This is a genomic window from Qingrenia yutianensis (assembly GCF_014385105.1).
GTDB classification, from domain to species: domain Bacteria; phylum Bacillota; class Clostridia; order UMGS1810; family UMGS1810; genus Qingrenia; species Qingrenia yutianensis.
Genome location: NZ_JACRTE010000011.1, coordinates 1 through 57,671, shown reverse-complemented (window position 1 = coordinate 57,671; position 57,671 = coordinate 1). Strand labels below are relative to the sequence as shown.

General features: G+C 42.2%; 54 protein-coding genes (1 of these 54 running past the window's edge). 12 read left to right on the top strand and 42 right to left on the bottom strand.

The window, feature by feature from the left end; all coding sequences use genetic code 11:
- The 24 genes from H8706_RS08930 to H8706_RS08815 all read right to left on the bottom strand — a co-directional run.
- Positions 1-439: the 5' portion of a conjugal transfer protein TrbL family protein gene (locus tag H8706_RS08930; protein ID WP_262432352.1), read on the bottom strand. 395 nt of this gene lie to the left of the window's left edge; 439 of the gene's 834 nt are visible here — the first part of the coding sequence; its start codon is at positions 437-439; its stop codon lies off the left edge, out of view.
- 19 nt (positions 440-458) lie between these two features.
- Entirely contained in the window at positions 459-1,211 is a 753-nt protein-coding gene (locus H8706_RS08925) for a hypothetical protein (RefSeq protein WP_262432351.1), read from the bottom strand.
- Between the two features lie 14 nt (positions 1,212-1,225).
- Complete coding sequence (locus H8706_RS08920) at positions 1,226-1,657, bottom strand: hypothetical protein (protein WP_262432350.1); 432 nt, start codon at positions 1,655-1,657, stop codon at positions 1,226-1,228.
- Positions 1,658-1,724: 67 nt separating this feature from the next.
- A complete protein-coding gene (locus tag H8706_RS08915; RefSeq protein WP_262432349.1) occupies positions 1,725-2,054 on the bottom strand; it encodes a DUF3852 domain-containing protein in 330 nt (109 codons plus the stop codon).
- 14 nt (positions 2,055-2,068) lie between these two features.
- Entirely contained in the window at positions 2,069-3,841 is a 1,773-nt protein-coding gene (locus H8706_RS08910; RefSeq protein ID WP_262432348.1) for a hypothetical protein, read from the bottom strand.
- A gap of 23 nt (positions 3,842-3,864) precedes the next feature.
- Positions 3,865-4,386: a DUF6550 family protein gene (locus tag H8706_RS08905; RefSeq protein WP_262432347.1), complete on the bottom strand. Its 522-nt coding sequence runs from the start codon at positions 4,384-4,386 to the stop codon at positions 3,865-3,867.
- 128 nt (positions 4,387-4,514) lie between these two features.
- Positions 4,515-5,042 (bottom strand): hypothetical protein, encoded by a 528-nt coding sequence (locus tag H8706_RS08900; protein WP_262432346.1) that lies wholly within the window; start codon positions 5,040-5,042, stop codon positions 4,515-4,517.
- Positions 5,039-5,431, bottom strand: coding sequence for a DUF4320 family protein (locus H8706_RS08895; RefSeq protein WP_262432360.1), 393 nt, complete (start codon positions 5,429-5,431; stop codon positions 5,039-5,041). Before H8706_RS08895 ends, H8706_RS08900 begins: the two co-directional genes overlap by 4 nt.
- A gap of 31 nt (positions 5,432-5,462) precedes the next feature.
- Positions 5,463-6,491: a hypothetical protein gene (locus tag H8706_RS08890; protein WP_262432345.1), complete on the bottom strand. Its 1,029-nt coding sequence runs from the start codon at positions 6,489-6,491 to the stop codon at positions 5,463-5,465.
- A gap of 12 nt (positions 6,492-6,503) precedes the next feature.
- Entirely contained in the window at positions 6,504-7,370 is an 867-nt protein-coding gene (locus H8706_RS08885; RefSeq protein ID WP_262432344.1) for a secretion protein F, read from the bottom strand.
- On the bottom strand, positions 7,367-7,516 hold the full coding sequence (locus H8706_RS08880; RefSeq protein ID WP_262432343.1) for a hypothetical protein: 150 nt from the start codon (positions 7,514-7,516) through the stop codon (positions 7,367-7,369). The genes H8706_RS08885 and H8706_RS08880 overlap by 4 nt, the downstream gene beginning before the upstream one ends.
- A gap of 5 nt (positions 7,517-7,521) precedes the next feature.
- Entirely contained in the window at positions 7,522-8,439 is a 918-nt protein-coding gene (locus H8706_RS08875; protein ID WP_262432342.1) for a type II secretion system F family protein, read from the bottom strand.
- Positions 8,433-9,797, bottom strand: a complete 1,365-nt coding sequence (locus H8706_RS08870) for a CpaF/VirB11 family protein (RefSeq protein ID WP_262432341.1) — start codon at positions 9,795-9,797, stop codon at positions 8,433-8,435. Before H8706_RS08870 ends, H8706_RS08875 begins: the two co-directional genes overlap by 7 nt.
- A complete protein-coding gene (locus H8706_RS08865; RefSeq protein ID WP_262432340.1) occupies positions 9,790-10,548 on the bottom strand; it encodes a ParA family protein in 759 nt (252 codons plus the stop codon). Before H8706_RS08865 ends, H8706_RS08870 begins: the two co-directional genes overlap by 8 nt.
- The gene (gene cpaB, locus H8706_RS08860; protein WP_262432339.1) at positions 10,535-11,323 is read right to left on the bottom strand and encodes a Flp pilus assembly protein CpaB; all 789 of its coding nucleotides are present in this window, start codon (positions 11,321-11,323) and stop codon (positions 10,535-10,537) included. Before cpaB ends, H8706_RS08865 begins: the two co-directional genes overlap by 14 nt.
- Positions 11,320-11,721, bottom strand: a complete 402-nt coding sequence (locus tag H8706_RS08855) for a prepilin peptidase (protein ID WP_262432359.1) — start codon at positions 11,719-11,721, stop codon at positions 11,320-11,322. Before H8706_RS08855 ends, cpaB begins: the two co-directional genes overlap by 4 nt.
- Before the next feature lie 69 nt (positions 11,722-11,790).
- The gene (locus tag H8706_RS08850) at positions 11,791-13,662 is read right to left on the bottom strand and encodes an AAA family ATPase (RefSeq protein ID WP_262432338.1); all 1,872 of its coding nucleotides are present in this window, start codon (positions 13,660-13,662) and stop codon (positions 11,791-11,793) included.
- Positions 13,663-13,817: 155 nt separating this feature from the next.
- Positions 13,818-15,359, bottom strand: coding sequence for a recombinase family protein (locus H8706_RS08845; protein ID WP_262432337.1), 1,542 nt, complete (start codon positions 15,357-15,359; stop codon positions 13,818-13,820).
- Positions 15,352-16,995 carry a recombinase family protein gene (locus tag H8706_RS08840; RefSeq protein ID WP_262432336.1) on the bottom strand — a complete coding sequence of 548 codons (1,644 nt, stop codon included), beginning with the start codon at positions 16,993-16,995 and terminating at the stop codon, positions 15,352-15,354. The genes H8706_RS08845 and H8706_RS08840 overlap by 8 nt, the downstream gene beginning before the upstream one ends.
- Position 16,996: 1 nt before the next feature.
- A complete protein-coding gene (locus H8706_RS08835; protein WP_262432335.1) occupies positions 16,997-18,604 on the bottom strand; it encodes a recombinase family protein in 1,608 nt (535 codons plus the stop codon).
- 121 nt (positions 18,605-18,725) lie between these two features.
- Positions 18,726-18,941 carry a DUF6870 family protein gene (locus H8706_RS08830; protein WP_262432334.1) on the bottom strand — a complete coding sequence of 72 codons (216 nt, stop codon included), beginning with the start codon at positions 18,939-18,941 and terminating at the stop codon, positions 18,726-18,728.
- Positions 18,942-19,414: 473 nt separating this feature from the next.
- The gene (locus tag H8706_RS08825) at positions 19,415-19,759 is read right to left on the bottom strand and encodes a DeoR family transcriptional regulator (RefSeq protein ID WP_262432333.1); all 345 of its coding nucleotides are present in this window, start codon (positions 19,757-19,759) and stop codon (positions 19,415-19,417) included.
- Positions 19,760-20,338: 579 nt separating this feature from the next.
- On the bottom strand, positions 20,339-20,686 hold the full coding sequence (locus H8706_RS08820; protein WP_262432332.1) for a helix-turn-helix domain-containing protein: 348 nt from the start codon (positions 20,684-20,686) through the stop codon (positions 20,339-20,341).
- A 283-nt stretch (positions 20,687-20,969) separates the two neighbouring features.
- Positions 20,970-24,950, bottom strand: a complete 3,981-nt coding sequence (locus H8706_RS08815) for a S8 family serine peptidase (protein WP_262432331.1) — start codon at positions 24,948-24,950, stop codon at positions 20,970-20,972.
- A gap of 375 nt (positions 24,951-25,325) precedes the next feature.
- On the opposite strand from H8706_RS08815, the gene H8706_RS08810 reads away from it, so the two are divergent.
- The 12 genes from H8706_RS08810 to H8706_RS08755 all read left to right on the top strand — a co-directional run bounded on the left by H8706_RS08810 (position 25,326) and on the right by H8706_RS08755 (position 39,231).
- Positions 25,326-26,060: a hypothetical protein gene (locus tag H8706_RS08810; RefSeq protein ID WP_262432330.1), complete on the top strand. Its 735-nt coding sequence runs from the start codon at positions 25,326-25,328 to the stop codon at positions 26,058-26,060.
- 15 nt (positions 26,061-26,075) lie between these two features.
- Positions 26,076-27,713: a leucine-rich repeat protein gene (locus tag H8706_RS08805; protein ID WP_262432329.1), complete on the top strand. Its 1,638-nt coding sequence runs from the start codon at positions 26,076-26,078 to the stop codon at positions 27,711-27,713.
- A gap of 12 nt (positions 27,714-27,725) precedes the next feature.
- Positions 27,726-30,155 (top strand): leucine-rich repeat protein, encoded by a 2,430-nt coding sequence (locus H8706_RS08800; protein WP_262432328.1) that lies wholly within the window; start codon positions 27,726-27,728, stop codon positions 30,153-30,155.
- Positions 30,156-30,214: 59 nt separating this feature from the next.
- The gene (locus tag H8706_RS08795) at positions 30,215-31,345 is read left to right on the top strand and encodes an S-layer homology domain-containing protein (protein WP_262432327.1); all 1,131 of its coding nucleotides are present in this window, start codon (positions 30,215-30,217) and stop codon (positions 31,343-31,345) included.
- 91 nt (positions 31,346-31,436) lie between these two features.
- On the top strand, positions 31,437-32,054 hold the full coding sequence (locus H8706_RS08790; RefSeq protein ID WP_262432326.1) for a TetR/AcrR family transcriptional regulator: 618 nt from the start codon (positions 31,437-31,439) through the stop codon (positions 32,052-32,054).
- Between the two features lie 80 nt (positions 32,055-32,134).
- Entirely contained in the window at positions 32,135-33,922 is a 1,788-nt protein-coding gene (locus tag H8706_RS08785) for an ABC transporter ATP-binding protein (RefSeq protein ID WP_262432325.1), read from the top strand.
- Entirely contained in the window at positions 33,915-35,645 is a 1,731-nt protein-coding gene (locus H8706_RS08780; RefSeq protein WP_262432324.1) for an ABC transporter ATP-binding protein, read from the top strand. Before H8706_RS08785 ends, H8706_RS08780 begins: the two co-directional genes overlap by 8 nt.
- Positions 35,645-36,250, top strand: a complete 606-nt coding sequence (locus H8706_RS08775) for a class I SAM-dependent methyltransferase (RefSeq protein WP_262432323.1) — start codon at positions 35,645-35,647, stop codon at positions 36,248-36,250. Before H8706_RS08780 ends, H8706_RS08775 begins: the two co-directional genes overlap by 1 nt.
- Before the next feature lie 8 nt (positions 36,251-36,258).
- Positions 36,259-37,122, top strand: a complete 864-nt coding sequence (locus H8706_RS08770) for an MBL fold metallo-hydrolase (RefSeq protein ID WP_262432322.1) — start codon at positions 36,259-36,261, stop codon at positions 37,120-37,122.
- A 26-nt stretch (positions 37,123-37,148) separates the two neighbouring features.
- Entirely contained in the window at positions 37,149-37,763 is a 615-nt protein-coding gene (locus H8706_RS08765; RefSeq protein WP_262432321.1) for a class I SAM-dependent methyltransferase, read from the top strand.
- The gene (locus tag H8706_RS08760) at positions 37,760-38,602 is read left to right on the top strand and encodes a class I SAM-dependent methyltransferase (RefSeq protein WP_262432320.1); all 843 of its coding nucleotides are present in this window, start codon (positions 37,760-37,762) and stop codon (positions 38,600-38,602) included. Before H8706_RS08765 ends, H8706_RS08760 begins: the two co-directional genes overlap by 4 nt.
- Positions 38,599-39,231, top strand: a complete 633-nt coding sequence (locus tag H8706_RS08755) for an L-2-amino-thiazoline-4-carboxylic acid hydrolase (protein ID WP_262432319.1) — start codon at positions 38,599-38,601, stop codon at positions 39,229-39,231. Before H8706_RS08760 ends, H8706_RS08755 begins: the two co-directional genes overlap by 4 nt.
- A 48-nt stretch (positions 39,232-39,279) precedes the next feature.
- Here H8706_RS08755 and H8706_RS08750 read toward each other — a convergent pair whose 3' ends face one another.
- The 18 genes from H8706_RS08750 to H8706_RS08665 form a co-directional block, all read right to left on the bottom strand.
- On the bottom strand, positions 39,280-39,777 hold the full coding sequence (locus H8706_RS08750) for a DUF1273 domain-containing protein (RefSeq protein WP_262432318.1): 498 nt from the start codon (positions 39,775-39,777) through the stop codon (positions 39,280-39,282).
- Between the two features lie 42 nt (positions 39,778-39,819).
- Positions 39,820-40,014 carry a hypothetical protein gene (locus H8706_RS08745; protein WP_262432317.1) on the bottom strand — a complete coding sequence of 65 codons (195 nt, stop codon included), beginning with the start codon at positions 40,012-40,014 and terminating at the stop codon, positions 39,820-39,822.
- A 136-nt stretch (positions 40,015-40,150) separates the two neighbouring features.
- Complete coding sequence (locus tag H8706_RS08740) at positions 40,151-41,248, bottom strand: tyrosine-type recombinase/integrase (RefSeq protein WP_262432316.1); 1,098 nt, start codon at positions 41,246-41,248, stop codon at positions 40,151-40,153.
- A gap of 257 nt (positions 41,249-41,505) precedes the next feature.
- Entirely contained in the window at positions 41,506-43,875 is a 2,370-nt protein-coding gene (locus H8706_RS08735; RefSeq protein WP_262432315.1) for a C40 family peptidase, read from the bottom strand.
- An 18-nt stretch (positions 43,876-43,893) separates the two neighbouring features.
- Complete coding sequence (locus H8706_RS08730) at positions 43,894-44,379, bottom strand: GGDEF domain-containing protein (protein ID WP_262432314.1); 486 nt, start codon at positions 44,377-44,379, stop codon at positions 43,894-43,896.
- Between the two features lie 75 nt (positions 44,380-44,454).
- On the bottom strand, positions 44,455-46,794 hold the full coding sequence (locus H8706_RS08725; RefSeq protein WP_262432358.1) for a VirB4-like conjugal transfer ATPase, CD1110 family: 2,340 nt from the start codon (positions 46,792-46,794) through the stop codon (positions 44,455-44,457).
- On the bottom strand, positions 46,709-47,131 hold the full coding sequence (locus tag H8706_RS08720) for a PrgI family protein (protein ID WP_262432313.1): 423 nt from the start codon (positions 47,129-47,131) through the stop codon (positions 46,709-46,711). Before H8706_RS08720 ends, H8706_RS08725 begins: the two co-directional genes overlap by 86 nt.
- Entirely contained in the window at positions 47,112-48,014 is a 903-nt protein-coding gene (locus H8706_RS08715; RefSeq protein ID WP_449421272.1) for a DNA-methyltransferase, read from the bottom strand. The genes H8706_RS08720 and H8706_RS08715 overlap by 20 nt, the downstream gene beginning before the upstream one ends.
- A gap of 77 nt (positions 48,015-48,091) precedes the next feature.
- Entirely contained in the window at positions 48,092-48,679 is a 588-nt protein-coding gene (locus H8706_RS08710) for a DUF3560 domain-containing protein (RefSeq protein ID WP_262432311.1), read from the bottom strand.
- Positions 48,680-48,692: 13 nt separating this feature from the next.
- Positions 48,693-49,532, bottom strand: a complete 840-nt coding sequence (locus H8706_RS08705) for a hypothetical protein (protein WP_262432310.1) — start codon at positions 49,530-49,532, stop codon at positions 48,693-48,695.
- A gap of 81 nt (positions 49,533-49,613) precedes the next feature.
- Complete coding sequence (locus H8706_RS08700) at positions 49,614-50,099, bottom strand: type III toxin-antitoxin system ToxN/AbiQ family toxin (RefSeq protein WP_262432309.1); 486 nt, start codon at positions 50,097-50,099, stop codon at positions 49,614-49,616.
- Positions 50,100-50,438: 339 nt separating this feature from the next.
- On the bottom strand, positions 50,439-50,768 hold the full coding sequence (locus H8706_RS08695; protein WP_262432308.1) for a glutamyl-tRNA amidotransferase: 330 nt from the start codon (positions 50,766-50,768) through the stop codon (positions 50,439-50,441).
- Positions 50,707-52,596, bottom strand: a complete 1,890-nt coding sequence (locus H8706_RS08690) for a VirD4-like conjugal transfer protein, CD1115 family (protein ID WP_394354550.1) — start codon at positions 52,594-52,596, stop codon at positions 50,707-50,709. Before H8706_RS08690 ends, H8706_RS08695 begins: the two co-directional genes overlap by 62 nt.
- Positions 52,597-52,722: 126 nt before the next feature.
- Complete coding sequence (locus tag H8706_RS08685) at positions 52,723-53,499, bottom strand: InlB B-repeat-containing protein (RefSeq protein WP_262432307.1); 777 nt, start codon at positions 53,497-53,499, stop codon at positions 52,723-52,725.
- A gap of 217 nt (positions 53,500-53,716) precedes the next feature.
- On the bottom strand, positions 53,717-54,625 hold the full coding sequence (locus tag H8706_RS08680; RefSeq protein WP_262432306.1) for a radical SAM mobile pair protein B: 909 nt from the start codon (positions 54,623-54,625) through the stop codon (positions 53,717-53,719).
- Positions 54,613-55,302: a radical SAM mobile pair protein A gene (locus H8706_RS08675; RefSeq protein ID WP_262432305.1), complete on the bottom strand. Its 690-nt coding sequence runs from the start codon at positions 55,300-55,302 to the stop codon at positions 54,613-54,615. Before H8706_RS08675 ends, H8706_RS08680 begins: the two co-directional genes overlap by 13 nt.
- Positions 55,299-55,736, bottom strand: a complete 438-nt coding sequence (locus H8706_RS08670) for a radical SAM mobile pair system MarR family transcriptional regulator (protein WP_262432304.1) — start codon at positions 55,734-55,736, stop codon at positions 55,299-55,301. The genes H8706_RS08675 and H8706_RS08670 overlap by 4 nt, the downstream gene beginning before the upstream one ends.
- 170 nt (positions 55,737-55,906) lie before the next feature.
- Positions 55,907-57,671 (bottom strand): S-layer homology domain-containing protein (locus H8706_RS08665; protein WP_262432303.1); only part of this gene is annotated, 1,765 nt, incomplete at its 5' end.

Sequence of the window (57,671 nt, the reverse complement as noted above, 5' to 3'; positions counted from 1 at the left end):
ATAAATTAAACGGATTAATTTCGGATTGGAATGGCAAAAGCTGCGCTGACGATAACTCCGACAAATCGGAAAGCGAACCGCTGTATAGCCCCGACATTGCTTGTCCGAGACTATTTTGAACCTCTATTGACAGCTTATATAACTCTATCGGCACGACAGTAAATAAGTTTACTGCCATAAAACCTTTGATTGCTCCCAATGCAGCGTCCTTTATATTTCCTTGACCGTTCTGCCAGGCGATTGCCGTATCAAACACCGCAACCACCAATGCCACAACATACATCGACCAGCCGAACAGCCTGAAAAATTCTATTACCGCCTGTATCCACGGCAATTCGAATATTTCTGCGCCCATACCGCTTATATATGTGAAAAATGTCTGAATAAACCCCATTACTTTGCCGTAAATCCAGTCTAAAAACCAATCGAAAACAAACAAGTTTCATCACCTCCTCGGTCTACATCCAACCTATTGTTTGACTTCCGCCGCAACAGTTGCATTCCATATCGCTTGTGCCGTTTTCAATATCCGGATTTACTTCGTGCCGGCTATGCCCGTTTTCCTCACAGAACATTTCCCGCCGATACCTCTGATAACGCTCTTCATTTAACATTTCTCGAATTTGTCTGTCCGGCGGAACTTCTTCTCCTCGTGCTATATAATTGTTAATTTCAGTATTGAAATCCGTTTCAAATTCAGCGGAGTTAAGATACTCCTTGACCATTGCTTTTATCTTTTGATGCCGTTTGGTATTGTCCTCTTTGATACACTGTGTCTTAAATCTTCCGATTACCATCTGTTTGATTTCCTCATCGGATTTATTCTCCTGTGTCCGGTTATATATCCCTCTTATCTCTGCAAAATCGTTTTTATATGCTTCTGTTTTGAGATATTTCTCTGCCGTTCGGTCAAGATTTTGCGCATATTCCTTTTCTCCGCCGTTTATCAGACAGTTTTCCGCACCGACCAATTCTTCCTGTTTTGGTTTCAGTGCTTTCAGCAGTTCGTCTCTGTATTCCGTGTCTACGGCTTTATCAATATACATTCCGTATGTGGTTAATACCGTTATACCGTTAACATCAGTAATGGTTGTATCTCCGTATTCGGCACTCATACATATAAAGTCAGCAGCCTCATCTGTATTATGCAAACGCCTGTTACCTATCATCGAACGTCCTATAAGCAACGGATATTTTTCTTTATCATTCAATATTACTCACCCCTTTACATACTCATACCGTTCATTTCTATGTGCATATCTTCGTCCTGAAAGACCTCCGCATAGTCTGTAATCTGATCTGCAAGTTTAGCATAATCAGCGGTGTTGGGAGTATATGCATACCATTCGAGCCTGCCGTTATAAATCCACATATGCGGCGAAACACCGTTTGTAAAATTTCCGTTCCTGACCGGTTTCATTCCCCATATTTCCTTTAACCTTATTGTATTGGTTTCAAGCTCTCCTTCACCCTTATGCAGAACTCTGATTTTCATAGCATCAAATCTTTCGTGCGTTTTTGTAGATATGAATTCAGCTTTTAGCTTTATATCTTTGTCTATACTTGCATAAAATGCTCTGCCGACATACTTTTTGTTTTCAAGATTCGGTACCTTATCAAAGACTTTCCGAAGCTCATTTTCAAATGTTGTGTTCATTTATCCTACCTCTCATTCCGTATATAAGTTACCGACTGTGCATCGCTGCACAGCCGGCTCTTTTTTCTTACATTCCGAGTATGCTCCAAAGATATGTCGGAGCGGTTAAAACAAACACCAGACACGCAAACAGGATTGCAGGCGCAGTCCATTCAAACTGACCGCTTTTTCGGTAATCAAAATATGCACTGCCGAGTTTCACAAAGAAAAACACCGCCAGAATCAAATCCAGCACGGGAAACACAACATTGTTTACCACTGTCTTTATCTGTCCCCTTGCCGTTGTCCATGTACTTTCAACCGCCGACGCAACATCGCCTGCCGCATATACCGAAACCGCTGTTACTGCAAGAATTGTTAAAGCCATAATTACAACCGCTAATCTTTTAATTTTCATAATATAAATCCTCCTCATTTTTTAGGCGCTATATGCCAATCTTCAAACAGATTTCCGACAATTTCAAGCGACGCCGTCTTATTTACCCTTAACATTCCGGCAGGAGTCCACGCATCATACACAAAAGTGTATGTTTTATATGTCCCGTCCGGAAACCACACCGGTGTAAAATGCGACCTGCTTTTGTATGTGGAATATCTGTTTTCTTTGAATTTGAATGTTGATTTGTAAGCAAGCACATTTCTGTCAGGCACTCTGAAATATGTGCCATAATCAAATTCCGGGAAAAACATTTGTGTCGTCTGTGCCTCTGTATATGCTCTTTTCGGAGCATTTGTTTCAATGCTGCATTCAAGCGAGGTATTGAAACCATACCCCGATTTCATCTTGTTTCCGACCGATGTCGGAACCTTTGAATCGGGAGTTATACTTTGCACAGCGTTCAGTTTTGCCGAATATCTGTTAAATGTGAAATCGTACCAACCGTTGTCTACCCATTGACCGTTATCCACCCAACGGGTACCTGTCCATTCCCAATTTGAAATCCATTCCCAATGAGTATGCCACGATGCCGACCAAACACCCCAAGAAAGAATTTGTGTTTCGGTTTGTGCCGGCACTTCCGGCATTTGAAATAAATCGTTTCTGTCATTGGCTTTCGGATCGGGCGGCTCATTATCCTCGATCTTTTCAATTAACGCCCTTGTGCTTCTCGTTCTGCCTCCAACCGTTACACGAATCGGCACCTCTCCGGGTTCTGCCGGCGTGTGCCATTTCACCCATATGAGCTGCGACTCACCTTCGGGTATTACAATGTTTTCGACCAGATAATTATTTCCGTTTATCACGAACCGCGCAGTCAGCGGATTGTCCGGGTTATATTCCTTATCTGCCGTTACCTTGATTGAAGTGATAACATCCGTATCCGTTCTGTACGCATACTGCGGACCGGCAGGATTTCCGTCTCCGCCATACAGCCACCCAAAACCAAACCACCAGCCGTCATCTGTCGGCGTTTCTATGGATTCATCGGGGATAGGCTCATCTGTAAATCTGACAACACCAAGACCGAGAAAGTTTATAATTGTATCATTTGACACCGCTTTCGTTGTTGAGCCTGTCCACGCCGGATACCCCAAATCTGCTCGCTCCAAAAACATTGCCAACGGTAAATTTTTATGAGTCAGGCTGACCATTTTCGCACGAAGTCCGCCGCTTAACATCTGGTCATACAAAGCCGCCTGATGTGCGCTCATAGCGAAATAGTTTCCCTTAAACAAAAAATATGCCACAGGCTCAATCAATATCTTGTATTGACCGTTTATGAGTGTGGCATATTCTATTCCGCATACATTTGCAACGAGCTTTACCGCATATTCGCTGCAAAAATACCGTTTAATTGCCTCTATGCTTGTCGCACCGCTTCCCGATGAGATAATCTTCGGCATTGATATTGTCGGCCTTACAACCGTGTAATCGGCCGCTTCAAGCACGAGGGAAACATCTCCGTTTCTGTACTTCAGCTTACTGTATATTCCAAAGGTGTATACATTGCTTCTTAAATTGATATTTGTCATATCAAATGACTGCGACACCTGCGCACCGTCAGACTTTCTGACAACAGTTACCCTGACGCCCTCCTCGCCGGGTATCCACTTATCCGTTGATGTTCCCGAACCCATTCCGCCTCCGCCGTTATCCACATTGCCATCGCCTACCGCATAAACACTGACTGTTATGCTAAACAGCATTATTGCCGTCAATATAAACACAATAATCCGTTTCATATGTTTCCTCCTTCTTTTTTGCCTCAATCCATAGATCCGACCATTTTATTGATGTCGCCGTCAGATACTCCGGTCTGTGTTTTTGTTTCTCCCGCTTTATCAACATATCCGAATCCGTCTACATATACCTTCCCTTTTTCGGAGGTCTGTTTTTTATTTGTTTCGGAATTTGTTTCAACCTTTTTCTCAACGACCGTCTGCTCCTTTTTATATTCCGGCGGCTTTTCAGGATTGGTATAGCTATCCTCGGATTTCGGCTTTTCGGGAGGTGTTGTCGGTTTTATTTCGGGAGGTTCGTTCTTCTGTACCTCGGCAATCACCGTTTCCCCTGTTTCTTCGTCCGTGATTTCCCTATATTCCGGAATATCCTCCCGTTCCGTGTTGATGTCTACAGTCACATTTGAGTTTAATTTTTCAGTCTCGTTTTCCGTTATAATTTCCGGTGGCTTATTGGGAATCGTGTTTTTATAAACAACCACACCGGATATAACCGACAGCAGTATTACCGCTGTTCCTATCAAGACAATTCTTGTTTTCTTTTTCATTCAAATCACCCTTTCTGATTTCACCACAAACATACCACACAAGTTTTCAAAAGTCTACGAAGATATTATCTGTGTGCAATTTTTCGGCACAAGCAACATATATCACTCTCGGCATTTGACGCACAGTTCTAAAACTTTGGGGCATACGATGCCTTCACGCGCATTGTCGGTGCAAGTGTCGCAATTATTCTTCCGCCGTATCTGACAGGAATTTTCACGTCAAGGTACACGGTTGCATTCAAGTTCTTTGCAGCAATCCCCGGTGCATAATCGGTATTCTCAAATTCCAGCCGCATATTTGATATACTGTACTCAACCGTACCGTCACCGCGCCGTTTAATATGCTCATCTCCGTTTTCTGTCAAAGCGAGAAGCGAATCAAGGCGCGTATAGATATTTCCCGTATCTATACTTTCGGTAAACGCTGTATCCTGATATACATATCCGCCGCTATAGCCTTCCCGAAGCTGACTGTATGTTTCATCATAGTTTGCCACCACCGTTGACACTGCCGCCGACTCGACCGCATTTCTTATACCTGTGGTTATGATCAGCATCTGCATATACTCAAAAATCACACACATTACAAAGATTATGGCAAGACACACAGAAACGGCAAGAACAGTTGCGTTGCCTTTGTTATTAAACCTTTTCATTTGTGATACACCTCACTCTTTCCGATTGCCTTTGAGGCAAGTGTTATCGGAAATGACGCAAATGCTCCGAATCCGATATCATACTCCAATGTTGCCGTCACGGTAAATTCCTCATTCAGCTGAATTGCACCTGATTTTGACCATTCCACATTCGGAGAAATTCCGAGCCGCTCTTTTAGCGTAAGTTCACGGCTTGAGGTTTCACTTCCGACTTTTCCGCATATCTCGGCTTCACGGCATAATTCCTGCGTAAAACTGTCAAGCTGCGATTTTGCTATATATACCGGAAACACGCTTGTTGCCAGTGCGATTACCAAAATCGCAGATAGCACGATAACCGCAACGTCTATGTATCCGCTGCCTCTTTTATCTTTCAGCCTTTTCCGCATAAATTCATACCGCGTCACAGCCTTTCACCTCCTACATCATACTCATTCCGCTTGGATTATTCTGTTCTAAAAATTCATCTGCCGATATGGGATTCTCTTCATAAGGTGTATCAAAATACCCATACTTGGCAAGCTTTGCAACCTTTTCGATGTTTCCACCGTTATCAAGATATTTTGCAGCCTCAACAAGTTCATTTTCAAGCAATTGATGCTCCCATGACATATAATATAATTCCTGTAAGGTTTGCTCACTGTTATTATCAGCTATTTCCTTCATTGCATCTATAAACTTTTCGTAAGGGTTATTTATTTCTGCAGCGGCATCGCTTTCACTGTCCAAATTCCTGTAAAAATCAATCCACTGCATCGTTGTATTAAAGTCATGCTTCGGAACAATGCTAATTAAATCGGTAATCGCATCGTGCCTGTAAACCGATTCCCTGATTACATTTTCAGAATCAAGTTCATACGGCATTGTCAATACATCCGACCATTGCACAAATCTTGCCGCTGCCGCAATTTTATCGCCGCAGTTATTGTCCCAGACCGGCATTTCCTTAATCAGTTTCAGCGGATTTTCAAACTGCATAAGAATTTTAATATCCGCTTCGCTTGCTTTGCCAATATGGTTTTTCATATAATCGCAGAGCATATATAAATCGTTATATACATTTTTGCCCCACATCGGATTTGCCATTTCGTTATAATTTTCCTCGATTCTCTGCATAAATCTCGCCTTTATTTCGCTGTAATCAGCATCAAATATTTCTTTTTCACCAATGTTCCATATTGTCGGATTGACCAAATCATAAATGGGTGGTTTGTTCTCCTGAAAAATCTCACATATTGTTTTTATCGGTGTGTTCATTTTTAGAAAATGTTCAAGGTTTGTGTTTTCATTTATCGGCTTGTCCCTCATAAGATATTCGTATATATTTCTGTAATCGGCAATGTATTCAGAATTTTCAACCACCTTCTCCGAAGTCCAATCACGGATTTCTTCCATAAATGTATCGTATTCCTCTGTCAGTTTTTTATAAAACAATTCTTCTCTGTTCATCATCGTTACCTCCTAAAACATAACGCCTATCGACTGAATGATCTGATAGGCTATGACTATCAGATATGTTGCCAGAAAGCACATCAGCATAATTATCGAGAACACACGGATTTTTCCGGGTATTTTCTGCGCCTTTGCTTTCAGCTTTCGAAGTTCCATCTGTTTGAAGTCGTGCGAAAGCATCTGAAAATACATCTTTCCGTTATCGCCACGGATTACGGATATGAGTCCTCGCACAACTTCGGAAAGCTGCGGAGAATTAACTCTCGCCTCCATTCTCATCAGCGCCACCTCGTATCCGCCCGAACGCATATCCGCGCAGGTAATTCCAAGCTCATCAGCAAATGCCGGAGCAGTATTCTTTTTGAACCCTTCCAGAATTGAAAGCACATCACGGCTTGACGCAAGCTCCTGCTCCACCGTTGAAACAAATCTTAAAAGCTCTGTTTCAATTTCTTCTCTGCGTGATTCCATATGCTTTTCCGCCTTTTGTATTTCCTTAAAGTACACAAGCACCGCAAGCACAACCACAGCCGCCGAAATAAGCGGAAATATTAAAAGGCACGGCAGTATCAAAAGCCCGACTGCCAATGCCTTTATGATTGCGTGCGCCTGATAGCATTCCGGAGTCATACTTATTCCGGCGGCTTTCAGCGTTGCCGCAAGTCTGTTTTTTCTGTACATATCCATAGGTATAAATCTCGACAGCTTAATGCTCAAATCCATTATCACTGCCTCGATTACCGTTGTAAGTCTGCGGTCTTTCCTGCCCATATTCATTATCGCTTTTGACGCTTTAAGATACGGTATTTTCAGTATATCCGCTATGATAAAATAAAGACCGAAGGCAATTCCGGCCATAAGAATTATCACTCTCATTTGTCATCGCCTCCGGTCATTTCTTTGAACATTGAGCATTTTTCTCCGTTATGACAGTGCAGATACAGACACATCGGCTCTTTGGGATCGAGCTTATACGCATCAGCTCCGACCTGACATTTCGGACATAACTTTGTATTTTGCATACCAATCACCTCCTGAACTCTATCGGTCTTGTCAGCTTTACCACAAATGCCGATGATATAAAGATTGCGGATATATCCAATGCCAGCACCATTTTCCCGACTGCCGTATGCATTAAGACATTGTACCAGTCCTTATTCAGGAAATACATAATAGGGATATTGGCTGCCACCAGAATTGCCATTATGATAAATTCTTTGCGAGGCTCTGCGAGCAGCAGTTCAAGCTCCGAATTTACCACACGGATATCCGAGAGCTTTGCGACAATAGGACTCAATGTTGTTTTCAGTCCTCTATCCTGCTGACACAGTAAAAGTGCGTCGCACCATTCGTGGAACACATCATTGTCAATCTTTTCTTTGAGGCTCAATATTGCTTTATCGGTGTCCGAGTCGATCAGTTTTAACTGAACAAGAAAATCCGTAAAAACATCTTTTATCGGTGCATTGAGATATGATATGTTTTCCTCAACAGCGGTTACAATATCCTCGTTTCGGATATATGCCGTGGTTATAATCGACAGAGCCGTTTCAAGCTCCTCCGAAACGTCTTTTTTGTAGTGGCTTGCCGTGAGCTTTATATACCACACGGGTATGAACATCATTCCGATTGCAAGCGGAGGTATCATATACGCATTATCAAACAGCGCCGCCAAGACCGCCCCCGCTATTGCGAATACTCCGCAGATAATAAAAACAACGGGGATTTTATCTTCTCGCCCCGTCATTTTAAGAATATCGGTTATTTCCTCGATTTCACGCCGTATAAAGTTTTTCTTTTTCTTATTGGTTGCCTCGTCTATCTGCTCCTTTATCGACTTCGGCCTGTAAACCACCGCTTTGAACAAGTCCGGCAATCGTATTCCGGCTAACCGCAAAGCTCCGACAACCATTGCGATAAACGCAAAAAGTCTTAATGTCAGCATACTGCCGCCTCCCTTCTGCATATTTTTTCAAGTTCGCTTTTAGGCAGACCGTTTTCAACCAGGCGTTTTTTCAGCCCCTCTGATATTTCACCGATGAACTCATGCTCGCCTTTTATGATAAGTCTGCCGGTTTCGTCATAATAATTTTCCCTGATATTGTATCTGTATATGGTTCTGTAAACTCTTTCTCCGTCCGTTTTGATTTCGCATTCCATTATCTCCATAATTTTTCTTTCGCCGTTTTCAAGCTGTTTCGCATACACGATTATGGGAAATGCCTCTGTTACGAGATCATAAAGCGTCTTATCGGCTGCGTCGAACATTCTTTTACACAGCGTTACCATTCTTAGGTAGGTTGCCTCACACGAGTTTGAGTGAATTGTTGTCAGCACCGGGACGCCCGTTCTGCTTGCCTCCTGTGCAACATATGCCTCCGCATCTCTTATCTCGCCGACAAATATAAGGTTCGGATTAAAACGCAGAGCAATATCAAGCAGTTTTACCTGCGATATGTTCTGTGCCTCATTCTCCGAAGGTCTTGTCTGCGTATGAACAATACTGTTGACCACCTTGCCGTTTTCCGTCTTTACGAGCGACACCTCACGGCTGCCGCTTTCTATGGTAAACACTCTTTTGTCATCGGGATATGTGGAGAGCATCCACCCTGCTACGGTTGTTTTTCCGCTGCCTGTCGCCCCGGCAACGCACACGCTGACGCCGTAGCGTATGAGCTGTGAAAGAAAATCAAGCATAGATTCCGTTGCCGTTTTGTAATCTATTAAATCCTGTTTGGAAAAGTTCATAGGATTTACAATTCTGATAGAGGCGCTCACACCTGCGTCATCGTCCACAAGCGGAGATTTCAGCACGGCTATTCGTATATTTTTCGTAAGACTTCCCAGAACTGCCGGAGCCGCATTGTCAAGCACCATACCGGACGCATGGAGCATTCGCCTCACCACATTCACTGCGTGCTGCGGCGATTCAAAATGCTCGTCAAGTTTTTCTTTTCTTCCGCCCGAATAATACACCTCGATATCGTTCCAAGCATTTATATTTATCTCCTCAATTCCCTTGCCGAATATGTATTTTGTAAGGAATGAATACTCAGCCATTTCCGTATACAGTTTATCTGCAAGCCCGTTTTCATCCATACCGTCAACTTTCAGCCTGTTATCGGACAGATACTTTTGTATCTGAAACATTATCTGCGTCTTTACCTCGTCCTTGTCCTTTTCCAAGAGCAGCGACGCATAATTCTGCGATATATATTTCTGAACCGATTCAAGCACGCTCGGAAAATCGCTGACCTTTGTCGGTTCAAAAAACAAATCGTGTGAAGTATTCTGGTTAATCAAGCTCAAACACCTCCTCGGCTATCTGTTCAATCATTACCCGAAATTCCTTTGACTCTCTCTTTACCGGTGTATCTTTCAAAAGCTCGCCTTCAAGATACTGTCTTTCCACCAAATCGCTGTGCGGAACTGTGAAGGTTACTCCGCCAATAATCTGCTCGATATTTTCCCGTGAGTGAATGCTTTTCACATTGTTTGCGGCTTTAAGCTGTTTATCGCTTTTGAACCTGCTGTCTGCAAGCAACGGCAACTGTGATGAAAGATATGATATTGATTTCAAATCACAGTTTATGAGCCGCAGCACACAGTCCGCCTCGATAAGCGACACGGTCGAGAGTATATCGTCAGACAAATGACAGGAGCAGTCTATCACAACGAAATCCGCAATATCACGAAGTGTGTCTATCAGTTCCTTTGCCTGCACCTGTGTATATTTCGGGTAGGAAAAAGAGTTCTCGCCCTTCATAAGACCGAATGCCACAATATGCTTGTTTTTCTTAAAGGTTATTGCGTTCTGCATAACGAGATTTTCCGTTATCCTTGCCGCCGCCAATATACTGCCGAGAGATTTCTCTGTTTCGATATCTGACGGCGATGCAAGCAACGGCAGCGGCGGTGCATCGGTATCGCAGAGCAAAAGTGCGACATCAAAGCCTTTATCCGCAATATATCCCGCAATTTTTGCGGCTATTGTTGTCTTGCCGCAGGACGGCGATCCCCACACGGCAAGCACTCTGTTATCACTGTGTTTCATCTCCTGCCGCCTCGCTTTCTTCCGGCTGTGATGCGTTTTCTGCGCTGTCGGATTTTAGGCTGTCATTTAGTTCTTTCTGCGTTTTTAAGAATTTCTCCGCTGTTTTTCTGTCTCCCCGATATACAAGCGACATATGTATTGTCCCTGTCTTTTCAAGGTCGGCAAGCATTTTCGACTGTTCCTCCGACACCAAAAGTGTTACCGTACTCGGAAGCTCGGATTCATCGCCTGCATCCTCGCTCACATCACTGCCCGATTTTGCGGTTGCGGCAATTACCTCAACATACTGCAATTCAAGCGGCACCTCGGTAATTCCAGTCTTTTTGTAATCGGGTGCGATTATTGAAACAATATCGCCCGATTTCAGTTTTCCCGAAAGTCCGTTTGCAAAGGTTTTCAGCGTTACCGATATTGCACGGTTACTGCCGTCAAGCCCTGCAAGGTATGTGTTTTCAACATACGGCGTATCGGCAATTTTACTTTCAAGAACATAATCGCCCTTTGTCATATCCATTGTCGCATACTTCCCGACTGCCGACTTTATGCTGCCGATAATGTTTTCCGGCTGATTTGTGCCTGACATCTTAATTTCGGATACCATATCCTTTGTAATTTCATCTCCGCTTTTTATTTCCTGTGTGGCCCTCACCACATTTACCGTCTTATTGCCCGTATTGCTTAAAAGCGGAGAAACAACAAAGCAAATGACAAACGAAACGGCAATACAGGTTATGCCGAGTACGGTTCTGTTTTTGAATACTTCAAGAATTTTCAAGCTAATACCTCCATTAAAATTGTAATAATATATCCTGCCGTAAGCGTCGGAACAAACGGAAAGAGCTTTCCTTTCTTTCCGTTTGCAATTTCACATACGGCTCCTGCCGTGATAAACACAATGCACCCGAATATAACGGTCATTAAAGATTTTGCAAGTCCCAATGAAAAGCCGAGAGCGAAAGCGAGTTTCAAGTCGCCTCCGCCCATACTTTTCCCGTCTTTTTGGGCAAAATAAAAAGGCACCGATATAACACTTCCGAGCATATTCGATGCCCGAAAATCTATCAGCGCCGTAAGTATTATCAGTATGATGTATATGTTCGGAACTTCCCTTTTCCTAAAGTCCGTTACCGATGCAAGAATTAAAATACACAGTATGAGAAGCAGTTTTAACACATTCAATCGCAACTCCTCTTTTCCCACAGAAAAAGCCGGGCAGTGTAAAACGCCCGGCAATTCCGTTTTTTATATCAGATCCATTCCGTTTTGTATGTCGTTGTCCATAGCCTGTTCAAGACTGAAATCCACAATATCGTTTTTCAAATATTCTTCAACATTTCGGTATGCAATTCCGTTTTCCGTTTCAAAGCTCTCGCCTCTGTAAAGCACAGCTTTGCTCACAATTTGCCCGAACCTGCGCTCCGTCTGCTCACACTTGTCAGCGTCTGCAAGATGCCTGTACTGGTTTGCGTCGGATTTATCACTGTGTTTGATCTCATAAATTCCGCATACATTTTTCTCACGGTCATAGATCACCATATCGAACTCTCCTGCCGCAAATTTCAGCTTAAACACCTTATACCTTTTCGGATTCAATTTTTTTGCGGTTTCCATAAGGACGATATCTTCAAGCATTCTGCCCTTTACTTCATCAAGAATACGGTTTGTGACAAGCTCTTTCATCTGCTCACTCTGAGCGCTGAATAAACTGTCTTTCATCAGCGAATGAACAAGCGCCTGTGCCTGACAGTATCTCATTCCCGGCTGTGTAAACACTATGTTATCATAAGGTGCCGCCCCCGGAATTGTTGTTTCGACCGAGGTATAATAGATTAAGTCAAGCGCTTTCAGATATTCTTTGATTTCCTCTATATGCGTTTTGGTTATACCGATTTTCCTATCCTCACTGTTGCGGATTTCAAGTATATCCATAAGCCTTTGAGTTACCGCTTCAACATCAACATCATCAAGTATATCCGTCCTCTTTTCGGGATTTGCCTCGCCGCGCAGATTTTTTGCCGCAAGCTTCAAATCATTTGACTTAAAATCTCTTGTCAGAACTTCGAGTATAAATCTGTGGTTCATATCCTCGATTATTCTGTTGATAGCGCTTGTCAGCTCACCTGCTTCATATAATGTGTACAGATGCCGAAACTGTCCGCCGTCTTCACAGTGTACAAGCGAGTGCTGTATGTTCTTGCTGATCGCCGTATCGATGTATCTCCTTGTCGATTCATCACTGCGGAATGCCGATTCCTCCGAGAGCAAATCCTCATCGTCAAAATCAATTTCGCCTGCACGGAGCGTTCCCCCGTATCGGATATATTCATCTATATCGTCCTTTTTAAGAAGTCTTGAATATTCACGAAACGGTATAAAGGTTGTATGGATACTGTATGCTCTGTCATAAAGCTCCTGATTTTTTGCAAGCCAGAATCCCAGCGAGTCGGTACCCGACAGTATGATTTTCATACCCATGACCGCATACACATCCGATAAAAGTGAGGACGAGTCTATGAAGTCGCTCATCAGCGTTATTTCATCTATGAACACATTTCTTATCCCACTGTCATAGAGCAATTGCAAATCTTTATTCAGCCCCGCCATTGTATCATCGGCTTCGATTTTTATATATACGGTTTTTGAGAAATCCTCTGCCGTCATATCCTGTATCGTCTGAAACAGCATTGTTGTTTTACCAGTTCTTCTCAAACCGTATATGACGCATATTCTCGGTTCATTCGGCAATTCCAGAAATTTTTTAATACTTTTGAAGCAGTCACGCCGTTCATATCGCCTGACCGATTCCGTCATCCGCATAAGACTTTCGCCTGCCGACACCTTTGTGTGAAATTCCGTTAAAGGCACATTTTTCATCTTCGGCACCTCCTTTTCAAGAGCCTTCAGCTCTTTCTGCAATTTTCTCCGCAGTTCTATCTGCTCTTGCAGTGTTTCAAGCTCTCCGTCTTTAATATATTTGCTTTTTATCTTACCAAACTCTGTCCACTGATGATAATACCGTGTTTTTCCGTTTATATTTTTCTTTGATATATACCCGACAGGCAGTTCACCGATTTTGGTTTTAAGTTCATTGATTCTGTATGCAATGTTATCCATTCTGCCGCCTCCCTTATCTGTATCCTATTATATCACAGTATAACCTATATGTCAATAGGTTATACTGTGTTTAAGGTTATTGGGAGACTTTTTTTATCGACAGATTGTTACATACCATGCGTCACCCGTATGTCAAGCTAAAACTAAAAATTTTATCAGCCTATTTCAGCCGCATTTTCGGTGCAAAAGTCCTTAATTTTCCACTCGATTTCAAGTCTGTTATCGGGATATACGCAAACCTTTTCGATAAGCATATCGGCAAGTGCCTGTGTTAAGGCGGTTTCTTTTTTTACCGCTTTTGCCGTGCGGATAATTTTTGCCCTGTTTTCAGTTTCAAGCTGTGAGCGTTCCTCCGATTTGCGGAATTTATCGTATTGAATACGGTAATTCTCGGTTTTTGTGTCATATTCCTGTTTTAAGCATTTATACTCATCAAGTGTAATTTCCTCTGTTAAAAGCTGCTCATACAAGAGTTGTTTTTTCTTTTGGCAAGCCGTTATCTGCTTTTCAATATCCGCAAGCTGCTCTGTTTTTATCTGTGCGGTATCAACCTTTGAAACATCATCAATATTCAATATGCTTTCGGCTTGTTTGGAGATTATATCAAAAATTGCTTGGTTTAATGCACCTTCCGTAATCTCCGATTTATAGCAAGGCTCCGTTTCGTCGTTCCTTGTGTAGCTGCACCGATATATCGGTATTTTTTTCGGCACATAATCCATTGCGTGCTTGCAGCAGCCGCACTCAACCTTTCCACGAAGCGGATAGCTTCGCTGTTTTTTATTCGGCTGCTTAAATGTTCGTCGTACCGCATTTGCTTTTTCAAACAGTTCATCCGAAACAATCGCATCGTGGTGGTGCGGTATCTTTATCCACTCGCTTTCATCACGCTTGACCATTTTTGTGCTGCCCACATCCTGTACCTTTTGTTTGAGCATCACAAACATACCCATATACTGTTCATTGACAATAATTCGGTTGATGGTGGAAATGCTCCAATATTTGCAGTTCGGGAAACGAGAGCCGTAGTTTCCTTTAATGCCCTTGTACTGTGCAGGAGTAGGAATATTTTTATCAAACAACAGCTTTGATATATATGCGGCAGACTTGCCATCGGCGGTAAGCTCGAATATCATTTTAACCGTTTCGGCGGCTTTCTCATCTATAATCTGCTCGCCGTTATCTCCGGCTTTATAGCCGTATGTATAATTTCCCGATTTATATTCGCCACGCCGCATTTTTGTATATTTGGCACTCTTTGTTTTAACAGATAAATCACGGCTGTAATACTCGTTTACGAGATATTTCACCGCAACGGCAATGCCGCCCGTATCGCCCCTGTGTTCGTTGCTGTCATAATTGTCGCTGACCGATATAAACCGCACACCGAACAGAGGAAATATTTGTTGTGTAAAATACCCAACCTCTATACTGTTCCTACCGAAACGAGAGAAGTCCTTTACCAAAATGCAGTTCACCTTATAAGCTTTAACATCATTCAAAAGCTGCTGAACGGCGGGGCGTTCAAGATTAGTGCCGGAATAGCCGTTGTCAACATATTCGATAATTTCAACATTATCACCGAGAGCTTCCGCATATTTACGGAGCAAAAGCCTTTGGGATTCAATGCTCATACTCTCAACACGCTTATCTTCAACAGACAAACGCAGATATATGGCTATAATGTATCTATCCATTTGCTATCGCCTCGCTTTCAAATTCGTTATCAAAGCTATATGTTATTTCAACTTTTTTGCCTTTGTAAATATCTATTCTTGAAATCAGCTTGTCTATAAGCTCTTTTGTAAGCGTGTTGTTTTCAACAATATCCGAAACGGCGTTCGACAGGTCACAATATCGGCTATAGCTTTTTTCAAGCTCTGTGCGGCGGTTCTCAACCTCGGTTATCTTTTTCATCATATCTGAGATTTTATCACCGTAGCTTTTACGCATTTCTTGATATTCCTCTTGCGTTATAATGCCGTTTACAAGGTTTTCATATAAGCTGTTCAGAAAATTCCGGTTTTTTGATATGTAAGCTCTTAAATTCTTTAATTCCGCCTGTTGAGCTTCTATTTCTTTCTTATCATTCAGCGAATAGAATATCAGATTTTTTCTGTCGGCAAGTACAGACGCTTGCGATTTTATTGCGGTTATAACCACATTGAGCAAATCCTTTTCAAGAATACTGCCGTTATCGCATCCGTCACGCTTATATCTTGTATTTGTAAGACAGCTTATATTATATGCAAAACCTGTTTTTACTCTTGAAAATCTTGAACGATGTAACGCTCTGCCGCACTCGCCGCAGAAAATTTTTCCTTTCCATATATTTTCGGTGTATGGTATTACGGTTAGCTTGCTGTGCTTATTTTTTAACTGCTCCATACGCTCCTGTGCTTTATCAAACATATCCTGTGAAATAATAGCCTCGTGCGTGTTCGGAACAACTATCCATTCATCTTTGTCAACGGCGGTCTGCTTTTTAGCCAAGCTGTCGCTTCTGCCTTGAACGAGCTTGCCTGTATATATTTCGTGTGTTAAGATTTGCCGAACGGTCATAGTTTGCCATAATCCGCTGCCGATACTCTTTCTTGAGGTTATATATCCCTTTTGATAGCCGTATGCACCCGGTGTTGGGATTTGCCTTTCGTTAAGCTGCAAGCATATCTCGTTTATTGACATACCGCCGTTAAAAAGCTCAAATATCAGCTTGACAACGGGTGCGGTTTCGGGATTTACGATTAGCTTATGACAGTCATTCGGATCTTTCAGATAACCGTATTTCGGTCTTGCACTCACATACTGACCGTCACGCATCGCCTGCTGTGCCTGTGTTTTGATTTTCTTTCCAATATCTAAAGCATAGGCTTCATTTATGATATTTTTAATATACAACAGCATTTTATCACCGTTTGAGGGTGCGTCCGTATCAAAGTTGTCGTTCACGGCGATAAACCGTACTTTCTTTTCGGGAAAGTAACTGTCTATGTAAAAGCCTGTGTCAATACTGTTTCTTCCAAGCCTTGATAAGTCCTTCGCTATAACGCACTCTATTTTACCGTTTTCAATATCTTCAATCATTCGTTGAAATTCCGGTCGCTGAAAGTTCGTGCCTGTCGCCCCGTTGTCAATATACACTCCGGCTAACCGCATATTGCCGTTTCGGGTGATAAAATCATCAAGTATCATCTTTTGATTTTCGATGGAATTACCTTTGTTATGACTATCCTCAACAGATAATCTTATATATTGTGCTGTTCTTATGTATATAGGCATATTTTCCGGCTTTGTCTGTGCAGCAGTGATATTTTTTCTGCTTTTTCTTGCCATATCAAACCACCTCCCGATACTCGCTTAATGCAGCTAATGTCTGTGCGTATTCGTCTTTGAAATTAAATGCTATCTGTATGTGCGTTTTATCATAAATATGGATGCACTCTATAAGGCGGATAACGATGTTGCGGTCAATTTTATCAATATTTTCAAAGGCTTTGAAGCGTTCTATCCATTGCAGCTTTTTCGAGGTGTTGTTTCTGCACTCGTCAAGCTCGGTTTCAAGCTGTTTTAATGCGTCCTCCAACCGTTTCTTGTCTTTGGAGTAGGAGTTGTTAAGCGTTTTGTAATCCTCTTTATTCAGAATACCGGAAATGTAGTTTTCATAAAGGGTTGATTTGTATTCACTTGTTTTGTCAAGCTGTTTTTGTACCTCGCCGATTTGCACCGATATTTTATTGCACATATCCTTGTTTATTGCATTGTTGTTGATGCCGCCTATTAAAGCGTTCAGCGAAGCAACATTTCTTATGTGTCCCTTAATGCTGTCCGTAACACAGTTTACAAGGTCGGTTTCTTTTATCATATTACCGCCTGTGCAGCCGTTTTTCTTTCCGGTGGGGCAATAATAGTAGAAGTATTTTTCGCCGTTATGTGTAACGGTTTTGCGTGTCATACGATTTCCGCAGCAGCCGCAGATTAAAATTCCCGAAAACAAATGCAGTTCATTCTTTTTCGGTGATGTTCTTGTGTCGATACGCATAATTTTCTGCACAAGCTCAAAATCTTGTCTGCCGATTATCGCTTCGTGTGCGTTTTCGGTTACAAACATCTCATCGGCGTTGCGTTTTACATACTCCTTAACCTTGTAATTCGGCTTGCCGCATTTGCCTTGTATCAGCTTGCCCGTATAGATTTCGTCTTTGAGAATACGAATTACGGTTGTTGCCGACCATTTTGAATTTTCCTTATCGCAGTAGCCGCCTGTGGGGAGTGAGATGTTGTTGTCCTTTTTATATTCCCTCGGCGATAGAACCGCAAGTCGGTTCAGCTCATTTGCGATTCTCTCCGCACTGTAACCGTCTGTCCGCATTTTGAATATATCCTTTACCACCTGTGCGGCATATTCATCAATTACAAGCTGATTTTTATTATCATCAGCTTTTTTGTAACCGTAAACGGGAACGGCTCCGACATAATCGCCGTTTTTCCTTTTGATATTGAGTGCCGTGCGTACCTTTACGGAAATATCACGGCAGTATTCATCATTCATTACACCCTTAAACGATACGGAAATATCTCCCGTAACGGCTTCCTTTGCGGTGTCTATATTATCGTTTATGGCGATAAATCGAACACCGAGAGCAGGGAAAACTCTGCGGAGATATGTAAAGGTTTCGTTGTACTCTCTGCCGAGCCTTGATAAGTCCTTTACGATTATACAGTTGATTTTTCCGCTTTTGATGTCCTCAAGCATTGCCTTAAATGCGGGCCGATCAAAAACGATTCCCGAATAACCATCGTCTACCTGTTCATTAACGATTTTGATGTCGGGGTTTCTTTTGACAAATTCGTCAATGTATTTTCTTTGGTTTGCTATGCTGTCGCTTTCGTTTGCTCTGTCGCTTGTGTAGGATAAGCGAAGATATTTTGTAGCGTTATACATAAATTTTTACCTCCTTGAAATTTACGGCTTGTCCGCAAAATCAAAGAGCATTGAATTTACCTTGTATTCAATTCTTTTTCCGTAATATATTTTATCACGGAACGGCGAACACCGCAAAAAATTATACGATAATGCTTTGCAGACAATCCTCGATGGATAAGCCTTTGTCACTGTATTTTGCCGTAACGACAAAATTTCCGCACTTAAAACAATACGGGTTTTTAATCTGCCGTATGTATTCCTTGATACGCTCCGGCTTCGGTAAATCCTTGTTAACGGATATATCGTTTATATCCACAAGAGTGTCAGGGTTGGTTAAATCTTTAATATCTGTCATAATGCGACCTCCTTAAAAAATCTTTAATATCACAAATTAAAGCACTCATAAAATGCGTTAATTTCTGATATTAAAGTTAAGCCGTACCCGTCCCGAAAGACGGGTACAACTTATTTTCTTTGTTTTGAAGCAATTTCAGACGGTGTTTTGCAAGAACACTCCATAGGAATTTCACCTCTCCGTCGTCCGACCGAGCTGCCCCCATTGCCTGCGACGCTTTTAACGCTCGGACTGTGGCTGGGCAGAAGTATCATTGTCCCGATAAAGAGTCATCGCCCGCAAAGCTGCCGCTTGCATTATGACGCTAATATTTCTCGCTCTTATAGCTTTTCATCAATAAAGAAGGATGAAGTAGAAGCAAAGCTATCGTCTTGGCGTATCCGCCACTTGGCTCGTCCGTACCGGAATGTATCCGTTTGCCTGTTATGCTGCACCGCCGTTATCTTGCGTGCTTTCTTTGTAAAATGAAAGGGTTATGTACTCTGTTTAGACATCGCGTACTTGTTAATTATTGTCGCAATCAGATGCTGCTCGTTTTCACAAACGGTAGGCATAAGCCTTAACAAAAGACTTTCCTCGTCTATGGACAAAGGTAAATAAAGCTCTTTTCGATACCCGCTCATTAAAAACGCTCCGCCATCTATTCCTGTTTTGGTACATATAGGTGCATATCGGCTCAAAAACAGTATATCCCTGCGAATTGTCCTGTCTGAAACAGAATAATGAAATGCCAAGTCTTTCATAGAGCATTTATTCTTTCGCATAAGGATAAAAAGAATTTCAAGTCTTCTTTCAAAAGAAGTTAATTGCCTATCCAAGCCGACTGCACCTCCTTTCGCTAACTATTCTAAATGATATTGCGGACAGTTCTTTTCCTAAATCAAAAAATAATTTCATAATTTCACCCTTTTGTGTAAATTTTGTTGAATTTGCACAAAAGAGAGAGGCGGAGCACGGCTATGTTTACTAATAAATTTCAAACAAAAACAGCCAAACTTGCCCGTTCTAAAAATACGGGTAAATTTGGCTGTACGGTATGAGTGTGTTTTTGCTCCACCATCTGAGTCCGAATTATTATTCTTTCTGCTGCTTGCCTTGTGTTGATGAGAGCGATTTCTTCTAATATATACAAATATAATTGGTGTTGGACAACGACACATTATATATCACTCCTAACCGCACGGCAACTCACTTTATAAAAGCGGATACCATATATGCGTGCAAGATTGCCACGCCAAATGTATTTAGTTATATTGAATTTATTTCATTGTTGCAAAAAGTCAAAAAAGACCATAGAATTACTGTAAATTCTACGGTCTTAATATTGGTTTTTGCTTGTTATTTACTTTTTTATATCTTTTTTTCATAATCAACACCTGCGTATATGTCAGCACAGATTATAGTTTTAGCAAGGCTTTCTTTTTGATCTCGAATACATTATTTTGTTCCAAATGCCATAATAGCCGTTCCTGATCCTCTCTCGATAGTTTTGATAAATGATATGTAATTTGAGAAATGTAATCCGGCTCGACATATGATGAAGCATCCAATAACAGTTTATCAACCGAAGTTCCTAATGCATCAGCTATATTAACCAATGTATCAATTTTTATATTGATTTTTCCTCTTTCAATTTTTGAAAGATGTTTCTCCGATATGTTAGATAATTCGGCTAATTTTTCTTGGGTAAAACCTCGCTGTTCTCTATAATTACGAATGTTATCACCCAATTTTTCGTAATCCATATTTGTAGTATCACTCCTAACATAATTATACTAGTGCTTTGCTGTTTTTTTAACTGCTCCAATGCTTAATTTAGTAATCACGCAGGATAATACTACCCACATAAATAAAAATAGAGCTACACACATTTATATGGTGTAGCCCTAATAAATTTTTGATTATTATGGAATGTATGGATTTGGATTAAATAAAAGTATAATCAAATCTATCAATATTTTAGCTCAAAAAGTTCATAGTAATAAAAACAAGCTTTTCAATATCTATTGTATAAAAGTTATATATTGTTTACATTACTTTCAATATAATAATTAAATCTTCTATGTCAATCAAGCCGTTACCATCTAAATCGCAATGTTTAAAATCGTTCCAATCAATAGATTTTTCACCCATTCGATAAAATTTTTGGCAATATGTAATATCAAGAAGATCAACTACTCCGTCGGCGTTTACATCACAGCTTGACTTTTTAGTGACATTTGTATTTGCGCTTTCGGCGGTAATCTTAGTTGTAAAGTAAACTGCTTTTCCGTTTTTATCATATCCTGCTGCCGAAACATCAACAAGCCTTATTCCGACCGTCATATCGTTAAGAATTTCTTTGAATTGAACCTCAGCTGCATCGAAAAGCTCATTTTTGGTTAAGCTTCCGCCCGCACCGTTTTGCAGATAGGACAGTGCTATTGTTGCGGTGTTATCATTATTCCACTTAATTCCAAGGGGAGTAAAACCGTTCTTACCGATTAGGCTTTCAAATTGCAAAGCATCATCTTTTTGAAATGTAAATGATACGGTAGCCACCTTTTTAATATTTCCAAGCTGAAATCTAAAAGGAATTATATTCCCTGTAAGAGTATTTTTCTTTACGCTAACCGCCGCTGCGATCGGAAGTGTTTCAGCTTGCTTTTCATTGACGGTAATATCACAGCTTGCTTTTATTCCGTTTACTGTTTGAGCTGTAATCACCGCATTTCCTGTCTTTTTTGCCGTGACTTTTCCGCTTGCTGATATTTGTGCAACATCGGTGTCGGATATGCTCCAAGTGACAGTTTTGTTTGATGCATTTTGGGGCATAATCTCAGCGTTCAGCATTGCACTTTCGCCCTCGGTTAAAACAAGTGCGGACTTGTCAAGTGTTACCGATTGCGGATATATCACCTCGGCTGCGGAAAGCGAATAATAATCAGAAATATAAGTATTTCCGGCATAATCAATCAGTGCAATTTTCGCCTGTGTCAGTCCTTTAAATCCGGAGGTAGATAAATCAAAAGTGATTTCCGATGTTGCATCTGACGATACGGCATCGGGTTCTATCCATTTGGTAATCGGCTCATTTCCCGTTGCGGTTGCACACACTCCTTGAATAAAGTGATTGTCATGGACGGTTACAATCCACTTTGTCCCCTCAATACGGCTTGAAATTACCTCCGGCGGCACACTGTCAATCACAATCGGAAAAGCTTTTGTTTCTTCGTGTTGTCCAAGTGTTGCCGTTATTTTATAAACATAATTTCCATCATCGAGAGGAGTGTTCCATACATCAAACGGCGCCCAGCCCTTTGCTGCCATTGGTGTGTAATAGCCTTCGGAGGAATGATAGCTTTTTGAAACCTTTGTCGAGCTTTCGCTGTAAACGGTATTCCCCTCGGAATCGTCTACCGAAAATGTCAGTTTATCGGCATTTCTGAGGAGTGAAACGGCGGCGGTCACATTTTTGCCGGTTTCGCTGCCCTTTATCGCAATTTTATTTGCGTTATATTCTGTCGCTCCGTCGACATAGTAATTATGACCGAGAATATATCCGCCGCCATCACTGTTTCTGAACTGTCCGATTTGTGTTTCGCAGATTGAAGCAGGTTCATCATCATAAATATCCGAGTCAAATATGTTAAGTGCTTGCCAATCTCCGAAAAAGCCCATAAACGGATAAGAAAGTGATACTTCGTCATTTTGTATCGGAGTCAGCGTCACAAATCCCTCAAGATAAATTCCGTTTGGAAATTGGGACTTGAGATTTGTCTTTCCCTTTTCCGTTAATTCGATTTTGACATTCACCGGAGTTTCGCCGCTTGGAGTAACTGTGATTTTTTTCGGGATTGTTACTGAAACCTCATTGTTTGAAAGCTTCCTTGCCTTTTGCGCCATATAAACGACACCGTTTTCCGAAACCGTATCTTCCGTCAAAACGGTTATTGTTGGCTCATATTGAACCGTATCATCGCCAATAGATACTGCTTTGAAATCAAAGCTGAAATTTCCGCTTTCATTATATCCTATTTCGGCTTTCGGTCTTGAATTATCCGAATTTAAAAGAAAAACATCTGATTTCACCGCATTTTGCAGCTGAACCAGACCCGCACCTTGTTTTCTCGGTGAATACGGAATACCGTTTTCGTCCTGAACGGGAACTGCCGTACTCATCATCAGCGCATTAAAAAGACTCGTTCTTTGCTCGGCTGTCATATTTATTCCGTCACGATTTTCCGAAATGTATTGCTGCATAACCGCTGCCGCACCCGACATATGCGGCGATGCCATTGATGTACCGCTCATATTCCCGTAAAGTCCGTTCGGAAGCGTTGAGTAAATATCTCCGCCGGGGGCAGTGATTTCGGGTTTCAATTTTAAGTCGGAAGTAACACCCCAAGAAGAAAAATCACTCATTTTTCCGCTGTAATTATCTTTGAATGTGTCAACATAATCTTCGCTTACTGAAAGTTTTTTATCGGGCTGTCCGCAAAGATATTCACCGTCGGCTTTGGTGATAAATACGCAAGGTATTTTGTTATCGGTGGACATATTTATAAGCGCACCGTCAACATTATCATAAATGATGGCGGCAATCGCACCGACATTTTTTGCATTGCTTTCCTTTTGAGCAAATGTCAGAACTTCCCCGTTTTCCTCACCGGCACGCTGAATCAGAGCAATTTTTCCTTTGAGGTTTTTGCCCGAAAAATCTGTTGCAGCACCGATGCCGCAATCGACATATTCAAATGTGCCGGAAAGAGATATAAGCCGGTCGCTTTCTTTTTCTGCCGGATCATTATAACGAATTTTTCTGCCGTTTGCAAGCAGATAGATTGATGTCGTTTCGATATTGTTCATACTCGCAATCGAAAGAGCGGCTTCATAGGTTGATGGTGAGGCGACCACACCGTTATCGGGTTCTGTCGCTTTCGGCAAATCGTTTCCGGCTGCATTCTCATATGTTGAGCTGTATTCGTTTCCGGCTGCACAGTATAAAGCTATTCCTGAATTTTTTACACGATTATAAACTTCACGCATAGATTTATATGCACTTTCGGAAAAGCCTGCCGTTGAGCCAAGGCTCATATTAATGGCATCCACGCCGAATTTGACCGAATCGTCAAGCGCTGCCAATATATCGTCATCATATGCGCCGCCGGACGAATCGCCGAACACCTTCATAATAAACAGCTGTGCGTCCGGTGCGACACCCTCGACCACACCGCCGCTGTTTGCACCGACAATTCCAGCAACGTGTGTTCCGTGCGATTCACCACCGGAAACATTGGTGTCAACATCGGCATAATCATATGCGTATGGGATTTTATCGTTGATATAGACCTTTGAAACATTCAACTTTCCAATCGTCATTTTATTGTTATTTATAACGCTTTCAATATCCTCTTTGGAATATTTCGGACTGTTCACCGATGAAAATGCCGGGTGCGATAAGTCAAGTCCGGTATCGAGAATTGCTACGGCACTGTTTTTGCCCGTAAAACCCAAATCACCGGCAATATCGCCGCCTATCGCGGATACTCCGCCGCTTGAATAGGTATTTATCGGTTCAGGCAAAGAGTAAAATTCTGCAGCAAAAGCTTCTTTTACACCGTCGGTTTGTTTGATAGCTTCCAAGTCCGCAATATTCGCTTCAACAGCCAAACCGTTCATAATTGTAGAATACTCACGCTTAACGGTAAAATCCATACCGCTTTGAACAAGGCTTTTTTTGACAGACTTGCGATTCTGCTCAAGCCTTTGCTCTATCTCTTTTGCTTCTTTTGATGAAAGAAAATCCGAAACATTAGAATATGTATTGATTTTTTCACTGTAAGAAAGCAAAGGCGAGTCCTCAAGTTCAATAATAATACGAGTGTCTTTATTCTCATCACTTTTGCTGATACAATCTGACGGCGAAACAAAAATGTCATTAGTTTCGGCAAATACAGCTGAATTTGAAATTATAAGAAACGCCGAAATAAATGCTGAAATCGTGCGTTTGAAAAATTTATTATTCATTTTATTTTCTTAAAACCCTTTCGTAAATAATTTGGCGTTATTTGTGGTTAGTGACGACTAACTATAAATAATATACCACAAATGTTTTGATTTGTAAAGTATCTACAAAAATTTTTTTCAGTATTGACAAATTAAATTTGTTGTGATACACTTTATTTTGTTAATTATGGTGTGACGACCGAACAAAAGAGCCAAGAACCGGGCTCTTTTAAAAAACACTGCGGTTAGTTTGTGCTAACTGCAAATAAGGAGTGATGTTAGGGTATATTTATTTTTTTTTGCAGTTAAGTTAGTTAAGACTAACCTAATTATCAACTAAAGCAGTGAGGTGATCAAGTGAACTTACGCAAAAAAATAATCGGAGCAATTGTAACTGTGTTGATTGTAATAACAAACATTGCTGTCTTTGCACAAACAGAGAAAAAACCGCAAACCGCATTAGCGGTTGAGCCAAAACGCACCGAAGCAGGGCTGGAGTATAATTTGTACTTAGAAAACACGAACTGTTTAAGTACGCTTTTCTTTGAGATGAATTTTGACGGTAAAAATGCCGGAAAAGCAATTCTTGAAAAAAATGAATGCTTTGACATATTGCATACAACTTGGAATACCGACAACAAGATTTCTGTAAAAGGATACCTCGGAAGAACCGGGAATAAAATGGGATTTTCGTCAAACGAAAGAATTAGGGTTGCGAAAATCGTCATTCCGATTGATGTTTCCTCAACCGGGGAGTTTATTGCGGATATATCAAATATGATATGTGCCGGAATTACCGAAACAGACGGTACTGCAGCAAAAGGAGAAGTAAAAGTTTCCGAAACAAGTATAAAATATGCGGTAAATGAGTGCAGCGTTTTAGATTTCAGTCAAGGTGCGGTTGATATTCTTTCTTCCAAAGCTCAAAATGTCGATGTGATTTTTGCGGCATATGACGAAAACGGCAAATTGGTAAGCACTCACAAAGAAAATGTTACATTACAGCAAGGCAAAAATAAACTTGATGTCAGCGGAATTGATTTCACTAATTCCGAGTCTATATCAGTTATGGTATGGGATAGTATGACATCAATGCGTCCGCTTACAGATAAAACAACAATAAATAAATAGAATGGAGATTATGCGATGAAAAATTTATTCAAAAAAACAATGATAACGATGTGTTCGGCAGTGATGCTGATGGGAATCGGCGCGGTCAGCGCCAATGCTGCCACCACAACGGTCGGAGATTTTACGGTTGACCGCTCAAAATCCGGCTACTCCTCGCCGTATGTGGTAAGCATTTCGGCATATAACGGCAAAGGCGGCGAAATCACTTTGCCGACAACCGCAGAAATCAACGGAACGGAATATCAGATAACCTCAGTCGGCAATGCATTTGAGGGAAACGAAAGTATTACCGGCGTCACGATTCCGGACGGATATACGGAAATAGGACTCAGTGCGTTCAAGGATTGTACGGGACTGCAAAGCGTTGAAATCCCCGGATCGGTGGATATGATTTCATCAAGCGCATTTTCCGGCTGCACAATGCTTAATACCGTAAATTTTGACAATGATACGGCAGCGTCGCTTACAATCAATTTAGGTGCATTTGCAAATTGTACCGCACTCACCTCCATTGAGCTTCCGGCAAGACTCAGCTCGACAAGATACAATTTTCTGTACGGCTGCGACGCATTGACCTCAATCACAATGAAAGACGGTGCGCAAAAGTTTGCTGCTGTTGATAATGTACTTTATAATGTCAGCAGTGATGAGGCGGTAATGGTTGTATATCCCGGCGGAAAAACGGAAACGGAATACACCATTCCGACAGAAGTGAACGGAAAAGCCGTAACTTCCACTGCAATGCACCTTTTCAGAAACAACCCTGTTTTGAAAAAAGTTACCGTTCCGGCAAGCATTACAAGCTTGGGCGGCTACACATTTAACGGAATGAAAGCCATTGAGGAAATCGTCCTTGAGCATGAAACGGCTCCGTCAATCGGCTCGGAAATTTGCACCGAGATGAACCCCGGCAGCAAGGTCATTGTGAAAAATGAAGAAGTGGCAAAAGCTTTTGAATCCACATCCGCATATACAAAATATTATACACCCGAAAACACAACCATCACCGTTGCGGGGCAAACTCCCGAAGTCAAGACGGTTTCGGCAAGCCTTTCTGTTTCGGCAGAGCCGGAGATAAAGGACGGAAAAGCGGTTTACGGCATTTATCTTGATAACGCCGAAAATGTCAATACGGTTCTTTTAAAGGTGTCATTCGATGCGGCACAGGTTAGTGAGGGTACGGTTACGGTTGCAAACGACAAATTCACAAGCAGAACATCAAACTGGACAGAAGAAAACGGAAAACTTATCTTAAAGGCATATGTCGGAATTACCGGAAATGTTTCGGGATTTTCTTCATCAGAAAAAACAAAGCTTGCAGAAATTGCCGTTCCCTTAAAAGCCGATGCAGAGGGAAATATCACTGCACAAATAACCGATGCGAAAGCGGCAGGCGTTGTCGGTGAAGATGAGTCGGCAATGAACGGTACAGTCACAATCGGCACATCATCGGCAAGTGTATTTGTTCCGAGTTATGATGTAAATAGTGACGGTACGGTCGACATTATTGATATTACCGAGGCGCAAAGATACTATCAGGCAGCGTCGTCGGACGAAACTTGGGCAAAAGCAAAAGCAATGGATGTAAACGGCGATAACAAGGTTGACATTCAAGACTACATAGACATATTCAATCATTTAAGCGATTTCTAAAAAGGAGCATATATGAAGAACAAAATTTTTAACAGATTATCTTCTCTTGTAGTGATTGTGGCTATGCTGATGGGATTTACCGTCAGCGTATCCGCCGGCAATGACGGACTGATCGGCGCAAATATTAAAGACGGTCAGCTCCTCGGTTATTTCGGAGACGGCGGAGATATAAAAATTCCCGATACCGTCACCATCATTGCGGGAGAGGCGTTTTTGAATAACGATAATATCACAAGCGTAACGATTCCCGGCAGCGTACAGGTAATCGGCTACCACGCATTTGACGGCTGCACCGAGCTGGAACGGGTCATATTTGAAGATCCCACAGACGGAGCGGATCTTATTATCCGACTGGATGCATTTGCAAATTGTCCGAAACTTACCGAATGTGAAATTCCCGCTGTGGCAAGTTATGTAACGGCAAATGTATTCAAAGGCTGCGATAGTATGGAAAAAATAACGGTACATCCGCAAAATCCATATTATTTCACGGACGACAACGGCGTTATGTTCGGACCGTGGGTCAATGAGGGTGAGCCGCAGTATGACGATCCGAATCTGACATTGACGGCTTATCCGAGCGGCAGAGAGGGATCATACAGTATCCCGGAAAGTGTTCGAGGAAGAACAGTCAACCGCATTTGGGCAGGGTCATTCAAAAATGCCGAAAAGCTGACGGATATAGAGATTTCCGAAACCGTAAAAATCATCGGCGGCAACGCTTTTGAGCATTCGGGATTAACCGATGTAACAGTACCCGATACGGTGGAGTCGCTTGGTTCCGGGGCTTTTGAAGATTGCGCAAAGCTTACGCATATTCAGTTGCCGAAAAATCTGACAAGCATACCGCACAGCATTTTCAAAGGCTGCACAAGTCTTTCGTCAATCGAGTTTCCGCAAGCGGCAACCAACATTGAAATGTACGCATTTGCCGATTGCAAATCGCTTACAAATTTAATTCTTCCGGACGGTCTTGTAAACATTACACTGGCAGCGTTTGAGGGCTGCACCAATCTGCAAAGAGTGGTAATTCCGGCAAGTGTTACGGGATTTCCGAATGATGATACGCTCGGAGCCTATGATATGTTCCCCGACAGCCCGAAAAGTCTTGTTGTATATGTGGAAAAAGGCTCGAACGGAGAGCGTTGGGCGGTAAATAATGTTGCCGACTGGGGCTATCAATACGAAATTCTTGATAGTGTATCCAATCTTGACGGTGTTGATTTCGGAAGCTTTTACCTAATCAATCTCGACAAAAAAGTCAGGGTTGAGGGAAAGTTTTCGATCAATTCGCAGCTTGTTGTGAACGAGATAAATTCGGGCGACGAATATGACGCATTTCAGGCAAAATCGGAAAACGGAATTTTGAAAGTATATGAAGTATCCGTAAGCACGGATACCGAAAACGATACCTATACTGTAAGCATCGGGCTCCCGGACGGTTACTCCAAAAATGCAAAGCTGTATTGTTATGAAAACGGTGAGGCGGTGGAAATTTCATCATCGCAAGTAAGCAAGACCTTTACCGTACAGACGGGCAGTTTGGGATATTTTGCAGTAATTGATTCTTCAATATCCGGCGGTGAAGATCACGAAGTAACGAAAGTAACGCTGAACAAAACGTCTGCAGCTATGAAAAAAGGCGACAAACTACAATTATCGGCAACAGTACTGCCGCAAACGGCAACGAATAAATCAATTCGTTGGGAAAGCTCAGACAACACGGTTGCGACCGTTGACAGCAAGGGCGTTGTAACCGCCGTTTCGGCAGGCAGTGCAATAATTACGGCAACGGCAGTGAACGGCGTAAATGCTGCTTGCACAATTTCCGTTACGGATTCCGAAATACCTAAACCGGCAGAGGAAAAAATCGAAACCAAAGTATCGCTTAAAGCGGATAAAGCGGTTTCCGAAAAAGGAAAATCGTATTTTACGCTTGCACTTTCCGAATCGTCAAGGATTGCAAATATTCAAATTACTTTTGAAACATCAACCAATGATGTAACAGTCAGCGGAAGTAACGGATTTACCGTCATCGGCGGCACAGAGGGCGGCAAAGTGATTTTGGGTTATCTCAATGCAAACGGCGAACTGTTTTCGTCGGCTCAGTCCGCAGATATTGCAAAAATCACGGTCAACGCCGAAAATGCAACGCTGAAAATCACCGATGTCAAGGTATCGGGTTGGGACGCCGATAAAACCGTAAAATACGGCAAAGTGAACGGAATCGACCCATCCGAGGCAACCTTTACGGATGCACTTTCCTATGACGTCAATCAAGACGGAACGGTTGATCTTTTGGATATTACCAAAGCACAGCTTTACTATCGTGCAGATAAGAACAGTTCAAACTGGAATGATGCATCAAAATGCGATTTCAACGATGACGGCAGAATCGACATCGAGGATTATATGGCAATTTGGCTGAACTTTACAAAATAATGACGCATGATACAGGGCTGTATTCTACTACAGCCCTGTCATTTAAGTAGGAGGATATTATGAACAGAATAACAAAAAAGCTGTTTTCGGCTGCTGTGATCGTTTGTTTGAGTATTTCGTCTGTTGCTGCCTATGCGGCACAAATCACGCCCTCAAGTGCAAGCATTACACTTGGTAAAAACGACAGAGAAATTTCGTTTGATATTTATTTGGAAACTGACAGTGCCTATGCAGGGGCGGAATTTGGGATCAAACCGTCACAAAGCGATGTGGAATTTACATCACTTATTTTATCGGATGAATTGCAGAATGAGTCAAAGGTACAGACTATAAAAGACGGATGCCTGTATTTCGGATTTTTTTCAAACACCAACAAATACAGCGCCGAAAAAAAGAAAATAGCAACATTAAACTATACCTACAGCGGCAGCGGAACGAGAACGATTGCTTTGGTTGATTCAAAAATTGTCACCGTTGACGAAACCAACAAGACAAGCGGCGACACCTCATCAAACCCGTTTACCGTTTCGATAACCCGACAAGGAACATCCGGCGGCAGTAGCGGTGGTTCTTCAAGCGGCGGCAGCGTAAGAAAACCGGACGTCACGTTACCGGACACTTCACAAACTTATTCGGATCGGAAATTTACCGATATTAACGGTCATTGGGCGGAAAACGATATTTACAGCGGCGTAAAGAATGGCTTGTTCACAGGCATATCGGATACGATTTTCGATCCCGACGGAACTGTTACAAGAGCAATGGCGGTTACCGTACTCGGAAGATTTTCAAAAGATGAAATTGTGGCTTCCAATACGGAATTTACCGATGTGACGACAGAAAAATACTATGCAAACTATGTTTCATGGGGTGCGGAAAACGGTGTTGTAAAAGGTATTTCCGAAACAGAATTTGCCCCCGAAAGTGCAGTTACCCGTGAACAGATTTCGGCAATGATTGTACGGTATCTGAATTACAAAGAGATCCCCTTACCGACCGGCAGCGAGAAAATAAAAGAACATAGCGATTATGAGCAAATTTCGGATTACGCAAAAGAAGATATGGCAATCTGCTATGAAATGGGACTGATAAAAGGACACGACAGCGGACTTATCGAGCCAAACGGAAATTTAACCCGTGCGCAGCTTGCTTCGATTATGGCAAGACTTTCAAATTATTCGGAAAAATAAAATTAAAATTTAATAAAACTATTGACAAAACGATATAACACTGTTATAATAAATGTAACAGTGTTATATTTTATTTTGCGGAGGGTTGAAAATGAATAAAAACGAAAATAATACGCTTGATGATATTCTTTCGGCCGCAAAAGCCGAATTTTCCGAAAAAGGCTTTCGATCGGCATCACTGCGTAGAATTGTAAAAAATGCAGGTGTGACAACAGGCGCATTTTACGGCTATTTTAAGAGCAAAGAGGAATTGTTTGACGCACTTGTCGGCGAGCAATACGACACGCTTATGGGTATGTTTTGCGAAACGCAAAGCGCTTTTACAAAGCTCTCGCCGCAGGAACAGGCGAAGCAAATGGGCGAGCTTTCCGGCGAGGGAATGATAAAAATGATGGATTATTGCTATGCCAATAAAGATGAATTCAAGCTTATTCTCTGCTCCTCCGACGGCACAAAATATGAAAATATAATTCACGATATGGCGGAAATTGAGGTCGATGCCACGCATAAGTTTGCAAAAACAATGGAACAACTCGGCTATCCGAAATACAATGTTGACAAAACGCTTGAACATATATTGGCAAGCGGATTGTTTTCGGCATTTTTTGAAGTGATTATTCACGATATTCCGCATGAGAATGCGGCAGAATATCTTGAGGAGCTCAAAGCGTTCTATACTGCCGGCTGGAAAAAAATTATGGGATTTTAATCCCTATATTTTTTGAATATATGTTAGGTTAAACTAACTATAAGGCAACGTAAAACAAATCAATGCAAGGAGGAATTGTTTTGAAAAAACAATCAAATTTATCACGGCTTTTATCTTATGCCGGCGGACACAAGTATTTTACTTATGTTTCGTGGATTTTATCTGCCGTAAGCGCACTGACTGCACTTGTGCCCTTTTGGTACATTTGGAAAATTATCAACGAGGTATTGAAAGCCTCGCCGAATTTCGGCAGTGCGCAAAATCTTACGCATTACGGCATAATGGCAATGGCTTATGCGATTATATCGTATTTAATCTATATCGGCGCACTGCTCTGCTCGCACCTTGCGGCATTTCGCATTGCGGCAAATATGCGTATTGACATAACCGAGCATATCGCAAAACTGCCTATCGGCTTTACCGACAGCTTCGGCAGCGGAAAGCTGCGCAAAATCATAAACGACTCCACTGCGGCGACCGAAACCTATCTTGCACATCAGCTGCCGGATAAATATGCGGCAATGGCGACACCTGTCGGACTGCTTGCACTGCTTTTGGTTTTCGATTGGCGGCTCGGACTTTTGAGCCTTGTGCCTGTTGCCGTTGGGTTTGCGGTTATGTCCGCAATGACGGGAAAACGAATGGAAGAAAAAATGAGGCAGTACGGCAATGCGCTTGCGGCAATGTCTAATGAGGCGGTTGAATATGTGCGAGGTATTCCTGTTGTGAAAACATTCGGACAGTCGGTATTTTCTTTCAAAAAATTCAAAGCTACGATTGACGAATACAAGAAGTGGGTTCTTGCCTACACAAAGGATATGCGGCTGCCGATGATGCTCTACACTGCGGCAATAAACGGTGTGTTTGCGTTTTTAATACTCGGTGCGTTTTGGTTTACAAACGGCACTGTTACAAGCGAATTTTTCGTAAACCTCTTGTTCTACATAATCATAACGCCTGTTATATCGGTCACGCTCACAAAAATTATGTATATGAGCGAGGAGGGTATGGTTATCGGCGACGCTATCGAAAGAATTGACAGTGTGCTTAATGCCGAGCCTATGAGCGTCGGAAACAATCCGCAAAATCCGAAAGATGCGTCTGTTGAGCTGGAAAATGTTCATTTCAGCTATGACGGCAAAAAAGAAGTTGTTTCAGGTATATCACTGAAAATAAAGGGCGGACAAACAGTTGCTTTTGTCGGTCCGTCCGGCGGCGGAAAATCAACGCTTGCAAGCCTTATTTCAAGATTTTTTGATGTAAATTCGGGAAGTATCAAAATAGGCGGTGTTGATGTTCGTGATATTCCCAAGGACGAACTTATGAACACGGTTTCATTTGTGTTCCAAAACAGCAAGCTCATCAAAGCGTCCATTCTCGATAATGTTAAAATGGGCAAATCCAATGCCACGGATGAAGAAGTTTTAAATGCGCTTAGGGCTGCGCAGTGTATGGATATTATCGAAAAATTCCCCGATGGCGTCAATACAGTTATCGGAAGTCGGGGAGTTTATCTTTCCGGCGGTGAAATGCAGAGAATTGCCATTGCCCGTGCAGTGCTGAAAAACGCTCCGATTATAATTTTGGACGAGGCGACCGCCTTTGCGGATCCCGATAATGAGGTAAAGGTGCAGACGGCTTTTGCAAAGCTTTCCGAGGGTAAAACGGTTATTATGATTGCACACAGGCTTTCAACCGTTCGGAATGCGGATTGCATTTATGTAATTTCGGACGGAAAGATTGCGGAATACGGAAACAGAGCGGAACTCATAGAAAAGAAAGGTATGTTCTATAAAATGCAAAATGACTATCAATCATCCGTTAGCTGGAAAGTATCAAACGAAACGGAGGAATCGAGAAATGATTAAGCTTATACAAAAAGCCACGGCATCGTCAAAAGACGGTGCGGTAGGGTTAATAAAAGGCATTATCGCCTGCGCCTTTCAGAATATGGCATTTATGCTGCCGACAGGATTTTTATATTATTTGGTCAAGGATTTACTCGGCGGCGATATGGGCGGAAAAGCAGTTTTTTACACAGTCGGCTGCGTTATATGCTTTGCGCTTATATTAATTACAACTTGGTTTCAGTATAACAATACATTTTTTACGACATACGAGGAAAGCGGAAAACGTAGATTAAGCTTAGCCGAAAGGCTCAGAAAGCTACCTCTTTCGTTTTTCGGCAAAAAAGACCTTGCCGACCTCACAAGTACGATTATGGCGGACTGCGAAGTTTTAGAAAAAGACTGCTCGCACTACATACCGGCGCTGTTCGGCTCGGTGATTTCCACGATAGTCATTGCACTCGGTTTGTTTGCGTTTGACAAGGCAATGGCACTTGCGGCACTGTGGGTAATTCCCGTGTCGGTGCTGATTATCGTGCTGAGTTACAAGGTTCAGGACAGAGCACAGCAAAGGAATATGTCGGTCAAAATGGCTTGTGCTGACGGAATACAGGAATACATAGAAACATTGCGTGACCTCAAAGCAAACAATGCGGAAAGCAGTTATCTTAAAGGTTTAAAAAGTAAAATCCGTTCCGTTGAAAAAGGCGCTTTCAAAACGGAAATAACCACTGCCGTTTTCGTAACCTCTGCCGGAATGGTGTTAAAATTCGGCATCGCAACCGTTGCACTTGTCGGTGCGTCACGGCTTGTCAGCGGAAAAATAGATGTTTTAACGCTGTTTATGTTTTTGCTCGTTGCCTCCCGTCTTTATGACCCTATGCAGGCATCACTTCAAAACCTTGCGGCGGTGATTGCAATGCGGACAAATGTTGCACGAATGAACGAAATCTTAGACCACGAAATTCAGCAGGGCGGCGACACTCTCACAAACAAAGGGTGCGACATTACATTCGACCATGTGGGCTTTGCCTATAAGAGCGGCGAAACGGTGCTTAGTGATGTGTCGTTCACCGCAAAACAGGGCGAGGTTACGGCGCTTGTCGGTCCGTCCGGCGGCGGAAAGACAACAGTATCACGGCTTGCGGTCAGATTTTGGGATAACCAAAAGGGCAAAATTACTGTCGGCGGTATGGATATTTCAAAAATCGATCCCGAAAAGCTGATGACGCTTTATTCTATCGTTTTTCAAGATGTAACGCTTTTTAATAACACCATTATGGAAAATATCCGACTCGGCAGAAAAGGCGCAACCGATGAGGAGGTTTTGGCGGCGGCACACCTTGCGAATTGTGATGAATTTGCCGAAAAGCTCCCCGATAAATGGAATACTGATATCGGCGAAAACGGCTGCGAATTGTCGGGCGGCGAAAGACAGCGGATTTCAATCGCCAGAGCATTTTTGAAAGACGCACCGATTATACTTTTGGACGAGGCAACGGCAAGTCTTGACGTAGAAAACGAAACCGCTATACAGACGGCTCTTTCAAGACTTATCAGGAATAAAACGGTTCTTGTCATTGCGCACAGAATGAGAACAGTTGCCGGAGCCGATAAAATAGTTGTATTATCGGACGGTGTTGTTGCCGAGCAAGGCACACCGGAGAAACTTTTAAATAAAAACGGAATATTTAAGAGAATGGCTGATTTACAGCTTCAAGGACAGAATTGGACGGTGAGATAATGTCATTTTTTGAAAACACTCGTAAACCTGTGGGATTCGGCGGGAAAGTTATGACCGCAATGATGAATATAGGGCACAAACCTGTGGCACATTGGGGACTTCAATTTTTGAAAGTTTCGTCAAATGCCAAGATATTGGACTGTGGCTGCGGCGGTGGAGCGAACATCAAAAAGCTTCTTAAGAAATATCCGCATAGCATTGTAAATGGTATTGACTATTCTATTGTCAGTGTGGAAAAATCCAAAAAAGTCAATAATGAGGCTGTTGCAGAAGGACGCTGCACAGTTATGAAAGGTAATGTGATGAATATGCCGTATTCGGCGACTTGTTTCGATGCTGTTACGGCTTTTGAAACCATCTATTTTTGGCAGGATTTGCCGAAATGCTTTTGTGAGATCTATCGGGTACTGAAACCCGGCGGAACATTTCTAATATGTAATGAGGTTAGCGGTGATGAGGCTAAAGATGAGAAATGGACAAAAATCATTGAGGGAATGACCATATATAAAGATACAGAATTGAAAATATATCTCGGACAGGCAACGTTTCGCAATATTCAGATTCGGAAAAAGAATAATTGGCTGTGCGTTACGGCGGAAAAGTGAGGGATATTATGTCAAAAAAAGCAACGGAATTTCAGCGTGTGGCAATGAGCCGGATTTACCGCGGAAAAGAAATATTTAAGCCGCTTAACACCGGGTGGATTGACGAAAATGTCGCTTGCGTAAGAGAGTGGGTTGCAAATATATTTTTCTATCGCAAGGGTGAAACAACAATTATGATTGACGCAGGCTACAACTATGACAGGCTTGCGGAGAAAATGGGCTGGCTTGGGATTGACGCAAAATCAATACGGCATATTCTTATAACGCATCAGGACACCGACCACGTTGGGGCGGTTGAGGCAGACGGCTTGGGATTGTTCAAAAAGGCAAAACTTTATATCGGAGAAATCGAAAATCGTTATCTTACGGGCGAGGTTCGCCGAAGGGTTATGCACCGCCTATATAAGTTGCCGCAGGTGACGATAAATAACAAAAAGCAACTGTTAAAGGACGGCGAAACCTTTAAAATAGGCGATATTAAAATCCACGCATTTCTTGTTCCGGGTCATACATGGGGACATATGGTATATTTGATTGATGATAAGTATCTGTTTACCGGAGATACGATTTGGTTTGGTTCAGACGGCGGTTACAGCTTTATTTCAGCGCTTGCGGAAAGCAATAAGCTGGCGGTGAGATCGCTCGGGATTCTTGAGCAAAAAATGAAGAAAATGTGTGTCAAGCCGCTGTTTATTACGGGACATACAGGTTTTACCGACAACTTTGAATTTGCATTTGCACATAAGGAAAAGCTGTGTTCACCGTTTAAAAAGAAAGTTCATGATCCGTCGGCACCGTACGATGCCTATGATGAGTCTGATGATACGGAGGAAAATGCAAAAAACGGATTTTTAAAGGCAGCAGGGAAATAAGAGGACTGAAATAACGGAGGTAAGCTATGTTTTGGGATAATGTTGCGTGTGTATATGACGTTTTTGCAAATGTTATCAACCGAAAAACAAATGAGGAGCTTTGCTCTGTGGTGAAAAATCTGATTCTGCCCGAATATGAGGTTTTGGAATGTGCCTGCGGCACCGGATTACTCACAAAAGAAACAGCACAGCGGTGCAAAAGCCTTGTTGCAACGGATTTTTCCGAAAAAATGTTGGAGCGAGCAAAGAAAAAGTGCCGTAAATATGCCAACGTACATTTTGAAAAAGCAGACATCATGCACCTTGATTATCCCGATCATAGTTTTGATGCAGTAGTTGCTGCAAATGTGATTCACTTGCTGGACGAACCGTACAAGGCTCTGCACGAGCTTGAACGGGTATGCCGCCCGGGCGGAAAAATCATTATTCCGACATATATGAACCGTACTGAAAACGGCAAGATCAATGGTGCTTCAAAGGCAATCGAAAAAGCCGGAGCTGACTTTAAGAGAAAATTCACTCCGGAGACATACAGAGATTTTTTTGCTGCTGCGGGATATGCAGAAGCAAGCTATACTTTATGTGAAGGACGGATTCCTTGTGCGGTGGCGGTGTTGATAAAAAAAGGAGCGTTACTATGAAATATAAAATTGAAAAGAACACTGTACAGGAAACGCTTATTATTCCGCTTTATGCACGGAAAATGTGTTCCGAACTGTATCCCACATTGTATTATGATGAAACAGCGTCCGAACTGATTGATAAAATTGATTATGACTTTTCGGATGTTGCGGAAAAATCAAAGAGCCTTATGCAAAGATTTGGATTTTTGGAGGTTGCGATGCGTCAAAACGACCTTGCGTGGGAGGTTCGGGATTATTTGAGTACGCACCCGAACGCGGCGGTTGTAAACTTAGGCTGTGGACTTGATAACACAGGACGCCTTTGCGATAACGGAAAATGCAAAATCTACAACCTTGATTTTCCCGATGTTATAGCTGTGCGAAACCAACTACTTCCTGCCGGCGAGCGTGAAATAAACATTGCTACCGACTTGAATGATTTAAGTTGGCTTGAAAAAATCGACGCATCGGACGGTATTGTGCTTTTTGCGGCAGGTGTGTTTTACTACTTTCGCACCGAACAGGTTAAAAAGCTTGTTCAGGCTATGTCGAATGTGTTTGGCGGCGGCAGAATGGTGTTTGACGCCGCCGGGAAAACTGCTGTAAAGATGATTGGAAAGACCTGGCTTAAGGAATCAAAGATAAAAGACGTCGGCGCTTACTTTTCCGTTTCGGACGCAAAGAAAGAGCTTTCCTTATGGATCAGAGATATGAGCATTTCAAGCAGAGGGTATATGCTCGGTTACGGCGACCTTAAAAATGCGCCTGTCGGCAGATTTTTTAAGTTTTTAGCAAGCGTAGGCGATAATATTATGAAAATGCAGATTGTGCGTCTTGATTTCGGAGGTGCAAAATGAAATATATAGGAATACCGCTTGGAATGTGGGTGCTGTTTGAAAAATCGTTCAGAAAAAATCTTGTTTCCGAATTCGGATATAATAAAATCACAGCCAAACAAATATCGAAAAACGCAAAAAGCAGATACAAAAGCATTATCCGTAATCTGCCCGAATTTGAAAAGGGAGATCAGTTTAAAACAAACATTGTCGGCTGTGCAATGCTGGGTGCTTTTGTACTCTCTATGCCCAAAAGACCGAGCGTTGACGAACTTACCGAATACTATTCAAAAGCGATGATGACAAGGTTTATGAGGTGGCTCTGCCGCCAAAGCGGAAAGAAAAAATTCACCGCCAAAGACATTGCAGAAATGAAAAAAACTGCCGAATTAAAAGCTGCCGACCGCAACCCGTACTCGTGGAATATGGATTTTTATGAATATTCGGACGGCAGCGGCTATGAGGGGCGATTTACAAAGTGCGGAATTTGCGTGCTGATGAAAGAGCTTGGACTGTTCGATTTGACGCCTGCAATGTGCCGCTTGGATTATACGATGAGCGAGGCAGGCGGAGCCACGAATTTTGTGCGCCGATATACCATTGCGTCCGGCGGCTCGTATTGCGATTGCGGCTATAAAAAGAAGATTTAACGGTTGTTCGTAAATCGAATTTAAAAGGAACTGTAAATAATGCCGTTTTTATTGCATTGTTGTATCTAAAACATTAACAACTTTAACATCCTTGCGATCGGCATAATCTATTGTGTTCTTTGTCCCACTTGGCTGACCGTTCCAAACGGCAATTACAAGGCTTGAACGGTCAACCATCCATTCATTGCGTTTTTGATAGCAAGTTCTATAATAGTGATCGCTGATTATGGTTACATAATCGGCATTTTTTAATATGCGGTTATACCGCCGTTCTTCAAAGAATCCACGCCGTTTCTCAAAGTCGGGGTGCGGTATGGCACAGATGAGGCGCAGAGCGTCATTCCGCTTTTTCTTTTCAAGCACAATTTCAGCCGCCCATATATCCGTACCTTTTGCCATACCCGTTATAAAAGTTACATATCCGTCCGCTATTGCATTGTCAATAGCCTTTTCCAAAAGATGTTTTACCTCATTTTCGGAAAGGCTTAATTTTTCCGGGCGATGTCCCGTAAAGCAGCACCTGTGTAATCGTTTTTCATTTTCCATAATAAATATTCCTTCTTCCGTTGAAAATTCAATGCAATTAAACTATTTTTCAAATTCTTTATTTAATATCTCATACAACTTTTCGGGGCTTTGTATAAGTTCGCTGCTATGATAGTATGAATGTTCTACATCATCCCAGTAAAAAATCATATAACCGTGTTTAAGCCGAATAATCTCAATGTCGGGATTATTACGAATATCATTTTTGAAATACGATAAAACCTCGCTATATTCCACAGAAAACTCCTTTCTCCGTCAAATGTTTAATTACAGCGATTTTTGGACAAAATAAAAAATCGCAAAACTGATAGTTATACGACTTATCCTTTATAGTATTCAATTTTACAAGCCTTTTATGAATTATGACGGCTTATTAAGACGGATTATACATTTTTCCGAGCCGATCCATTTCCTTTGCTTTATGCTCCGGCAGAGAGTGAGCATAGATATTCAGCGTGACGGTCGGAGAAGCGTGTCCGAGTATATCCGAAAGCGTCTTTATATCCATTCCGATTTCCAAAGCTCTTGTAGCAAAAGTATGCCGGATTGTATGGAATTTAACATCACGGACACCGATTTCCTTTAATATTGCCTTGTATCTCCGAGCGTAGACAGTCGGCTCAATGGATTTTCCCTTGCGGTTAATTAAAAACCCGCCTCCGTGTTCAATCGCTTTGAGCTTTGCGGTTAAAAACTTCGGAAGTGGTATATCACGCACAGATGTATCGCTTTTCGGTAGGGCAATCACGATTTCTGTTTTCTTTTTTTCTTTGTCGGACTTTGCTCTGTAAAGCGTTTGCTGTATAGATATAACACCTCTTTTTAAGTCAACATTTTTCCATTCCAATGCACATAATTCTCCGATTCTGATACCTGTGTAAAGGCAAATCAAAATCCCTATATCATTAGGATTATCCGAGCTTTCAATGTATTTTTCTATTGCTTTCTGCTCGTTTTTACCAAACACGACAACCTCTTTATTTTTCTGTTTCGGCAGCTTTATACGCTTGCAAACGGTAGGCATTAAGCCGCTATCGGCGGCAGTATCCAAACCGAGCTTTAACACGGTATATATCAGCTTGACTGTTGACGGCTCCCATTTTGCAACAAGACCGTTTACAAAGCCCTGCACCGTGAGTTTTGTAACTTCGCACAGCCGCATATTTCCAAGCTCCGTGTTAATATGATTTTCAACGAGCGAGGAATACACCGTATATGATGATTTTTTTATGTGCTTCTGCGTTGACAGCCATTTTTCAAACCAATCCTTTACAAGCATTTCCGAGGGAGGTTTGTTATACCGTTCTTTTACCTTTGCTTTGGCAATTAAAAGTTTTTCCTTTGCTTCTTTGTAGGTCTTTCCGTAGACATATCCGATAATGCCTTTACCCTGCAAATCGTAGTCCTTAATATATCGACCCTCATATCTGCCGTCTTTTCTTTTGTAAATATTTTCACCCTTGCGAGCCATAGAAAATCACTCCTTTGACATTAAATTTTTGACGGATAATTCTTATAAATTTTCCTCAAAAACTTGTTTTTTTACGCCAATTATGATATAATTGACTATAATAATTTTATCATTGACTGCAAACTTTATAAATAGCTCAAATCCTTATTTTTCAAGGCGTTGGAGCGTTTTTAACAGTCAAGTAATAAAACTATCAGTTACGAAACTTAAAAAGACAGCGAAAGGCATATAGAAATGCTCCCCGCTGTCTTATGTTTTTAATAGCACCTCGGTCTTGCCGCAAAACCGAAACCACTGTTTGTTGTGATAACGACATTATTCCTGCCGCTTGAACAATGGATAACAAGAATGTTTCCGGCAGCGTCCTTTCCGGCAACGATTCCGACGTGAGATAAATCACCGTAAAAGGATAAATCCCCGGCTTGAGCGCTGCTCCAAGATATTCGGCTGCACTTTGCGATTTGTCCTTTCGTTCCGTGTCCTATGCTTGACGCATTAAACCCGGAATTGATAAAGCTCCAAGTAACAAAACCCGAACAGTCAAGCCCGAAAGGTCTTTTTGTCCCGGTTGTTTTACTGCCTTCCGCCGATACGGTTTTCAGCTTGCCCCATTCTGAGTCCCAGCCGATAGCAGACGATTTACCGCCCCAAAAGTAATTGACCTTGCCGACAAGCGAGCAAGCTGCCTTGATAACTTTCTTTCGCTCCGCTGATAAACTATCGGGTAAGTTTTTCAAAATATCCTGTGCGGTTGCGTCCGATACGGCGAGCGACTGTGCTGCGGAAATCAACACCTCATCTTGCTCCAAAAGCGTATCGAGCGCTTCCTGCTGCTTGCGTGTAAAATTATACTGTGAAATCATATCCTCTTTTGTTTTCGCCGTAATTGTAATATACACAACCTTTTCATTGGTATCACCGCTTGCAACCGTTTCCGTCCGAGATGTTATCTCGTGCATATCCCAAAACACATTTTTGAGCTTTTGTTTTTTATCCTCCGTGATAACGACAACATCTTGAACGGTGTCATCTTCAACGCCCGCAACCTTTGTGGCAAAGACCGCAAGCACCAAGTCCCAATTTGCCTGTTCGCCGATAATTTCGCTGCGGTCAGCGGCTGCGGCATTTTCTATGTCATCGAGCTTGTTTGAAAGCTCCATATTGCACTCGGCAACAATAGCTGAAATTGGAATACTGTCATTATCCGCCGCTTCATCGGAAATAAATATCCCGAATGGCGATGCCGCTATTGCCGCAACAACGATTACGATAATAAGAGCGACCAAAAGCACCGCCCATCCGCCGAGTGCGGCAAGTGCGGAGATAACGGCTTTTGTTGCCGCTGCAACCATTTGAGCGACCTTGACCGTAATTTTAACCGCCGCTTTTGCGGTTGCCTTTGCGGCTTGTGCAGATTTCTGAGCAACCTCTTTCGCTTGCTTGGCAGCTTGCTTTGCCGCTTTTTTCGTGATTTCCTTCTGCGTCTTTGCCGCCCGTTTTGCTGATTTAACAGCTTTTTTCTTTGCAGACTTGCCGACATAGGAATTTCCCGTTTTTACGGCTTTATTTGTGCCTTTCAAAAGACTGTCTTTTGTTTTAACCGCCTTTTTTGCACCTGTCGATACATTGCGGGTAACGGTATGAGTATTTTGCTTTGGCATTGTTTTTGCTCTCTCCGGTGTTTTTATGAGGTCGGACGGAGCTTTGCCGTGTGAGCGTATGTAGCTTTCCTTTGTTTTTGGCATAGATTTTGAGGGTAAAGCGGTGTCAGATATGCTTCGTTGTGTTTCGGATGCTGAAATTTCTGTTTTCGGCAAGTTTTCGTTATGTATAGGCATATCCGAAGTATGATTTTGCCGTGCTGCTTTTTCAGCTTCAGCTTTTGTTTTCAGTTTCTCCGAAACATATTTTTTCCGTGCGTCCTTTATGGCTTGCTCTTTGGTTTTGGGTGTGGGAGCAGAGGAGACAGAGGTATCCACTCTTGTTTTCGGAGCAATTTCGCTCGGTTTTTGCTTGATACCGTTCTTAACTTCGGCGGTTTTGTGCTGTTTTATGTAATTAGCCTTTGTTTTAACCGTATCCGCTGATTTCTCCGACATATCCGCTTTCTGCGACTTCATATATGCTTCTTTGGTCTTAACCTGTGCGGTAGATTTGCTCTGCACCTTTGGAGCATTTTCGTGTGCAGATGGTTTATTCTCCGCTTGTATGCTCTCTTTTGTTTTCGGAGCATTGTTCGGCTGCTTGGGTGTGTTCTGCACCTCTGAAACATTGTCATTTTGAGGTGTATGCGGTGTATCTGCGTTTTGATTTTGCCGTGTTTTCACTTGCTGACGGTGTTGTTTTAACTTATTTTCCGCAAAATGTTTACCTTTTTGGTAAACAGTATCGACAGCGTAATAGTAGGTATTTTCAACCTGTTCGGTTGCTTCAACTTCGGCTCGCTGCGGCTGCTCTGACTGCCGTATATCAAGCCGCTTATCTACGATATTTTTGATAAACACATCTTTTGACACGGTTTTTATATCCTTGATAGCTTCTTTTGCAAAGCGGTCTGCGGCTTTCGGAGTATTATGAACAGCCTTGGTGGTTGTTTTCGGCTTTGTCTTTATATCTTTTTCGCTCAAAGTATATCACCTCCGGCGTTATTTTTTACTCTTTTTATCCATATACATCTTCTCATCGGCACGACAGATTATATCGTCAATGCTTTTACTGTATTTTTCGTGGAATCTTGAATAGCCTATTGAAACAGACAGGTTATACAGCTTTTCATTGTTGATAAAGTATATCGTGTCCTTAAATTGCGATATATACGGCAGTACATTGCTTTCGGATATGCAGACAAATTCATCACCGCCGATGCGGTAAATATCTGCCTTTAATCCGATAGTATCCCGGAGAGCCTTTGCAACGGTCTTTATTGCGTCATCACCGCTGAAATGCCCGTAGCTGTCGTTTATCTCTTTCAAGCCGTTTACATCGACAACAATAACCGTGATGCGTGAAATGTTTGCGTTAGGCTTTCGGAGCTTTTTTAAGCGTTCCTCATAAGCGTTGCGATTTTGCACTTCGGTCATACTGTCGGTATAGGCAAGCTCAAATAATTTTTCTGTCATTTTGTTTTTCATAGTGTCCTCCTAAAAGATAACGGCGGATCTCCGTTTGGAAAATCCGCCGTGTATAATGTTAAATATTTTGTTTTATTAACCTTCACCGGGCTTGGTGCTCATCAATTTATAGAGTTCCGTATCGGTCGGAAACTCATTGATAAACGGCACAATAGAGCCGCCGACCTTTATAAGTCCTCGTCCTGCTCCGGCATTGGTGATGTAGCTCATCTGCGTATCGGATATGGATAAAAGCTCCGACAGGTCTTTTCTGTCGGACGGCGCTTGATTTAAGAGCAGCAGAAATTCGCTGTTTGAAAGCATACCTCTTGCCGTTTCGTTTAACAGGCAGTCGGAAATATTCTGCGTAATACCCGTGAGCAGTCCGCCGTATTTTCTAAACCGTTTCCAGCACTTCAAAAGGAAATCCGCACTGTACGGATTTTTGAAATACAAGTGTGCTTCATCAACATAAACCCTCGTATATTTTCCCCGCCTGCGGTTTGCCATAACACGGTTGAAAATATTATCAAGCATAATCAGAAGCCCGATAGACTTCATCTGTTCGCCAAGCTCCAAAATGTCATAAGCAACAATGCGGTTATTTGTATTAACATCGCTCTGATGTGCAAATGCGTCAAGCGAGCCTGTTGTAAATATTTCAAGCGACAGAGCAAGGTCTTGCGCTTCATCTTCCGGCTGACGGAGTAATTCGTTGCGGAAGTCAACCAAAGTAGGCATATATTCCGATTTGCCGCTTAAATATTCGCCGTAAACCTTAATTGCACAGCGGTCAATGATAGATTTATCCTTTGCACCGACACCGCCGCCGAGCCTTGAATCGTTGCTTTTTAATAATTGGTCGAACAGAGATATTAAAAACTCCGATTTTATCGACACGGGGTTTTCATCCATATCAATATCATTATTTATTTCAAGTGCATTGATATGATTTTTTGACGATGCGGAAAGTGTGATAACCTCACCGCCGAGATTTCGTATGAGTGAGCCGTATTCACGCTCAACATCTATGACGATAATATCATCATTTGAAAACAGAGCCGACATCAGAATTTCCATTTTTGCCGCAAATGATTTACCCGACCCGGACACACCGAGAATAAAGCCGTTTCCGTTCAGCAGTAATTTTCTGTTGCACATCAAAAGGTTATGGGAAATAGCGTTAATGCCGTAATACAAACCGCCCTTGTCGATTATTTCTTGTGTTTTGTACGGTGATAAAACCGCCGTACTTTCGGTCGTGAGTGTTCGCATTGCCTTTATATTCAGAGTTCCGAACGGGAGTACCGTCTGCATACCGTCCTCCTGCTGATATTTGAGCGTTGCAAAGTTACAGAGGTGCTTTCTGCCTATTGACATCAGCGTTTCGGTATCGTTGTCAAGCTGCTCCAAGCTGTCGGCAATATGCAAAAGCGTAACCGTTACAAACATCATTCGCTGGTCACGGGTAGTTAAATCGTCAAGAAATTCTTTAATTTCTTTTCGCATTTGCTCCATTTCATACGGAATGTTTGCGGAAAAGTTATTGTTTTCGTTCTGCTTCTGCTGCCATTTGGTTATATCCGTTTCAATGGCAAGCAGTTTTTTCTGAACAATTTTAACCGCTTCATCGGTAGGAATAGGCTGAATAGTGATAGATAACATCATACTTCTTGAAAAGTCTGTAAGCTCCGAAATCATACTGTCTTTTAAGAAAGACGGATACTCTTTAAGAAAAACAGTCCTTGCGTATTTATCTCCGATTTTTATATAATCTTTCTTAAACTCCAAGCTGTCGGGAGCAATGTAATCTTTGAAATCTGCACCTTTCGCCATAGCTTTTTTGAGGTCAAAATCAAATTCTTCATTTTCGCCCGTTTTGAAAAAGTCATTAAAAATGCGAAGCCTGTCTTTGTAACCAAGCTCCGCTATTTTTGACGATATTTTCGCATAATCGGCTGTTAAATCGTTTCCCACACGAGTAAAGAATGTCCGAGCCTCCTCGATGTTTTTCTTTTCGGTTGCGACCGTGATATATTTTTCGTGAACAATGTTATTGCTTTCCGACATCTTATCGCAGAGTATGCCGTTGAGTTCCTGTGTGTATTTTCTGTAATTCGGGTTATCGGACGGCGTTGTGATTTGCTCAAACACCTTATTGTGGAGCTGTCGGTTATATATCGTGATTTCAGCCATAGCGTCTGTCGGAAGTCCGTTAAGAATTGCAGAGTGGGCAAGGAACATTTGCAGCTGGTCATCATCTGAAGCTACGGCATAGTTTATGTCCGAAAATTTCCACGACTTTGAAAACAGCCGTCCCGTCCGAAAAATACCGTCCTTGTATATCGCATCAATCGGTATCGACTGTTGAACAGTCCTTGCAATTTTTCTTTTTTGCTTTTTTATTCGGTTTTTTCTTCCGAACAGATTTAGCATTGCCATTTGTGAGTTCCTCCTTTATCATTTCATAAAGATAATTCGTGCTTTCAAATTTTCGCACTCCGGCAGCGAGAAATTCAGACCTAAACCACGCCCCGACAAATTCTTCAAAGTTCATACCGTTGTATTTGAAAAAGCCGGTAACAGCAATAGGTGCTGCCGCCACAATACAAAGCCAAGATACCGTTTCTTTGTCGATATAGTTTTTAAGTCCGAAGTATATCCCGACAGCGGCTCCGACCGCCGCCACCGAACAGATAAACTGCCGTGTGGAAAGTCCGAAAAACAGGCTTTCGTGATAGTCTTTAATTTCCTTATTTATTCTTATCTCCAAAATTGATTACCTCCGTTTCGTTTGATATTTTATTTATCCGCATTTGTGCCGTTTTGCAGTATTCGGGGTTTATGTCAATACCGATAAATTTTCGGTTGTTTTTCACCGCAACAACGCCTGTTGTACCGCTGCCGAAAAACGGATCGAGGACAACACCGCCGACCGCTGACCCTGCCATAATACACGGCTCAATGAGTTTTTCGGGATATACCGCAAAATGCCCCGGAATATGCGACGCATTTATCGCCACGCTCCACACATCACGCTTGTTTCGCATATCCGAAAAATCCGTTTTATCCCTCGGCATAAATATACCTTGCTTTCTGTCCTTATACTTTGTTTTATCCGACACCCCACGGCTATATCTTAATATGCTGCTCTGTGCCGCAGGCTCTTTTACTGCATCGTAATCGTAGTAATACTTCGGCGATTTTGACAGCAGAAATATATGCTCATAGCACTTTGAAGGGCGGTCTTTGACAGACTCCGGCATACAGTTTTTCTTGTGCCATATAATGTCCGAGCGTAAATACCAGCCGTTTTCACGCAAGGAAAAGGCAAGCAGCCACGGAACGCCTATCATATCCTTTGCTTTTATTCCGTGCCAAATCTTGGGCATATTATAACAAGACGGGTTGTGTTGAGGATTAAGATTTTTATTGCTCCATTCGGATATTTGTTTGTTCCAGCCGCCTTTACCGCTTCCGGCATAACTGTCGGCAATGTTTATCCAAAGTGTACCGTCAGCCCTTAACACACGCTTTACCTCATTAAAAACAAGTAGTAAATTCTGTATGTATTCATACGGCGTTTGCTCGTTTCCGATTTGTGCCTCTATGCCGTAATCACGCAAGCAGTAATACGGCGGACTGGTTACGCACATATTTACGCTTTCCGCAGGGAACGAACGCAATACATCAACTGCGTTTCCGCAAAATATTTTATTCACAAAAAAACACCTCATCTTTCCGGCTCGGTCTTTTTCGGTGCTTTGGGTTGCAAATCGGTAGGTTTTTCATCGCTTTCGGGTTTTATGAAATCTATCCGATTTGCCGCATAGAAAGCGTTGTGATTAAGCTGTCTTTGCCAAGCCTTATCGCTCGGTGCCCAGCGAAAACCGTTAGACTTTAATATCGTTCTTTGTTCTTCGCTCGGTTTTTCATCAAATATTAGCTGCAAACGGTTTTTATCTTCGTTTATGACCGCTTCGCCGCCGTTAAATTTCCAACCGACAAATTCCGTATTCTGCGTTGCCGTAAGGTTTTCGATACGCTTTTTCAGTCTGCGTATTTCGGCATTGTTATTTGTAAGGCGGTATGACGGAAACGGCTGTTTATCCCACGAATACGCCTGTTTTATATTTTCATCAAGCTTTGCCGCAAGCTCGTCCGAAACACCCTCACAGCCTACGCAAGTTCCGTTTTTCTTGTAGTAGACATTTACCTTTTTCATAAATTCCTGTTCTGTTTCGCATTTATGCAGTTTTTCAGTCAGCTTTTCGATTGCTTTCGGATCGTCGCTGCTGATAGCGTTATTTTTGTAACTCATATAAAAATCCTCCTTATGTTCCGAATAATTCTTTCACAATTCTGTCTGCTCCTTTGATAAGACCTACCAAAACGAGCATATTAAAAATCACCTCGCCGATGTATTTCCATATCATTGTGACGGTTGTAATACTTGTGTCAAGCGTTGGCGTACTGTTTGACGCAAATGCCGAAAATATGATACACGAAAGCACGATAACAGCACCCTCCATACAAACTCCGACATATGATTTCAAAAACGATTTTCCCATAAACGATGTTGTTTCCCCTGCAAATGAGGAAAGGGGAACGGGAGCTATCGCCGTATAGATATACAGCTTAAAAAATCTGCCGTACACGGTCATAATCATTATGAATGACAGTACCGTTATGAATAACGAGCCGAGTATCGTTACAAGCCAAAGCGGAATACTCGCCCAAAAGCCTGTGTCCTCGACTGCCTGTTCAATCGCTGCCGGGAGCGTAACAGAAGCTCCGCCGATACCGCCGAGAGAGCCTGCGATTTGTTCCACAATTCCGCCGCAAATGGTGTATATTGCCGTCATCAAGTCCATTGCATAAGTAATTGCCACCTTTGCAGCACAAAAGCGTATGAAATGCTTTAAGGCATATTCCGGTCGTTGAAAATCACGGAACGATGCCGTTGACTTAAATATGCTCATAGCAAAAAAGAGGACCAACAAGCCAAGTCCTATGGCTTGAAGTCCGCCGTTTATGCCGGAAATTACATTCCATATAGCACCGCCTTTGAAGCTTTGCGGCGAGGTTGTAATAAGCGACCATATTTCGGTCATTTTATCGTTCCAAGTGGAAAACGCATTTTCGAGGTTGGCTACAATCCAATTATCGCTCAAAGGTAATTCACCTCCTCCTGTCCTAAAACGCAAAAAAGCCACCACTTTTTACGGTGATGGCTTAAAACTTATAAATTTATTTTATTTTTTATATTCCCTGCAAAGACCTTCCAAGAGAATAAAATCATTACATCTTTTTGCAAGTCCCGTTGAATTTCCGTGTTCTATCTTATGCTTATAGACATTTGAAGCATTTTTCCGTATCTTTTCTTGAATAGACTTTATATAACGATATTCAGACAGCAACAAAGCTCTGTAATGCTCATCCTTTTCCTTGCTGATGTCAACATAGAAACATTCCGAAAGAGGAACGGGAAACATATTATTTAAGTTGATAACAGCATATTTTTTAATCTTTATAAAATCAATCATTTCAGACATTTTATTATGCTTCGGCTTAAAAGACGATAAAGGTGCAAAATAATCGAAACCGTTTACTTGCAAAACAATCCCTATATATTTACGCTCATTTTGTTGTCCTGCCTGCTTGTTGTGAAACAAATGCGGAGCGTGAGGGGATAAATAATCTATGTACTTGTTTTCTATTTGATAAAACCTTATATCCATTTATTACTCCTTGAACATATAACAAAAGGGCAAGCAAGCTTGCCCCCTGTTACACTCGCATTCAGAGCAGCGAAACGCTCGCTTGTAAATTTCTTGATTAGAGCCAAGAGAAGCTCGCTTTATAAGTTTCTCATTTATAGGGCTGAGATACACCCCTGTTAGCATTGTATGCAAGAAAGATAAAATTGATACATCTACCTTTCCGCATATTTATTCTACTATACATTTTGAAAAAAGTCAATAGATTTTAAGCGTTTTCGTCTTTTTGCACTAAAATTTTTTTATTCTCAAGGAATTATGATTTTGCAAAAGTTCGGATAAATATGATTATCTGAACGTTCAGATAATCATATCCAAAATATCTTTCGCAAATGCAATGATGACACCGCCGAAGAAGGTCAGAAATCCGTTTGCTCTCTGCGATGCGTCGTGAGATTTAAGTGATAAACCTATCTGCACAACACCGAAGCCGAGCAGGATTAGTCCGATAGCCTTAATTGCAGAGAAGATAAAATCCGAAAGGCTGTTTATTGTTCCGAGCGGGTCAGCCGCAAAAACCGTTCCCGTGAGTGCGGTCATCATAACTGCAAGTGCCGTAAGTACAAGTTTAGCCTTGCGTAGAATTTTCTGTGCTTTCGCTATTCTCTGAATTGTTTTCTGATTTTTCATTGTCTGTTACCTCCAAAATTTCAGTTTGTTTTGTTTGTGGGTTTGCAAAATCAAATGTTTTCACATTGTCACCGTCAACCTCCAATAGCTTGATATTTGATAAATCCTCGTTTATGGTAAAGGATAAATCATTTCGTAAATATTTTTCCGACTTGCTGTGCTTGTACGGCACAGCTTTTCCGTCTGCGGTTTTTGCAATATTCGGGTGCGACAGTATATCGAATTTTTTATCAATTAACGGTCGCTCTCCACGAATAAAAATAAGGGCGTTGCTGTTGTCCAAAAGACGCACCTCATCAAGCGTTAAAAGCTCACGCCCGGCGTTTTGGTAATTGGTGTTACTGCTGCCGTGCTGACCTTTTGTAATACCTCTTGTGCGTGTGTCAATGGTTTCTTTTCCGAGCATTTTTGAAATATACTCGTGTGTTGACTGCTCGTTGCCGCCGAGATAAAGCAGCGTATCACAGTTACCCGTGATATTTTCCCAGCTATCCTTAAAAAGTGCTTTTAACTGTGCCATATTCTGAATAATAATGCTTACCGAAATACGCCGTGACCGCATTGTTGCAAGTATGCGTTCAAAGTTATCGGGCAGAGCGACATTAGCGAACTCGTCCATCACGATATGCACAGGTATAGGCAGCTCACCGCCGTGATTATTGTCCGCATTGAAATACAACGCTTGAAAGGCTTGTGTATATAACATTCCGACAAGATAATTAAAGGAATTGTCATTGTCGGGAATAACGCAAAATATGGCTCGTTTGCGTTCGCCGAGAGTGCCTATGTCAAGATTATCGTATGAAGTCATTTTCGCTATCTCCGGCAAGTTAAACGCCGCAAGCCGCACCGCCGCTGAAATAAGGATCGACTTCGCCGTTTTTCCGCTCGCCTGTTTGAATATCTTATATTGCCTTACCGCTATATGCTCCGGCTTTTCGTCCTCCAAGCCTTGAAAGAGAATATCCACCGGGCTTTGATAGCCGCTTTCGTCCTCGTCCTCAACGGTTGCTGCGTTTTCGATTAAGAACATCAGCATTTCAAAGGTCTGTTCTTCGGGCGGAGCTTCGTGCAAAAGATAGAGCATTAAAGCAGAATCCAGTGCAATTTCGGATTTTTCCCAAAACGGGTCGTTTTGTGATGCGTTCTTCGGTGTTGTATTCTGAATAAGGTTTGAAATCAGCTTTATAACATCTTCGTCTTTACGGATATACACAAATGGATTATATCCGTCCGAGTTTTCCGGCTCGATTAGGTTGAACACCTTAATATCATAGCCGTTTTCGATTAGCAGCGGAGCAATGCTTCGGAGCATTTCGCCCTTCGGGTCTGCGACTATGAAAGAAGTGTTGCACTGCATTAAATTCGGTTTTGCGTAAAACCTTGTTTTTCCGGCACCGCTGCCGCCAACCACAAGCACATTGAGGTTTCGTCTGTGCTTTTTTGCATTTAAGCCAAGCCGCATATTTTGGGATAGAATGATATTTTTATAGCTGTCCTTATCCATATACCGTTTGACAACGCTTTTGACATTGCCCCAGCGAGCCGAGCCGTGTTCCTCGCCCGGTCGGCGGTTTTCTCTTGACGAAAAATATACGCCGATACCCATTGCATATAAAAACAAGAAAATGAGTACGGCTTTTAAGCTATACTCATTCAATGTGATGTGCGTAGGGTTATTCATAGCGGCGGTCAAACGGTCAAGCAATTCAAACAGCTTTATGTCCTCCTCATAGCACCCGGCAACCATTAAGGCAAGCCATATAACGAATACCGAGAGTATTCCGAGCAGAATATATATTGTTTTTTGATTTTCCTGTCTGTTCACGAGGTATCCCTTACTATCATTAAAATTTGAAGCATTGTTATCAGTCCTTTCCGAAAATAAATAAAAGGGGCAGCCCCTGCATAAGTTTCCTTATACAAAAGCTGCCCCCAAAAAGTGTGATAGGCGTTACTTACAGAATTTTTCGTTGTAAATTTCCATAAGCTCATTTAATCTTTTATTCTGTTCTACCCATTGTGCCGTAACGGGTACACCCGTCTTTTCGTCAATGTAGTTACCAAAGGCAAGAATTTCATCATCAGTCGCATAAACTCTCTGCACCGCCGGAGCGTTATATATCGCCGTTCCGTTTGGAATCCATTTTGCATAAACGGTATCGCTTTCGTTAAAAGTAAAATCCTTTACCCGATTTTCTTTTGTTTGTGGGTCTGAATACCAACCGTCAAAGGCATAGCCGTATCTTGTCGGAATAAACTCCGCAAGCGATATTGTTGTGCCAAGCGGTTTTACAACAGGTCTGGTATATGAGCCGTCCTCTGCGGCAAAGGTGAGTGTGCGTGTTCCCGTCAAGCTCCAATGTGCATAGAGTGTTGTGTCGGAATAATACTCGGTATCGGACGATACCTTTTCGCCGCTTTCGGTAAACCAACCCTCAAACTGATAGTCGCTGTTTTTATACGGCAGCGGAAGTTTGATTTTGTTCTGCTCCGTAACGGCTTCTGTGATGTCGGTTTTATAAATTCCGCCGTATAACGAGCCGCCGTTACAATTAAGCGTTATAACTCTTTCGCCCTTTAAGGAATACAGCGGCTTTTCCTTTCCGCACTCGCAAACATAAACCTTTGAATTTTGCCGTGTGTATTCGTGCGTGTGTGCCGCCTGTGCGGTAACTGCGGTTGATAAAATGAGCATTACTGTTAAGCCTGTAAATACTGTTCGTTTCATTTGAAATTCCTCCGTTAGGTAGTTTATTTTCGGTATCTTTATTTTATCATCATACAAAAAGACCGTCAAAAAATTTTATGAAACGAAAAAGACAACCCGTACAGGTTGCCTTAAAAGCGGTTATATAAATTGGAATTGTTCCAAGTCTTCTCGGTTGCACCTTCTTGCTCTTCGGACGAGGAGTCTCCCTCGTTCAAAGAGCGCGGTCAATTTCTGTTTAACGATTTCTTTTTCCGGTATTTTCTGTCCCTCGGATTTCCTCATGATAGAAATAATCCACAATCACCGGATGTCCCTGCGGGACTCTGCCATAAGGCATTTCATTATCCGCAAAGGGACAATCATACTTCTTAGCCATTTCCTCAGCTTTTACTTCAAGCGCTTCAAAATAGCTGCGGTTATGCTTGTTATAGATCTCATCGTAAAGCGGTACAAGGTCAGGATATTTTCCGGCGATATAATCCATGATCGTCTTTTTGAAGCCGCCCCGAAGATTGAGGTTTTCGAGCCAGAACAGATCGCACTGATCCTTTACCCGCTCAAAGATGGCTTCAAAATCCGTGATACCGGGAAATACCGGGGATACGAAACAGACTGTACGGATACCTGCATCATATACCTGCTTCATAGCAGCGATACGCCGCTCAATGCTCGAAGCAGAGTCCATATCGTTCTTAAAATTTTCATCCAGTGTGTTGATCGACCATGAAACGGTCACTCGTCCAAGCTTCTTCAGCAGATCAATATCCCGTACCACAAGATCAGACTTTGTGCAGATCAGAATATCTGCGTCACTGCCGATCAGCTGCTCCAGAAGTTTTCTGGTATTCCCGAATTGCTCTTCCTGTGGATTGTAGCCATCCGTCACAGAACCGATGACCACCCGCTGTCCGGCATATTTCTTCGGATTTTTAATTTCCGGCCAATGCTTCACATCAAGGAAAGTGCCCCATTCCTCCGTGTGTCCGGTAAAGCGCTTCATAAAAGAAGCATAGCAATACTTGCAGGCATGTGTACAGCCTACATAGGGATTGACCGAGTAACCACCTACCGGCAGACCGGACTTGGTCATGATGTTCTTTGTTTCCACCTCACGAATGAGGATTCCATTTATTACTTCTGCCATGATCTCTGTACCTCTAACACTTTATTGAATTCCTCCGGCATTTCCTGAATCATATTTTTATCCCCTATGATAGAAACAAGGTCTTCTTTCATAAACACTGGAATGCCGAGCGTATGTGCCTGGTCTGTCAGAGACCATGCCCATTCCGGCTCCGTATGAATCTTCCTGCTCTGAGCCCCGGTCATGGTGCCGACAACGATCCAGTCGATTTTGGAAAGGTCAACTGTACCTGGATCGTCGAATAACGGCTCAAAGGTAACATGGTAATGTTTTGCTCTGACATTTTTCCGAAGGGCGTCAATACGCCACAGTTCTGCTTTCCTCGTCACCGTAACACCAAACCATGCGTTTTCCAGATCGGTATCAAAATCCAGCAGATCGGGGCGCTTGGTAAGGAACAGAAACTGATGCTGTGGATTTTCACGGATTTTTGCAAATACCTCGTCTCTCCATTCTATCTTCCATCCGGAGAGATCGCTCATACCGGTAAGAAGAAAGTTCTGCGGACGTTTCTTTTCCATCATCTTGAGCTTACCCGGAAAGAACTCAGGATCAGCGAAGTCATCAATCATATGCCAGCGTTTCACATTATTGCGGGCATAGCAATATGCACACCCCACTGTACAGCCGATGACGATATTCATGTTTTGAATCTGATCTTTGATACAAATACTCATGACTTCTGCCACTCCTCAAGATTCTTTCTTATACGGTCGAGGCATTCCTCAAACCGGGTAATCTCTTCCTCTGAAAAACCTTGGTAGTAAATGCTGCCCATCTCATCAGATACAGAATCGTACTCGTCCTTTAAGGCATGTGCTTTCTCAGTCAGAAACAGGAGTGTTTTCCTTTTGTCCGTTTCAGACTGAACGCGGCTTATCAGCCCTTGATTTTCCATTCTTTCCAGCATTGTCGTAAGAGACGTTATCGCTAATCCGCATTTGATCGAGAGTGACCTGATTGAGATTCCATCCTCCTGCCACAGCACATAAAGAATGCGCCCCTGGGCTCCATTGAACGCATCAATATTCTTTTCGCTGAGAATCTTCTCAAAGATTCGGTCTCCAAGCTGTTTTATTTTGGTGACAAGAAATCCGCCATTCATTTCCATATAAAAGCTCCTATATAGTAGTTTATTAAATTATACCATATAGGAGCTTTGTTGTCAACAGTTTGTATGTCTGAATAAAGGAAAATTCCGATTTATCTTGCAAATATTATACCACAGAAACAACGAGAAAGCAATCGTTTCCGACTGCTTTCTCCCATTTGCACAAAGGATTATTTCACCCAAGTTTCAGTGTTGTTTGCTGAGTTTGCAATGTGGGTGTTGCTCGCTTCCTCGATTGCATAAAATGCCCAATGCAAATTATTTTTAAGGTCAGTAAATTTGTTCAGCGATGAAAGATTTTTGTTGATATATCCCTCGTCAGCAATTCTGCCCGTTGCCTTATTTACAACCGTTACCACTTCCGCACGGGTAATAGCGTTATCGCCTTTGAATGTTCCGTCAGCGTATCCGTTGAGCCAGCCTGCGTGTTTTGCGTAGGCAACATCGGAATATGCCCAATAATCTGTTGCAACATCAGTGTATTTTACGGTGTAGCTGCCTTTCTTAACATCATTAAACAGAGAATTAAATCTAACCGTCATTGCCACAAATTCTGCACGGCTAACATTATCATTCGGTCTGAATGTGTTATCTGCGTAACCTTTAATAATACCGTACTTTGAAAGATAGCCGATATAATCGGAATACCATTCGCTTTTGGATACATCATTAAAGTTTGACTTACCGCTGATTTTTTCGCCTTTCTGTTCGGAAATAAGCCTTGCAAAGATAGCAGCAGCTTCAGCACGGCTCATATTATTGTCCGGTCTGAAAGTGCCGTCATTATACCCGAAAATATATGCCTTATGCTCTGATGCCGGAAGTATCAGCATACCGTTTTTATCCGTTGTTCCTGTTGCTTCGCCCTTGTTTCTGTCTTTGAGAATTACAGAGGTTTCGGCTTTTGCGTTGCCTTTGTTATCGGTTACGGTAACAGTATAAAAGTTTCCGTTATCGAGCGTTTTTCCGCTCGGCAGAGTAATTGTTAAATTGCCCTTGCTGTCGGTGCTCTTTGAGAAGTTTGTAACGGCTTTTCCGTCCTTGTCGGTGATTTTAACATTTACGGTTGTATAATATCCGCCGCCGCTGCTGCCGCCACGACCAACGCCACCGCCGGAAGATGATCCGCCGCCTGTTGACTTGACAGGAACAGTAATTTTACCGTTTGTATCGGTAGATTTTGTTGCAGTTGCCTTGTTTTTATCCGTAACGGTTACGGAAACATTTGCAACGGCTTTATTATCCTTATCGAGAACGGTTACGGTTGTCTGATTTGAAGTTGTGAGCGTATGCGTATCGGGAAGCGTAACGGTGATTTTGCCGTCCTTTATTTCGATATACGCATTTTCGATTTTTCCTTTGGTATCCTCAACGGTAATGTTGTATTCCGTTTTTGATTCTTCGGTATCTTCTTTGCCGTCACCATCGGTATCCTTGCCGGGGATAGTTTCGGAAATATCCGTTTTTCCGTCCTTATCCGTTACGCCCTCATTTGACGGCGGAAGAATGATAACTCCGTCTTTGTCGGTAACACCTGTCAAAGATTTTGTTTCCGTACCCTCAACGGCTTTTTCGGAAACAATAACACTCATATCCTTTACAGCCGTATTATCCGCCTTGTTTGATACAGTTACGATAATTCTGTTCGCATAATCAAACTTTACACCTTCGGGTAATTCAACAGAAATGTTTTCTGCCGATTTAACGCTGCCGTCCTCATTTTTGATTTCCGCATTATGTTTGATATGTGCCTTTTCAATAGCTCCGACAGTATTTTTCACTGTTACAATATATCCGTCAACTTCGCCGTAGCCGTTGAAATCGGTAACATCAATGTTTGTCGGCGGCACGGTTGCTTTTCCGTTTTCGTCCGTAACATTGTTTTCCGTTCTCTCGGCTTTATCTGTAAAGATTACAGTCATATCTTTAACAGGC

What these genes read in the sequence shown, in the direction of transcription:
- H8706_RS08780 (WP_262432324.1), top strand. Translation starts at nt 33,915, where the DNA reads ATGATTAAGCTTATACAAAAAGCCACGGCATCGTCAAAAGACGGTGCG.
- H8706_RS08820 (WP_262432332.1), bottom strand. Translation starts at nt 20,686, where the DNA reads ATGGATTACGAAAAATTGGGTGATAACATTCGTAATTATAGAGAACAG.
- H8706_RS08850 (WP_262432338.1), bottom strand. Translation starts at nt 13,662, where the DNA reads ATGGATAACATTGCATACAGAATCAATGAACTTAAAACCAAAATCGGT.
- H8706_RS08730 (WP_262432314.1), bottom strand. Translation starts at nt 44,379, where the DNA reads ATGAAAAACAAAATGACAGAAAAATTATTTGAGCTTGCCTATACCGAC.
- H8706_RS08800 (WP_262432328.1), top strand. Translation starts at nt 27,726, where the DNA reads ATGAAGAACAAAATTTTTAACAGATTATCTTCTCTTGTAGTGATTGTG.
- H8706_RS08765 (WP_262432321.1), top strand. Translation starts at nt 37,149, where the DNA reads ATGTTTTGGGATAATGTTGCGTGTGTATATGACGTTTTTGCAAATGTT.
- H8706_RS08900 (WP_262432346.1), bottom strand. Translation starts at nt 5,042, where the DNA reads ATGAAAAGGTTTAATAACAAAGGCAACGCAACTGTTCTTGCCGTTTCT.
- H8706_RS08790 (WP_262432326.1), top strand. Translation starts at nt 31,437, where the DNA reads ATGAATAAAAACGAAAATAATACGCTTGATGATATTCTTTCGGCCGCA.
- H8706_RS08875 (WP_262432342.1), bottom strand. Translation starts at nt 8,439, where the DNA reads ATGCTGACATTAAGACTTTTTGCGTTTATCGCAATGGTTGTCGGAGCT.
- H8706_RS08905 (WP_262432347.1), bottom strand. Translation starts at nt 4,386, where the DNA reads ATGAAAAAGAAAACAAGAATTGTCTTGATAGGAACAGCGGTAATACTG.
- H8706_RS08890 (WP_262432345.1), bottom strand. Translation starts at nt 6,491, where the DNA reads ATGAACAGAGAAGAATTGTTTTATAAAAAACTGACAGAGGAATACGAT.
- H8706_RS08740 (WP_262432316.1), bottom strand. Translation starts at nt 41,248, where the DNA reads ATGGCTCGCAAGGGTGAAAATATTTACAAAAGAAAAGACGGCAGATAT.
- H8706_RS08845 (WP_262432337.1), bottom strand. Translation starts at nt 15,359, where the DNA reads ATGGATAGATACATTATAGCCATATATCTGCGTTTGTCTGTTGAAGAT.
- H8706_RS08750 (WP_262432318.1), bottom strand. Translation starts at nt 39,777, where the DNA reads ATGGAAAATGAAAAACGATTACACAGGTGCTGCTTTACGGGACATCGC.
- H8706_RS08815 (WP_262432331.1), bottom strand. Translation starts at nt 24,950, where the DNA reads ATGAATAATAAATTTTTCAAACGCACGATTTCAGCATTTATTTCGGCG.
- H8706_RS08895 (WP_262432360.1), bottom strand. Translation starts at nt 5,431, where the DNA reads ATGCGGAAAAGGCTGAAAGATAAAAGAGGCAGCGGATACATAGACGTT.
- H8706_RS08760 (WP_262432320.1), top strand. Translation starts at nt 37,760, where the DNA reads ATGAAATATAAAATTGAAAAGAACACTGTACAGGAAACGCTTATTATT.
- H8706_RS08885 (WP_262432344.1), bottom strand. Translation starts at nt 7,370, where the DNA reads ATGAGAGTGATAATTCTTATGGCCGGAATTGCCTTCGGTCTTTATTTT.
- H8706_RS08755 (WP_262432319.1), top strand. Translation starts at nt 38,599, where the DNA reads ATGAAATATATAGGAATACCGCTTGGAATGTGGGTGCTGTTTGAAAAA.
- H8706_RS08710 (WP_262432311.1), bottom strand. Translation starts at nt 48,679, where the DNA reads ATGAGTTACAAAAATAACGCTATCAGCAGCGACGATCCGAAAGCAATC.
- H8706_RS08840 (WP_262432336.1), bottom strand. Translation starts at nt 16,995, where the DNA reads ATGGCAAGAAAAAGCAGAAAAAATATCACTGCTGCACAGACAAAGCCG.
- H8706_RS08770 (WP_262432322.1), top strand. Translation starts at nt 36,259, where the DNA reads ATGTCAAAAAAAGCAACGGAATTTCAGCGTGTGGCAATGAGCCGGATT.
- H8706_RS08830 (WP_262432334.1), bottom strand. Translation starts at nt 18,941, where the DNA reads ATGACAGATATTAAAGATTTAACCAACCCTGACACTCTTGTGGATATA.
- H8706_RS08835 (WP_262432335.1), bottom strand. Translation starts at nt 18,604, where the DNA reads ATGTATAACGCTACAAAATATCTTCGCTTATCCTACACAAGCGACAGA.
- H8706_RS08685 (WP_262432307.1), bottom strand. Translation starts at nt 53,499, where the DNA reads ATGAAACGAACAGTATTTACAGGCTTAACAGTAATGCTCATTTTATCA.
- H8706_RS08865 (WP_262432340.1), bottom strand. Translation starts at nt 10,548, where the DNA reads ATGAAACACAGTGATAACAGAGTGCTTGCCGTGTGGGGATCGCCGTCC.
- H8706_RS08880 (WP_262432343.1), bottom strand. Translation starts at nt 7,516, where the DNA reads ATGCAAAATACAAAGTTATGTCCGAAATGTCAGGTCGGAGCTGATGCG.
- H8706_RS08910 (WP_262432348.1), bottom strand. Translation starts at nt 3,841, where the DNA reads ATGAAACGGATTATTGTGTTTATATTGACGGCAATAATGCTGTTTAGC.
- H8706_RS08915 (WP_262432349.1), bottom strand. Translation starts at nt 2,054, where the DNA reads ATGAAAATTAAAAGATTAGCGGTTGTAATTATGGCTTTAACAATTCTT.
- H8706_RS08775 (WP_262432323.1), top strand. Translation starts at nt 35,645, where the DNA reads ATGTCATTTTTTGAAAACACTCGTAAACCTGTGGGATTCGGCGGGAAA.
- H8706_RS08695 (WP_262432308.1), bottom strand. Translation starts at nt 50,768, where the DNA reads ATGAAAAATCAGAAAACAATTCAGAGAATAGCGAAAGCACAGAAAATT.
- H8706_RS08715 (WP_449421272.1), bottom strand. Translation starts at nt 48,014, where the DNA reads ATGTGCGTAACCAGTCCGCCGTATTACTGCTTGCGTGATTACGGCATA.
- H8706_RS08920 (WP_262432350.1), bottom strand. Translation starts at nt 1,657, where the DNA reads ATGAACACAACATTTGAAAATGAGCTTCGGAAAGTCTTTGATAAGGTA.
- H8706_RS08795 (WP_262432327.1), top strand. Translation starts at nt 30,215, where the DNA reads ATGAACAGAATAACAAAAAAGCTGTTTTCGGCTGCTGTGATCGTTTGT.
- H8706_RS08805 (WP_262432329.1), top strand. Translation starts at nt 26,076, where the DNA reads ATGAAAAATTTATTCAAAAAAACAATGATAACGATGTGTTCGGCAGTG.
- H8706_RS08700 (WP_262432309.1), bottom strand. Translation starts at nt 50,099, where the DNA reads ATGGATATAAGGTTTTATCAAATAGAAAACAAGTACATAGATTATTTA.
- H8706_RS08675 (WP_262432305.1), bottom strand. Translation starts at nt 55,302, where the DNA reads ATGAGTATTTGTATCAAAGATCAGATTCAAAACATGAATATCGTCATC.
- H8706_RS08670 (WP_262432304.1), bottom strand. Translation starts at nt 55,736, where the DNA reads ATGGAAATGAATGGCGGATTTCTTGTCACCAAAATAAAACAGCTTGGA.
- H8706_RS08680 (WP_262432306.1), bottom strand. Translation starts at nt 54,625, where the DNA reads ATGGCAGAAGTAATAAATGGAATCCTCATTCGTGAGGTGGAAACAAAG.
- H8706_RS08725 (WP_262432358.1), bottom strand. Translation starts at nt 46,794, where the DNA reads ATGCTAAATCTGTTCGGAAGAAAAAACCGAATAAAAAAGCAAAAAAGA.